The organism is Streptomyces sp. NPDC102514 (genome assembly GCF_055584525.1).
In genome coordinates this window covers 271,800-329,470 of the sequence record NZ_JBVJLW010000006.1, presented here as the reverse complement: position 1 = coordinate 329,470, position 57,671 = coordinate 271,800, and the positions used below count along the sequence as shown (strand labels likewise).

The window sequence follows — 57,671 nt, the reverse complement described above, 5'->3', positions numbered from 1 at the left end:
CATCCGCCCCTTCTCGCCGGAACGCGTCCGCACTCTGGCATGCAACTACGCGTGCGCGGAGCACAGTTACGTCGAGGCACTGGTGGCCATGGCCGCCGACAAGGAGCGGGGGTGGTGGGAGCGCCACCGCGGCACACTGCCCTCCGGCCTGCTGGACATCGCCGAGTTGGAGTGGCACGCCGCCCGCGTCCGGACCACTCAGGTCATGCACGCGCCCGGACTGCTCCAGACCGAGGAGTACGCCCGCGCCGTCTTCGCAGCGGTACTGCCCCCGCTGACGCGGCTCGAAGTCGAACTGCGCGTCGTGCATCGCATGGAGCGTCAGCAGGTCCTCGATCGACCTGACCCGCTCCCGTACGTCGCCTACGTCCACGAAGCCGCCCTGCGTATGCCGTACGGCGGCACGGATGCCACCCGGCAGCAACTCCGGCATCTGGCCGCTCAGTCCGAGCGGGAGAACGTCGAGGTCTGCGTGATCCCCACATCCGTGGGCGGATTCCCTGGCGCAGGGCATGCGTTGCTCTACGCGGACGGGGAGGTGCCCCCGCTCGACACCGTGCAACTGGACTCGGCACACGGGCCGGAATTCACCCACGCCGAGGCTCAGCTCACGAAGTACCGTTCCCACTTGGACTGGATGGACGGCGCGGCAATGTCCTCAGCAGCATCTCGCGGCCTCATCCACAAGATTGCTCGCGAACTGTAGGAGACGTCGTGACCGACCACATCACCTGGGAGCCCCCCTTCTGCGGCGAAGGCAACAACTGCTTCCGCCTCGGCACCGACCCCCACGGCAACGCCTACATAGCCGTCACCGGCGCCGAAGACACCCCCCTCACCGACACCCGCGAAGCCCTCCGCACCCTCATCCTCGACATCAAAGCCGGCAAGGCGGACCACCTCCTCTGACCCGCGGGCGCCACCGCCAGGGGACCGCGAGAAACAGCCGCGCGGCCCCTGACAGCGCGCGATCGTCAGTCCTGGACGATCACGTTCGTGCCGGCTCCGCCGGAGATCGTGTCCGTCCCCGCCCCGCCGTACAGCTTGTCGTTGCCGCTGTTGCCCCAGATGCGGTCGTTGCCGGCGTCCCCGTGCACGGTGTCGTCGCCCTTGCCGCCGTACAGTTCGTCGTCGCCCGCGCCGCCGTACACCGTGTCGTTGCCGTCGTCGCCCTTGATGATCTGCTCGCCCGCGCCGCCGCGCAGCACGTCGTTGCCCGCGCCGCCCTGGAGGATCTCGCCGCCGCCGGTGGCGGTGAGGGTGTCGGCGCCGTCGCCGCCCAGCGACGACCCGTACCGGCCGACCGTGATGACGTCGTTCCCCGCGCCACCCCTGACGGCGCTGCCGTCGACCCGTTCGCCGGCGCCGCTGGTCCACTTGTCGTTGCCGAGGCCCAGCTCGACGGAGTTGTAGGAGAAAATCTGGTCGGTGCGATTCTCGACGGAGCCGGTGTCGTTCCCATCGCCGAGGTCCGCCTCCAGAGCCGCGTACGGGGACTGGCTCTCGATATTCTCGATCGCGCAGGTGACCTTGGTCCGGTCCGCGCTGTCGGGATAGCTGCACCCGTTTCCGGCGGTTATCGGAACGACATCGTCGATTACATAGATGTATTGCGCGCGGTCGTCGCTGTACGACTGCGTGACGGCCACATTGTTGACCTGACCTGCGGCTGCCGTGTACGTGAGCTGCCAGCCGTACTCGTTGACCGCGGCCGTGGCCGTCGATTCCGCCGCACCCGCCGTTCCGGCGAGGGTAAGCGGAAGAGCCAGTCCGATTCCGAGAATCGGCGCCAGAATCGATAGGGCGCGCGCAGGACGAAGACCACCGCGGCGATAAGGCATTGCATAACCTCCATGGAGCAGTTGTGGTGCCTTTCGCTTGGTGTGACGGACGAGGTGCGCGCTTGGTTGTGCACCGACTCGCGGATAAATGCGCGGCGTTGAATCGTAAACGCGCCAGCAATTCCACATTCCGCTGGAATTCACCCGGCCGTCACGCCGCGGGACCCCCACGAGACTCCAGGGCCAAGGAGGGGTCGGGGGCCCGGTCCCTTCACCGACCGACCCCGGCGCAGGCGCCGACCGGATACTCCGACCGAACGCACTCAGCGCATCAGCTCGTCGGGACGTACGGAAACGCGATGCAGATGGCGGCCGGCTGCCACCATCCGGTGGAGCAGGTCATGGCCGTCCACGGCGCTGATCAGCCCACCGACCACGGCCTCGTTCACGAGGTCGAAGGTTTCCTTGGTGGTGATGCCCTTCCGCCGCGCGTACGTGCCGGCCGACCGGTCGTCGGTGATCCACACCGAATCACGGAAGCCCGTGCGCATGGTGATCAGTACGCAGGTCTCGGCCTCCCCGAGATGCTTGGTGGGTAATGACGCGACGCCCCCGAAGACGGCCCGGCGCAGGCGGTCGACCGCGGCGATCTCCTCGACGTCCGTGATGGCGATCGGCTCGCCGAGCATGCCGAGCGACTCGACCTCCCGTAATCGGGGGATGTACCGAGCGGATTGCTCGGCTTCGTGCGCCACCGCTTCGGTCCAACGGCCGCGCCCGTCGAGCACTTTCTCCAGCAGTGGCACGCGGTCGACGACCGCGAAGTTGCACAGGACCGTGTTGTCCGGAAACCAGCAGAGTCTCATGGCTGGAAGATCAGGTCCCCTTCTTCCGCCTCGCTGACGGCGGCTTCCGGAATGTCGGGGTCGGCCGGGTCGAGAAGGTCGTGCAGCTGGTCCACGTCCATGCCCAGGAGGGCGGCGAGGGGCCGGAGCGTCGTCTCCCCCTCGGCGTAGCACTTGTAGAGCGCGGCCACGAGGCGCACGGGGAAGCGTTGGGCCGCGGCCCAGGCGAGCTGCCGCTGGAAGGCGTCTGTCGCACCGGCGAGCAGATGGCAGATCTCCGTGGTCAGACCCCTGTGGTGGACCGCGGGCTCCGACCTCGCGTCGATGAGGCGGAGTTGACTCAACCGTGCGCTCAGCGCGCTGGGTGAGACCTTGAAGGCCACGACCAGCTCGGAGAACGCCTCGACGGTGAGCCCGCCGTGCCGATCCGCCACCTGGCGGAACCGGTCACGGATCTCCGGCGCCGGCATCAGCAGGTTGGAGGCGAAGACGTTGGCCCGCACCTCGGTCAGATCCTTCTGCCGCCCTGGGGCGACATGCGATTCGACGACGAGCTCCTGGGCGTCGCGGGCCAGGATGTGGCCGAGTTCGTGAGCCAGCGTGAACCTCTGCCGGGTCCAGGTCTCCGTGGGTCCGATGAGAATGAGCCGGAACGTGTCCGTCTGCCAGGTGAGCCCGTCCACGGCCTCGGGAAGACACGTGACCGCGACGTCCACACCGAACGCCTGTGTACAGGCCGTGATCAGCACGTCGGTCTCCAGACCGGCCACGGTCCGGTGGCCGTCCGCCGCGGTGAGCGCACCGACGGCGTCCTGAGCCAACTGCCTCCCCTGGTCCACGAAACGCTTGATGCCCGGACGCACGAAGGGCATCGGCGGCAGCTCGGGCGGCCTCCCCAGCAGCTCCAACACCTCGTACGCCGCCGTGAATCGGTCCGCGGCATCGCTGACGCGGCCCCGCCGGGGAGTCGCGCCGGCGGTGGTCCGGGCCGCGAACGCCGGACGCAGCGGCTCGCGCCCCGTGAGCAGCCAGTCCACGGTTCTGCCACCCGCCTCGGCGATCAACGCCAGGTCGAGCGACGTGAAGCGGCGCACCCCCGCCAGGGACTTGGACAGCTTGTCGGGCGTGAGCCCCACCTTCTCGGCGAACGCGGCCTGACTCAGCGAAGTCGCCCCTATCACTCTACGCACACGGTCGATTACGGAATCGGACATGCACTCACCGTAACCGCGTCTTGCGAATATCGCAACGCACTGGCCAGAACATGAGCACGCTTCCAGGGGTGCGGGAAACCGCAGGACCCGCTCCGGCCCGCACGCATGCCCACCCCGCCCGCAACATCACGATCCGGTCTCAAGGACTTGTTTACTTCGATGTAATCGATTCCAATCGCTCTCAGCGTTACGCATGTAATCGATTCCAAGATGATCCACAAGGAGGTGGAGCGTCGATGGCGAGCATCAAGGACGTCGCCGCCGAGGCGGGTGTCTCCGTCGCCACGGTGTCGCGGGTCCTGAACGACCACCCGTCGGTGAGCGCGGACGCCCGCACCCGCGTACTGGCCGCCGTCGAGGCACTGGGCTACCGCCCGAACGCCGTCGCCCGCTCCCTGCGCACCGACCAGACCCACACGCTCGGCCTGGTCATCAGCGACGTACTGAACCCGTACTTCACCGAACTGGCCCGCTCCGTCGAGGAGGAGGCCCGCGCCCTCGGGTACAGCGTCATCATCGGCAACGCCGACGAGCGGCCCGACCTGCAGGACCATCACGTCCGTACGCTCCTCGACCGCCGTATCGACGGCCTCCTCGTGTCGCCCACGGACGGCGGCTCCCCGCTGATGCTGGACGCCGCGCGCTCGGGTACGCCGATGGTCTTCGTGGACCGGTGGATACCGGGCGTGGACGTGCCCGTCGTCCGGGCCGACGGCCGCGCCGCCGTACGCGACCTCGTCGCCCACCTGTACGGTCTCGGCCACCGCAGGCTCGCGATCATCGCGGGCCCGGCCGCCACCACCACCGGCAGCGAGCGCGTCGACGCCTTCCGGGACGCCCTGCGCGCGTACGGGCTGCCGCTCCCCGACGCCTACATCGGGCAGGGCGACTTCCAGGCGGCCAGCGGCCGGCGGGCCACCGAGGAGTTCCTCGACCTGGCCGAGCCGCCCGAGGTCGTCTTCGCCGCCGACAACCTGATGGCCCTGGGCGCCCTGGACGCCGTACGGGCGCGTGGTCTTCGCGTGCCCGACGACATCGCGCTCGCCGCCTTCGACGACATCCCGTGGTTCGTGCACACCGATCCGCCGGTCACGGCGATCGCCCAGCCGACCCCCGAACTGGGCCGCGCGGCCGTACGCGCCGTCGTCGACCGCATCGAGGGGCGGCCCCCGCAGTCGGTCACCCTCCCCGCCGCCCTCGTCGTCCGCCGCTCCTGCGGCGAACCGCCCCCCATGGACAGCGCACCCGTGAACGTCACTCAAAGGAGCAACCCGTGAGCAGCAGCCCGGACGAGTTGCTGCGTATCGAAGGGATACGCAAGACCTTCCCCGGTGTGGTCGCGCTCGACAGCGTCGACTTCGATCTGCGCCGCGGCGAGGTGCACGTACTGCTCGGTGAGAACGGTGCCGGCAAGAGCACCCTCATCAAGATGCTGTCCGGCGCCTACCGCCCCGACGCCGGGAAGATCGTCGTCGACGGCGAGAAGGTCCGCATCCACGGCGCGCAGGACGCCGCGCGCCTCGGGATCGCGACCATCTACCAGGAGTTCAACCTGGTCCCCGACCTCACCGTCGCCGAGAACATCTTCCTGGGCCGCCAGCCGCGCCGCCTCGGGATGATCGACCGGAAGAGGATGGAGGCCGACGCCGCCGTGCTCCTGGAGCGGGTGGGCGTCACTGTCTCGCCGCGTGCGCGGGTGCGTGAACTGGGCATCGCCCGGCTCCAGATGGTCGAGATCGCGAAGGCGCTGAGCCTGGACGCCCGCGTCCTGATCATGGACGAGCCGACCGCGGTGCTCACCTCCAGAGAGGTGGAGAAGCTCTTCCGGATCGTGCGCAAGCTGCGCGAGGACGGCGTGGGCATCGTCTTCATCACCCACCACCTGGAGGAGATCGCCGCCCTGGGCGACCGCGTCACGGTCATCCGGGACGGCCGGAGCGTCGGCCAGGTCCCCGCGTCGACGCCCGAGGACGATCTCGTACGCATGATGGTGGGCCGTTCCATCGAGCTGCAGTATCCGCGCGAGCGGCCCGACAGCGGTGACGAGAGTGACACCGGGCCGGCCCTGCTCTCCGTCGACGGGCTCACCCGCAACGGTGTCTTCCACGATGTGACCTTCGAGGTGCGCGCCGGTGAGGTCGTCGGTATCGCCGGCCTCGTGGGTGCCGGACGGACCGAGGTCGTGCGAGCCGTCTTCGGCGCCGATCCGTACGACAAGGGGTCGGTGGCCGTCGCGGGCAGCCCGCTTCCCCGCCACGACGTCAACGCGGCCATGACCGCCGGGATCGGGCTCGTCCCCGAGGACCGCAAGGGCCAGGGCCTGCTCCTGGACGCCTCCGTGGAGGAGAACCTCGGGCTCGTCACCCTGCGGGCGGCGACCCGCGGCGGGCTCGTCGACCTCAAGGGCCAGCGGACGGCCGCCGCGCGGATCGCCGAGCAGCTGGGCGTACGGATGGCCGGGCTCGGCCAGCACGTGCGCACGCTCTCCGGCGGCAACCAGCAGAAGGTCGTCATCGGCAAGTGGCTGCTCGCCGACACCAGGGTGCTGATCCTCGACGAGCCGACCCGCGGTATCGACGTGGGCGCCAAGGTCGAGATCTACCAGCTGGTCAACGCGCTCACGGCCGCCGGTCACGCCGTCCTGATGATCTCCAGCGATCTGCCCGAGGTGCTCGGCATGAGCGACCGGGTGCTGGTGATGGCCCAGGGCCGGATCGCCGGGGAACTCTCCGCCGACGAGGCGACCCAGGACTCCGTGATGGCCCTCGCCGTCAGTACACCGACCACCGCATCACCCAGCAACTCTGCTGCCCCTGTTACCCCCGTTACCGCTGATACCGCTGATACCGCTGTGGAGGACCCCCGTGGCCACTGACACGCTCAAGAGCACAACGGGCGCGAGTGGCGCTCCAGGCGGTGGCGCCTCGGGCGCCTCTGGTGGCCTGCGCCGGCTCCTGCTCGACAACGGCGCGCTCACCGCGCTCATCATTCTCGTCATCGCGATGTCGGCCCTGTCCGGCGACTTCCTGACGACCGACAACCTGCTCAACATCGGCGTGCAGGCGGCCGTGACCGCCATCCTCGCCTTCGGTGTGACCTTCGTGATCGTCTCGGCGGGCATCGACCTGTCGGTCGGTTCCGTCGCCGCCCTCTCCGCCACCGTCCTTGCCTGGACGGCGACTTCGGAGGGCGTACCGGTCTGGATCGCGGTGATCCTCGCGATCGCCACCGGCATAGCGTGCGGCCTGGTCAACGGCGTCCTGATCTCGTACGGGAAGCTGCCGCCGTTCATCGCGACGCTCGCCATGCTGTCGGTGGGCCGCGGCCTGTCCCTGGTGATCTCACAGGGCTCCCCGATCGCCTTCCCCGACTCGGTCTCCCACCTCGGTGACACGCTCGGCGGCTGGCTGCCGGTCCCGGTCCTCGTGATGATCGTCCTGGGCCTGATCACGGCCGTGATCCTCGGGCGTACGTACATCGGGCGTTCCATGTACGCGATCGGCGGCAACGAGGAGGCGGCGCGTCTCTCCGGGCTGCGGGTGAAGCGGCAGAAGCTCGCCATCTACGCACTGTCGGGGCTCTTCGCCGCCGCCGCGGGCATCGTGCTCGCCTCCCGGCTGTCCTCCGCGCAGCCGCAGGCCGCGCAGGGTTACGAGCTGGACGCGATCGCCGCTGTCGTCATCGGCGGCGCCTCCCTCGCGGGTGGTACGGGCAAGGCGTCCGGGACGCTGATCGGCGCGCTGATCCTCGCGGTGCTGCGCAACGGCCTCAACCTCCTGTCCGTGTCGGCGTTCTGGCAGCAGGTCGTCATCGGTGTGGTCATCGCGCTGGCGGTGCTGCTCGACACCGTGCGCCGCAAGGCCGGGGCGACCCCGGTGACGTCCGGCGCCGGGGGCGCGGCGGGCAGGAAGGGCCCGCAGGCGGTCAAGTACGGGCTCGCGGTCGTCCTCGTGGCGGCGGTCGTGGGCGGCCTGAGCATCTTCAACAGCGGCTCGTCCTCGTCCGACAAGCCGAAGGTCGGCCTGTCCCTCTCCACCCTGAACAACCCCTTCTTCGTACAGATCAAGGCGGGTGCGCAGGCCGAGGCGAAGAAGCTCGGGGCGGATCTGACCGTCACCGACGCGCAGAACGACGCCTCGCAGCAGGCCAACCAGCTGCAGAACTTCACCAGCGAGGGCGTCGACTCGATCATCGTCAACCCGGTGGACTCGGACGCGGCGGGCCCTTCGGTGCGCTCCGCGAACAAGTCCGACATCCCCGTCGTCGGTGTCGACCGGGGCGTCAACAAGGCGAGGACGGCCGCGCTCGTGGCCTCCGACAACGTCGAGGGCGGGCAGCTCGGCGCCAAGGCGCTGGCCGAGAAGCTGGGCGGCAAGGGCAAGATCGTCATCCTGCAGGGCCTGGCCGGTACGTCCGCGAGCCGTGAGCGCGGCGCGGGCTTCGAGGAGGGTCTGAAGGCCTACCCGGACATCAAGGTGGTCGCCAGGCAGCCCGCCGACTTCGACCGCACCAAGGGTCTCGACGTCATGACGAACCTGCTCCAGGCCCACCCGGACGTCCAGGGCGTTTTCGCCGAGAACGACGAGATGGCACTCGGCGCGATCAAGGCGCTCGGCTCCAAGGCCGGGAAGTCGGTCCAGGTCATCGGCTTCGACGGCACGCCGGACGGACTGAAGGCCGTCGCGGACGGCACGATGTACGCCTCCGTGGCACAGCAGCCGAAGGAACTCGGCAGGATCGCCGTGGAGAACGCGCTGCGGGCGGCCGACGGCAAGAAGACCGAGCAGACGGTGAAGGTCCCGGTGAAGGTGGTCACGTCGAAGAACGTGGCCGACTTCACGGGCTGACCCCGACCGCCCCGTATTCACCTTTCCAGGGAGACAGTTCATGTTCGAGTACGACCTGCTGGTCGTCGGGTCGGCCAACGCCGATCTGGTCATCGGTGTCGAGCGGCGGCCGGGCGCCGGGGAGACCGTGCTCGGCTCCGACCTGGCCCTGCACCCGGGCGGCAAGGGCGCCAACCAGGCGGTCGCCGCCGCCCGGCTGGGGGCGCGTACGGCGCTCCTCGCCCGGGTCGGCGACGACGCGCACGGCCGGCTGCTGCTCGACTCGCAGCGGGCGGCCGGGGTCGACACGTCCGGGGTCCTCGTCGGCGGCGCGCCCACCGGGGTCGCGCTCATCACGGTGGACCCGTCCGGCGACAACAGCATCGTGGTGTCGCCGGGCGCGAACGGCCGCCTCACCCCGGACGACATCCGCGAGGCATCGGCCCCGCTCACGGCATCCAAGGTCGTCTCGACCCAACTGGAGATCCCGCTGGAGACGGTCGAGGAGGTCGTACGGGGCCTGCGCCCCGGCACCCGTTTCGTCCTCAACCCGTCCCCGCCGCAGGAGTTGCCCGCGGCGGTCCTCGCCGCCTGCGACCCGCTGATCGTGAACGAGCACGAGGCGCGGGTGGTGCTCGGCGCGGACGCGGGCGCGACGCCCGAGGAGTGGGCCGGGGCGCTGCTGGCCCTCGGCCCGCGCTCGGTGGTCGTCACCCTGGGCGAGGAGGGCGCGCTGGTCGCCGACGCCTCGGGCGCCACCCGGGTCCCGGCCGTCGAGGCGACCGCCGTGGACACGACCGGCGCGGGCGACTCCTTCACTGCGGCGCTGGCCTGGCGGCTGGGCGCGGGCGAGTCCCTCGCGGACTCGGCGGCGTACGCGGCCCGCGTGGGCGCCGTCGCCGTCACCCGTCAGGGCGCGCAGGCGTCCTTCCCCACTGCCGAAGAGGTCGCCGCCGTATGAAGAAGTCCGGAATCCTGAACCGCCACCTGGCGGGCGCGACAGCCGAACTGGGCCACGGCGACGGCGTCCTGATCTGCGACGCGGGCATGCCGATCCCGCCGGGCCCGCGGGTCGTGGACCTCGCCTTCCGGGCCGGGGTCCCCTCGTTCCAGGAGGTCCTGGAGGGCCTGCTGGAAGAACTGGTGGTGGAGGGGGCGACGGCGGCACAGGAGATACGCGAGTCGAACCCGGAAGCCTCGGCCCTCCTGACAACCCACTTCCCCGACACGCTGACCCACGTCTCCCACGAGAACCTGAAGACGCTCTCGGCCGGCGCCCGCCTGATCGTCCGAACCGGCGAGGCCCGGCCTTACGCGAATGTGCTGCTGCGGTGCGGGGTGTTCTTCTAGCACCGGGGGGCACCGGACCGTCGACGGAACATTCCGCTGCGGACGTCCGGACATATTTCGAGGGGCCCGGTCCGTCGACCGGGCCCCTCGGTTCCCCTCCCCCAGATCAGAACCCCCGCGATCCCCCCGGATCCCCCTCCAAAGGTTCTGATGCCAGGTACGACCCGCGAGGTGGGGGGAGGGTTGCACGGTTGCTTGAGATTTTTTTGAGCTTTTTTCGAGCGGGGGCGGGCGCCCGCTCTGGGCGACACTGGGCGGGTGATTGTCGAACGCGCGTATGCCCATCTCTCCTCGTACGACGAGGACGTCTGGCCCTGGTCCGTGCCCTGTGTCCGGCAGCTGATCGAGGAGGGGCTGCGGTTCACCGCGCCGGTGACCTTTCTGGTCGGGGAGAACGGCTCGGGGAAGTCGACGCTGGTCGAGGCGCTGGCGGAGGGGTTCGGGCTGGACTCCTACGGCGGTTCCCACGACTGGCGCTACGCCTCCCCGCGGGGCAAGTCGGCGCTCGGCGAGCGGATGAAGTTCGACGCTGCCCCGCGCGGGCGCCGTATGGCCACCAGCTGGGCGGCCCGCAAGGGCTTCTTCCTGCGGGCCGAGACCGCGCTGGACGCTCTGGGCAGGGAGGGGCTGTCGCCGGACTCGGTCAGCCATGGCGAGGGCTTCCTCGCGGCGTTCCGCGGGAAGTTCCTGCACACCGGGCTCTACGTTCTCGACGAGCCGGAGGCCGCCCTCTCCTTCTCCTCGTGCCTCGAACTGATCGGGCACATCGACCGGTTGACCAAGGAGGGCGGCCAGGTCATCTGCGCCACGCACTCACCCCTGCTGACCGCCCTGCCCGGCGCGGACATCGTCGAGGTCGGCGAGCACGGTATGCGGAAGGTCGCCTGGCGGGAGCTCGGCGTCGTCGACCACTGGCGCCGCTATCTCGCCGACCCGCACGCCTATCTGCGGCACATTCTCGACACGTAGAGGCGGAGCCGGACCGTAGACCTGTTTCGGGCCCGCGCCGGGCGGTGGCGCGGGTCCGGTGGCGTCGTCAGGCGGCTTCGCCGGTTCGTCAGGTCGTGTGCTGGGTGAAGCGTGTCGCCGTCTCCGTCAGGACCTCGCGGCCGTTCCTGGCCCACAGGGCGTCGTTGAAGAGTTCGACCTCGATGGGGCCCGTGTAGCCCGCCGCCTCGACGTACGCCTTCCACTCGCGCATGTCGATCGAGCCGTCGCCGATCTGGCCGCGGCCGTTGAGGACGCCCTCGGGGAGCGGGGTCGTCCAGTCGGCGAGCTGGAAGGTGTGGATACGGCCGCCGGCGCCCGCGCGGGCGATCTGCGCCGGAGCCTGGTCGTCCCACCAGATGTGGTACGTGTCGACCGTCACGCCGACCTGGTGCGCGGGGAAGCGTTCCGCGAGGTCCAGGGCCTGGGTGAGCGTGGAGACCACGCAGCGGTCGGCGGCGTACATGGGGTGGAGGGGTTCGATGGCGAGACGTACTCCCCGTTCCTCGGCGTACGGGCCCAGTTCGGCCAGGGCGTCCGCGATGCGTTCCCGGGCGCCGTGGAGGTCCGTGGAGCCCGCCGGGAGGCCGCCCGAGACCAGGACGAGCGTGTCCGTGCCGAGGGTGGCGGCCTCGTCGATCGCCAGGCGGTTGTCGTCGAGCGCCTGCGCCCGCTCGGCGGGGTCGATCGCCGTGAAGAAGCCGCCTCGGCAGAGGGTCGTGACGGTCAGGCCGGCCTCCCGGACCAGCTTGGCCGTCCGCTCCAGGCCGTAGGACCGGACCGGGTCCCGCCACAGGCCCACGCCGGGGATGCCCAACTCGCCGCACGCGTCGACCAGTTCCGGCATCGACAGCTGCTTGACCGTCATCTGGTTGATGCTGAAGCGGGAGAGGTCGGCTGCGGTCACTGGTTCACTCCGTACAGGGAGAGCAGGTTCTTCATGCGGGTCTCGGCCAGTGCCGGGTCGGGGAACAGGCCCAGGCCGTCGGCGAGTTCGTACGCGCGGGCGAGGTGCGGCAGGGAACGGGCCGACTGGAGGCCGCCGACCATCGTGAAGTGGGACTGGTGGCCCGCGAGCCAGGCCAGGAACACCACGCCCGTCTTGTAGAAGCGGGTGGGGGGCTGGAAGAGGTGGCGCGACAGCTCGACGGTCGGGTCGAGGAGGGCGCGGAAGCCCTGTACGTCGCCTGTGTCCAGGGTCCGTACGGCCTCCGCGGCGAGCGGGCCCAGCGGGTCGAAGATGCCGAGCAGGGCGTGGCTGAAGCCCTGGTCGTCGCCCGCGATCAGCTCGGGGTAGTTGAAGTCGTCGCCGGTGTAGCAGCGCACCCCGTCGGGAAGCTTGCGGCGCAGGTCGATCTCGCGCCGGGCGTCCAGCAGCGAGACCTTGATGCCGTCGACCTTGTCGGGGTGGGCGGCGATGACCTCCAGGAAGGTGCTGGTGGCGGCGTCCAGGTCGGTGCTGCCCCAGTAGCCCTCAAGGGCCGGGTCGAACATCGGGCCCAGCCAGTGCAGGACCACCGGTTCGGCGGCCTGGCGCAGCAGGTGGCCGTAGACCTCCAGATAGTCCTCGGGGCCCTTGGCGACGGCGGCGAGGGCTCGCGAGGCCATCAGGATCGTTTGGGAGCCGGACTCCTCGACGAGGGCCAGCTGCTCCTCGTACGCCGCCCGTACGTCGTCCAGGCTGTACGACCCGTACGGGTGCGCGGCCCCGGTGGCCGGCAGCTGGTCGGTGCCCACGCCGCAGGCGATCAGGCCGCCGACCGACTTCGCCTCGGCCGACGAGCGGCGGATCAGCTCGGCCGCGCCCGCCCAGTCGAGGCCCATCCCCCGCTGGGCCGTGTCCATCGCCTCGGCGACACCGAGTCCGTGGGACCACAGGTGGCGGCGGAAGGCGAGGGTGGCGTCCCAGTCGACGGCGGCGGGCGAGTCGGGGGTGGTGTCGGCGTACGGGTCGGCGACCACGTGCGCCGCCGAGAAGACCGTACGGGCGCCGAAGGGGGCGCCGGCGGTGACGGGGAGCGGGTCGGGGCGCGGGGTGTAGGTGTGCAACCTGCCGTCCGCGCGCGGGAGTTCGATGGTCACAGGGAGATCTCCGGGACGTCGAAGCGGCGGCCCTCGGCGGAGGACTTCAGGCCCAGTTCGGCGAGCTGGACGCCGCGGGCGCCGGCCAGCAGGTCCCAGTGGTAGGGGGCGTCGGCGTAGACGTGGCGGAGGAACAGTTCCCACTGGGCCTTGAAGCCGTTGTCGAACTCGGCGTTGTCGGGCACCTCCTGCCACTGGTCGCGGAAGACCTCGGTGGCGGGGATGTCCGGGTTCCAGACCGGCTTGGGGGTCGCGGACCGGTGCTGGACACGGCAGTTGCGCAGTCCGGCGACGGCCGAACCCTCGGTGCCGTCGACCTGGAACTCGACGAGTTCGTCGCGGTTGACGCGGACCGCCCAGGAGGAGTTGATCTGGGCGATCGCGCCGCCTTCGAGTTCGAAGACGCCGTACGCGGCGTCGTCGGCGGTCGCGTCGTAGGGCTTGTCGCCCTCGTCCCAGCGCTGCGGGATGTGCGTGGCGGTGAGCGCCTGGACCGACTTCACGCGGCCGAACAGCTCGTGCAGCACGTACTCCCAGTGCGGGAACATGTCGACGACGATGCCGCCGCCGTCCTCGGTCCGGTAGTTCCACGACGGGCGCTGGGCGGACTGCCAGTCGCCCTCGAAGACCCAGTAGCCGAACTCGCCGCGGATGGACAGGACGCGGCCGAAGAAGCCGCCGTCGATGAGCCGCTTGAGTTTGAGCAGTCCGGGGAGGAAGAGCTTGTCCTGGACGACGCCGTGCTTGATGCCGGCCTCGTCCGCGAGACGGGCGAGCGCGAGGGCTCCGTCGAGGCCGGTGGCGGTCGGCTTCTCCGTGTAGATGTGCTTGCCGGCCGCGATCGCCTTCTTCAGCGCCTCCTCGCGGGCCGAGGTGACCTGCGCGTCGAAGTAGATGTCGATGGCCGGGTCGGCGAGGACGGCGTCCAGGTCGGTGGACCAGTGCTCGATGCCGTGCTGGTCGGCGAGCGCCTTCAGGGCGTGCTCGCGGCGGCCGACGAGGACCGGTTCGGGCCACAGCACGGTGCCGTCACCGAGGTCGAGACCGCCCTGCTCGCGCAGGGCGAGGATCGAGCGGACGAGGTGCTGGCGGTAGCCCATGCGTCCCGTCACGCCGTTCATGGCGATGCGCACCGTCTTGCGTGTCACGTCATTCCCTTCGTACGCGTCCCGCGCCGCGTACGAACTGGCGAGCGTCGCAGCAAGCGCTTTCTATGTAAGAAGAAGCTAGCCTCTGTGCAGCGGATCGGACAAGAGCGCGGGGGTGGCGAGTTGTTCGAGGGGGCGAACGGGAGGGGTGTACGGCCGTAAGGTCGTGCCGGGTCCCGGCCGGACGTAAGGTCTGCACCACTCATCCGCGCTGCTCGGGTGACTTCCGGCCAGGGGCGTCGGGGCTGGGCGTCGTGCCGGACGGTGGCGATGGCTGTGGTTTTGGCTGCGGCTGTGGTTTTGGCTGCGGCAACGGCTGTGGTTGTGGCTGTCGCTACGACGGGGCAGCGGGCCCGCACTGGACTGACGACGATGACGAGATGCGCGACCGGAGGACTTCGAGATGACGGTGACCCTGGCGGACGTGGCGGCTCGCGCGCAGGTCTCGCCCGCGACGGTGTCGCGCGTGCTGAACGGGAACTATCCCGTGGCGGCCTCCACCCGCGAACGGGTGCTGCGGGCCGTGGACGACCTGGACTACGTACTGAACGGTCCCGCGAGCGCACTCGCGGCAGCCACCTCCGACCTGGTCGGGATCCTGGTCAACGACATCGCCGACCCGTTCTTCGGAATCATGGCCGGGGCGATCCAGTCCGAGATCGGCGGGCCCGGGGGCCGGGCGGGCGGGGAACGGCTCGCCGTCGTGTGCAACACCGGCGGCTCTCCGGAACGCGAACTCACCTACCTCACGCTCCTTCAACGGCAGCGGGCGGCTGCGGTCGTACTGACCGGTGGGGCCGTGGAGGACACCGCGCACGCGACGGCCGTCGCGACGAAGCTGCGCAAGCTCGGGGAGGCGGGGACGCGGGTGGTGCTGTGCGGCCGGCCGCCCGCGCCGGCGGACACCGACGCGGTGGCGCTCACCTTCGACAACCGGGGTGGCGGGCGGGAACTGACCGAGCATCTGATCGGGCTCGGGCATCGGCGGATGGGGTACATCGCGGGGCCCGAGGAGCGGACGACCACGCGGCACCGGCTTGAAGGGCATCGGGACGCGCTCGCCGCGCACGGCATCGCGGACGATCCCGCGCGGACGGTTCATGGGCGGTACGACCGGCGGGCGGGGTACGAGGCCACGATCGAACTCCTGCGCCGGGAGCCCGACTTGACGGCTGTCGTGGCCGCGAACGACACGGTGGCGTTGGGGGCGTGTGCGGCTCTTCGGGACTCGGGTCTGCGCATTCCGGACGACGTGTCCGTCGTCGGCTTCGACGACCTGCCGTTCAGCATCGACGCGGTGCCGGCACTGACGACCGTGCGGTTGCCGCTGGCTGACGCGGGGGGTCGGGCGGGGCGGATCGCGATGGGGCGGGAGGAGGTTCCGCCCGGGGGGATCGCGACGATTCGGGGGGAGTTGATGGTGCGGGGGTCTACGGGGGTTCCCAAGGGGGCGTAGGGGGTTGGGGGGCGGGGGGTCGGGGGTCGCTTTTCGGGTGCGGGCCGGTGGGGGTGTTGCGCAGTTCCCCGCGCCCCTGGGGGGTCCTCCGGCCGGACTTCAGCCTGCAGGTCCGTGGTGGCTGAGCGCGCCGTTCCCCGCGCCCCTGGGTGGGTGGGGGGTGTGGCCGGGTTGTCGACTGCGGGTCGTCGTGGGCGGCCAATGCGGCGTCCCTGCGCGCCCCTGTTCGTCGGCTGCGGGTCCGCGGTGGCTGAGCGCGCCGTTCCCCGCACCCCTACTCTTCGGCTGCGGGCTGTGCGTGGCCGAATGCGCCGTGCCTGCGCGCCCCTGTTCGTCGGCTGCGGGTCCGCGGTGGCTGAGCGCGCCGTTCCCCGCGCCCCTGGGTGGGTGGGGGTGTGGCCGGGTTGTCGACTGCGGGGCGTGTGTGGGTGGGCCGCTGGGAGACGGGCTTGGCGTGCGCGCGATGCCGCGGCCCCGTCAGGGGCGCGGGGAACTGCGCGGCCAGCCACCGCAGACCCGCAGCCGAACCCCCGGCCGGAGGACCCCTTAGGGGCGCGAGGAACTGCGCGGCCAGCCACCACCGACCCACAGGCCGAAGTCCGGCCCAAGGCACCCACCCCCCAGGGGCGCGAGGAACTGCGCGATCAGCCGCCGTGGACCCGCAGTCCAACCCCCGGCCGGAGGGCCCCAGGGGCGCGGCCAGCCGTCGTGGGCCCGCAGGCTGAAGTCCGGTCGGAAGCGGGGCAGCGCCCTCTCGGCCGTTTCGGTCAGTTCTTGTTCAGGGAGCGGGTTATGCCCGCTACCACCGCCGTCGTCAGTAGCCAGCCCGCGGCGATCAGCGCGTACGAGAGGCCCATGACCGTCGGGTCGGCCCAGTGCCAGGAACCGCGCTGGCCGAAGCCGCCGATCGGGATCAGCAGGTCCAGCGTGTAGGCCACGGCGCTGAACGGCGGCCCCTCGCCCTCCTTGTTCGCCGTGGGGGTGTGGGCGCTGAAGACCAGCGTCCCGATCAGTGACAGCAGGATCAGCCAGCCGCCCGCGCGCCAGGGCCGGTAGCCATAGCCGACCGTGGCGTCGAAGACGCGGCCCCAGATCCGGGCGACGGGGTGGAGGGTGCCGCGCCGGTGCCGCTGCTTCTCCAGCAGGACGAGGCGGGCGTCGTCGTCATGGCCGATGAGGCGGTACCAGCCGGCGAGTTGCTCGTACGGCTGCGGGCTGTAGCCGGGTGACCGGCGGATCCACGCGACGCGACGGGCGGCCCCGACGCGTTCGCCGAGTCCGGTGGCCGGCGCGTCGTCCGCGTGGAGGGAGGTGTAGACGAGCCCCTCCAGCCGTACGCGTGCGGTCCGGCCGGTCTCGTTGTCGCGCAGTACCTCGACGCGTGCGCTGCGCAGGTCGATGCCGCCGGACGGGGCGACCGCGGGCGTGAGGTCGAGTTCGGCGACCTGGATGCGGGCGAGGTCCAGGGCGGCGCCCGGCTCACCGAGGGCGGCGCCCCGCAGCGACAGGCGGTTGGTGATGTGCGCGCCTCGCATCCGGACCACACCAGCGGTGCTGAAGCCGTCGGTCAGTTCCAGCGTCGACACGGTGGCGGTGTCGGCGAGCAGCGCCTCGCCCGCCGGGTTCGCCAGTCGTGCTCCGCCCAGGAACAGGCCGCCGGACAGCTGGGCCCCCAGCAGCCGCAGCCCTCCCCTGGCGGTGAAGCCCTTGCTGCAGAAGACCGCGCCCTCCGCGACGAGCCCGCCCGCGAACAGGGCCCATGTGCCGTCGGCCTCCAGTGTGGCCCCGTTCAGGTCCAGTTCTCCGGAGACGTGGGCGTTGGTGAGTGCGAGCCGGCCGCCCCGCAGGGTCGTTCCGCTGAGTTCGAAGCGGCCTTCGACGCGGACCATCTGCGCTTCGATGCCGAGCACCCGGCAGCGTGTCATCCGGATCGTGCGGGTGGCGCTGCCGCGCAGGTTCACGGTCTCCTCCAGCCTGCACGACGCGAGGTGGACCGTGTGGGCGATGTCGCCGCCCGCCAGGTCGAGGCGGCCGACGATCCGCGCGCCCGTGAGGTTCAGGGCCGCGACGGCTCCCGGCCGGGCGGAGTTCGCCCCGAGCAGCAGGGCGGCCAGGACCTCGGCCCTGACCGTGCGCCCGGCACCCCACGCCCGCCCGCCGACGGCGTCGTCCTCCTCGGGGTCTCCGCTGCGCAGGTCCACGAGCCTGCCCTCGGGAAAGGCATCCCAGACGGCACGTTCCGGCGGCGTCAGATCGTCGTACTGCAGCACCCCGGAAGGCTATCCGGGCCGTCGGGCCGGAAACCGGCCGAAGCCGTGCCGGAAACTGGCCCCATCAGGCATCATCTCTGACTGAGTCAGCAATTTTCTCTTGACCATCGCTGTGAGACAGGTGTCACGTGCCATGACCGTTCAGGAAATCCGCGCCTTCAACCGCTTCTACACCAACCTCATCGGCGCACTCGACTACGGCCGCCAACTCCACGCGCCGTACACGCTCACGGAGTCCCGCGTGCTGTACGAGCTCGCCCACTCCCCCCGAACGGACACCGCCGACCTCCGTACCGAACTCTCCCTGGACTCCGGCTACTTGAGCAGGCTGCTGGCGAAGTTCGAGAAGGACGGACTGATCGAGCGGACACCTTCCGAGAAGGACACCCGGCGCCGCCGCGTCACACTCACGGCCCGCGGGCGGGAGACCGCCGACCTGCTGGACGAGCGGTCGCGGGACTCGGTCGGCTCGCTGCTGTCGAGCGTGCCGCCCGGGGACCGGACCCGGCTCGCCGAGGCCATGCGGGACATCCGCGAGATCCTCTCCGACGCCGGACGCCGGCCCCCGCGCCGCGAGGACGTCCTGCTGCGCGAGCCCCGCCCGGGCGACCTCGGCTGGATCGTGCAGCGCAACGCGGCGCTCTACACCGCCGAGTACGGCTGGAACGCGGACTACGAAGGGCTGGTCGCCCGGATCGTCGCCGACTTCGCCGAGGACCACGACCCCCACCTGGAACGGGTGTGGATCGCGGAACTGGACGGCCGCCAGGTGGGCAGCGTGATGTGCGTACGGGACGAGGCACCCGGCGCCGCCCGGCTGCGCCTGCTGCTCGTCGAACCGGACGCGCGCGGCCTCGGCATCGGCGACCGGCTGGTGAGCGCCTGCGTCGACTTCGCCCGGGGCGTCGGCTACCGGGAGACCGTCCTGTGGACGAACGACGTCCTGTCCTCCGCCCGCCGCATCTACCAGCGGCACGGGTTCGTCCTCGTCGACGAGAAACCGCACCGCTCCTTCGGCGCCGATCTCGTCGGGCAGGACTGGCGGCTGGACCTGCTCGGAACACAGGAGTGACGCGGAAGTGAGAGAACGCGAGCGGCGGGTAGGGTCCGTTTCGTGGTGCGCCGGCCCCGGGGGCACTCGGGATTCCCGGCCCCTTGGCCGCAACGGTCCGCGGACCGGCCCGCGGACCGGCCCGCGCCCGTAGTCCTGACTCGCCCGACTCGATCGACAGCGAAGGTGCGATTTCGTGAAACTGGCCTTCTCCACCCTCGGCGTACCCGGACTCCCGATCAGCGACGTGGTGCGGCTCGCCGCCACCCACGGCTATCACGGCGTCGAGTTGCGTACGCATCCCGAGGAGCCCGTGCACACCGGCCTCGACCTCACCGCACGCGCCGACGTGGTCGCCGAGTTCAAGACGGCGGGCGTCGAGATCCTGGGCCTGGCCGGGTACGTACGGGTCGCCGCGCCGGGCGACGACGAGCCCGTACTCGCCGAGATCCGCGAACTCCTGGGCCTGGCACGGGACTTGGGCGCGCCCTTCATCCGGGTCTTCCCCGGCGGCGGCTCCGGGCAGACACCCGACCAGACGCCCGAGGAGGCCGACGCGACGGCCGCCCGGCGGCTGGGCACGGCGGCCGAGTACGCGGCCGACCTCGGTGTACGGATCCTGCTGGAGACCCACGACTCGCACCGCACCGGCGCCGACGCGATCCGCGTCCTCGGGCCCGTCGGGCACCGGCAGGCGGGGGCGCTCTGGGACGTCATGCACACGTGGCTCGGCGGGGAGCAGCCCTCGGCGAGTTTCGCGGCGCTGTCGCCGTTCCTCGGGTATGTCCAGGTCAAGGACATCGCGTCCGCGGACGACACGACTCCGCTGGCGCTGGGGGCGGGGGTGTTGCCGCTCACCGAGTGTGTGGATCTGCTGTCCCGGGAGGGGTGGGACGGGTGGTTGTGCTGGGAGTACGAGAAGCGGTGGTACGAGGCGGCGGAGCCGCTGGAGGGGTTGTTGGGGGCGGGGCATGACTATCTGTCGCGCCTCCTGAACGACGCGGCGTAGCGCGCGCAGCGCGCCGTTGCCCTGAGCCGCCGCCCGAGCGCGGGCCCACGCCCCAAAAGACTGCGCAGTTCCCCGCGCCCCTTGAAGGGCCCGTCGCCGGGTGCGGGGCCGTCTCGGTTGCTCGCGCCGTTCCCCGCGCCCCTTAAAAGATCCGTCGCCGGGTGCGGGTCCGCTGTGGCTGATCGCGCCGTTCCCCGCGCCCCTTAAGGGGTCCGTCGTCAGGTGCGGGGCCGTCTCGGTTGCTCGCGCCGTTCCCCGCGCCCCTTACAAGGCCCGTCGCCGAGTGCGGGTCCGCTGTGGCTGATCGCGCCGTTCCCCGCGCCCCTTACGGGGTTCGTTGTCGGGTGCGGGGCCGTCTCGGTTGCTCGCGCCGTTCCCCGCGCCCCCCTTGAAAGGTTCGTTGCCGGGTGCGGGTTTGTTGGGGTGCTCGCGGTCCCTCAAGACGATCGCTGCGGCCCGCCACCTCTAGGGGCGCGGGGAACTGCGCAGTCTTTTAGGGGTGCGGGGGACTGCGCGGGCGGTCCCCGTCGGGGTGCGGGGAGGGGAGTGGTTGGTTCGAACGTGTGCCGCTTCCGTCCCGGGAGCGTACTCGCGTCCGCCCTCGTACCTACTTGCCGGAATTCGGGGATTCCGGGGAACCCATCCCCACCGGCCCTCGTCCAATTCGCATGCTGTCGGATGAGTCTCCGCAGTGCGGTGTCGGCCTCGCTGCTGGCTGCGATTGCTGACCACCCTCTCCGCCGCCTGCGGCCGGCAGCACGCCGTCACCGGCGCGCCCCCCTCCAACAGCGCCGGTGGCGGCCCCTCCCCCGGCACGACCCCGGCGCCACCCCACCGCGTCCGTCCGCGCTATTGACTGGCAGAAATTTCCCGGATATCCGTGACTCCTTGGCAGTTTTCTTCAAGGATCGCCCAAGGGAATCCTGCAAGGGAAACCCGCAAGGGTTCGTTCAGCTCGCCCCTCCACGGGTCCCCCGGGCCCTCTCCGGAAGGAGCGCACGTGCACACCTCCAGACGTACGCTGCTCGCGGCCACCGCCGGTGCGGCCGCAGCCGTCGCCGGCGCCACCCCCGCACTCGCCGGCACCGGCGCCCACGCGCACCGCGACGACAAGCGGCTCCGGGCCCTTGTCTCCCGTATGACGCTCGAAGAGAAGGTCGGGCAGCTCTTCGTCATGCGGGTGTACGGGCACTCCGCGACCGAGCCCGACCAGGCCGACATCGACGCCAACCTCGCGGAGATCGGCGTACGGACGGCCGCCGAGCTGATCGCGAAGTACCGGGTCGGCGGGATCATCTACTTCGGGTGGGCGCACAACACCCGCGCACCGCACCAGATCGCGGACCTGAGCAACGGCATCCAGAAGGCATCGCTGGAACAGCCCCGCGGCCTCCCCGTGCTCATCTCCACGGACCAGGAGCACGGCATAGTGGCACGGGTGGGCACGCCCGCGACGCTCTTCCCGGGCGCGATGGCCCTGGGCGCGGGCGGCTCGCGCACGGACGCCCGCACGGCCGGGCGCATCGGCGGCGCCGAGCTGCGTGCGATGGGCATCCTCCAGGACTACGCCCCGGTCGCCGACGTGAACGTGAACCCGGCCAACCCGGTCATCGGCGTACGCTCCTTCGGCGCCGGTCCCGAGGCCGTGGCGGGCCTGGTCGCCGCACAGGTGAAGGGCTATCAGGGTGCCGGGGTCGCGGCCACCTCCAAGCACTTCCCGGGGCACGGCGACACCGAGACCGACAGCCATTACGGCTTCCCGGTGATCGCGCACACCGAGGCGCAGTGGGCCGAGCTGGACGCGCCCCCGTTCAAGGCCGCGATCGCCGCCGGTATCGACTCGATCATGACCGCGCACATCATGGTTCCGGCGCTCGACCCGGCCGGCGATCCGGCCACCCTCTCTCGTCCGATCCTCACCGGCATCCTGCGCGAACGGCTCGGCTACGACGGGGTCGTGGTGACGGACTCGCTCGGCATGGAGGGCGTCCGCACGAAGTACGGCGACGACCGTGTGCCGGTTCTGGCCCTGAAGGCCGGTGTCGACCAGCTCCTCAACCCGCCGAAGCTGGACGTCGCCTGGAACGCGGTCCTTCAGGCCGTCCGCGGCGGCGAGCTGACGGAGGCCCGCCTCGACGAATCGATCCTGCGCGTGCTGCGGCTGAAGGCGAAGCTGGGGCTGCTGAAGGACCCGTACGTCACGGGGCGGGGGGTCGACCGCACGGTCGGGATCCCCTCGCACCTCAAGGCCGCCGACCGTGTCGCCGAGCGGACGACGACTCTGCTCGTCAACTCCGGCGGGCTGCTGCCGCTGTCACGGCGTACGCACACGAAGGTGCTCGTCGTCGGCGCCGATCCGGCCTCGCCGTCCGGCACCACGGGTCCGCCCACGACCGTCCTGGCGAACGCCCTCACCGAGCTGGGGTTCACCCCGACCGTGCTGTCCACGGGCACGGCACCCTCGGCCGCGACGATCGCGAAAGCCGTCGCGGCGGCCCAGGACATGGACGCGGTCCTGGTGGGCACGTACAACGTCACCGCCGCCTCCGGTCAGCGCGCCCTCGTGAACCAACTGCTCGCCACGGGCCGCCCGGTGGTCGCGCTCGCCATCCGCAACCCGTACGACGTGGCTCAACTGCCGGACGTCAAGGCCTACTTGGCGTCGTACTCGTGGACGGACGTCGAGCTGCGCGCCGCGGTACGGGTGCTCGCCGGGCGGGTCGGTCCGCGCGGCAGACTGCCGGTGCCGGTGCAGCGCGCGGACGATCCGGCGGTGGTGCTGTATCCCGTGGGGCACGGCCTGACGTACTGAGGTCCCGCACAGGGGCGCGCGCCCGGCCTGGCGTACCGGGTCTACGACGTGCGCCCCTTCCCGCATCCCCAAGTGACGCAAAGCATCCGGTACGCCTGGCGGGGCCCGCCCCGGCGGGTCACGCTGGGCTGGGGATGATCGGGGGGAGGTGCCATGCGCGACGCACGCGGCGCGGGCGCACACCGCGCGAGGTCCGCCGACGCGACGGCGGCGATGCTGTGCGCGCCGCTGGTGTGCGCGCTGCTCATGCTGGTGCTGGCGGCCCTCGCGGGGTGCGGGCAGCCGTCGGGGGCCGACGGCGACGGTGACGCGCGGCGGACGACTCCCGTTCCGGTCCCGACCCAGGCCTCGGGATACGGGGTGGTGTTCCTCGGGATCGACGAGTGCAGTTCGTTCGGGCGCGAGTCGTTCACCGAGGTGCCGTGCACCAGCGAACGGGCGGCGGCGCGGGTGATCGCGCGGCACGACGGCAGGGCGGGCGAGGGCCGGCCCTGTCCCGCCACCACGGACTTCGTGCTGCACATCAGCGAGCAGCGGCCCTCCGCCGACGAGGACGGCGACGGCTCGGTCCCGCAGGGGTACGCCTGTATGCGCAACCTGGAACCCCCGCACCCCGGCGACCCGGGCGGCGGCGGAGGCCCCCGCACGATCGTCGGCGACTGTGTCTACGGCGCGGGTGCGGGCGAGGTCCGCGAGACCGCGTGCGCCGGCCCGAGCGGTGGCCCGAGCGGCGGCAGGGCCCCCGAGTACAAGGTGACCGGGGCCGTGGAGCGGCGCTCCGACTGCCCCGCGTCCACCGAGCTGTACGTGCAGCTCGGCGGACCGGAGCCGGTGGGCTGCGCCCGCCCGTTGTAGCCCGGGGGCTCGTGGCCCGGGGGCCGGACGGACGGGCGCGGCACCGAACGCGTGACCGGAACGGCTACGGACGGAGCTGACGCTCGACCGTGCGCTTGTCCAGCTTCGAGTCCCACTTGGCCAGCGGCTTCGCCTTCTCCGGGTCCGCCTGGACCGCGGCCGTGGCGACGCCCGCCCACTCCAGGATGCGGGCCGTGGCGAGGGCCTTCTCGTCGGCGACGAGACCCGCGACGTTGGCGCCGTGGTTCAGGCCCGGGGCCGTGAACACGTACGAGTCACGTGCGCCCTTGCCGAGGCGGAACGGCTCGGCGCCCCACGGGTCGTTCTGCCCGTACACGAACAGCATCTGGTTCGCGTTGTGCTTGACCCAGGAGTCGACGCTGCGCATGACGCCGGGCTGGAACTTCATCTTGATGTCGCGCGGCACGAAGTTCCGCGGCGGCTGGTAGCCGTAGCGGATGTACTTCTTCTCGATGTGCGGGAAGACGATGGTCGGCGCACCGAGCTGCGTGCCCGCCTGGTAGTAGTACGGCGTGTAGGGCGACAGGCCCTGGTCGGTGTAGAACGAGAAGCCTGAGATCGTGTCGATCGACGTCCAGATCTCGTCGTCCGTGGCGTTCTTCGCGTCCGCCGGGATCGTGTCGCAGTCGGCGAGCAGGCTGTACTGCCAGAAGCCCCACACGTAGTCGAGGACGACCGCCTCGTACGCCCGGTCCAGGCTGCCGATGGTGGTGAAGGTGTAGCCCTCGGCGGCGGCCAGTTCCTTGTACTTCTTCTCCAGCGCGGTACGGCGTACCAGCGCCTCGCGCTGCACCGCGTTCAGCCGGGTGCGGCACTCCTTGGTGCCGACCTTGGCGAAGAACCGGTCGTACGCCGAGTCCTCCTTGTTCACCACGTCGTTGGGGGCGACGTACGCGACGACGCCGTCCATGTCACGCGGGTAGAAGCGCTCGAAGTAGGTGGCGGTCATGCCGCCCTTCGAACCGCCCGTGGAGACCCACTTCTTGTCGTAGACCGGCTTGAGGGCCTTGAAGATGCGGTGCTGGTCGCTGGCCGCCTGCCAGATGTCGAGCTTCGACCAGTCCGCAGGCGCGGGCCGGGACGGAGTGAAGTAGCGGTACTCCATCGAGACCTGGTTGCCGTCCACGATCTGGGTCGGCTCGCGGCGGCTCGGGGTCGTGGAGACGTTGTAGCCGCCGGTGTAGAAGACCGTCGGGCGGGCGGTGTCCTTGTGCAGCACGGTGATGCGCTGCTGGAAGGTGCCCTTGGACGGGTGCCGGTGGTCGACCGGCTGGGTGTAGTTGAGGACGAAGAAGCGGTAGCCCGTGTAGGGCTTCTCCTCGATCAGGCTCATGCCCGGTATCGCGAGGAGGCGGTCCTTGATGTCCGCCGACTCGTCCGTGACGAGGTTGGTTGCGGTGGCGGCGTCCGGCTGGGCGGCGGTGGCCGCCCCGGCCGTGCTCACGGTGCCTATGAGCACCACGAGGGACAACAGCCATCTGAGCGTCTTGCGCATGCGTTCTCCCCTGAATACGCAGATGTCCGCCGGAACTTAGCCCAGCAACAGCTGTCACACCAGGGGATGTTGCGGACATTACCGTCAGGTCGGTGCGAAGACCGCACGACTTGGGGGTTCAGCAGAGGATCCAGCCCGTGCTGACCGTGCCCGGGCCGACGGCCCCCGTGACCCGTACGCAGCGGTGGCCCGCGTGCACCCGTACGGGACCCGCGTACCGCACGAACCGGCCCGCGTTCGGCACGCGCTCGCTCCCCCGGGCCTGGACGCTCACCATCATGTAGCGGCGGGCGCCCACCTTCTTGGGGTAGGTCACCGCGCACACGTAACCGCGCTTCTTGTGGACGTCCACATGGCCGGTGGAGAAGGGCAGGGTGCGCACCTTCCGCCCGGCGCACGGTGACGCCGCCGAGGCGTCGCCCACCGGGCCCGCGAGTGCCAGCAGCCCGGACGCCGTCAGCACGGCGGTACCGAGCGTGAGGCGTCGGCGTATCGCGCCCATGTCCACTGGTGTCCCTCCACGGCCCGCGGCGGCTGATGCCCTGCTTCGACGTACTGCTGTACGGACGCATGGCGTACGGCGAACGGTTGCCCTACCCGCCGGTTGCGGCTTTTCTGCGTGTTCATGGCGCATTCGCGGTGTGTCCGGGCCGTCTTCGAGGGGTGTCCGAGCGTCTTCGCGGGGTGGCCCGAGCCGTCAGGTCGCGGTGCGGACCGGGTCCGGCTCCCCCACGAACGTCCGCCACAGGCGCGCGTACCGGCCGTCGAGCGCGAGCAGTTCGTCGTGCGTACCGTCCTCCGCGACCCGGCCGTCGGCCATCACCACGACCCGGTCCGCGCGGGCGGCCGTGGTCAGCCGGTGGGCGACGACCAGGGTGGTACGGCGGCCCGCGATGCGGTCGGTGGCCTGGTTGACCTGGGCCTCGGTGGCCAGGTCGAGCGCGGCGGTGGCCTCGTCGAGGAGCAGGATGTCCGGGTCGACGAGTTCGGCGCGGGCCAGCGCGATCAGCTGGCGCTGGCCGGCGGAGAGGTTGCGCCCGCGCTCGGCGACCTCGTGGAGGTAGCCGCCGTCCAGCGTGGCGATCATGTCGTGTGCGCCGACCGCGCGGGCCGCCGCCTCCACCTGCGCGTCCGTGGCGTCGGGACGGCCGTACGCGATGGCGTCCCGGACGGTGCCCTGGAAGAGGTACGCCTCCTGGGGGACCACACCGAGACGGTGTCGGTACGAGGTCAGGTCGAGCGAGCGCAGATCCGTGCCGTCGACCGTGACCCGGCCGCCGGTCGGGTCGTAGAACCGGGCCACCAGCTTCACCAGGGTCGACTTGCCCGCGCCGGTCTCCCCGACGAACGCGACGGTCTGCCCGGCGGGGATGCTCAGCCGCACCCCGCTGAGCGCCTCCTCGCTCTCCGTGGCCCCGTCGGCGGACCCGTACGCGAAGTCGACGTCCTCGAAGGCGATCTCGCCCCGCAGGGACAGCACCTCCAGCGGCTCGGCGGCGGCCTTCGTGGAGGTCGGCTCCTGGAGCAGCTCCTGGATCCGGCCGAGGGAGACGGTCGCCTGCTGGTAGCCGTCGAAGACCTGCGAGAGCTGCTGCACGGGGGCGAAGAACAGATCGATGTAGAGGAGGTACGCGACCAGCGCACCGGTGGTGAGGGTGCCAGCGTCGACGCGCCCGGCGCCCACGACGAGCACGGAGGCGGCGGCCACCGCGGACAGCAGCTGCACGAACGGGAAGTAGATCGAGATCAGCCACTGCCCGCGGATCCGCGCCTGGCGGTAGCTGTCGCTGCCCTCCGCGAAGCGCCGCCCGCCCGAGCCCTCGCGCCGGAACGCCTGGAGGATCCGCAGCCCCGACACCGACTCCTGGAGGTCCGCGTTCACCACGGACACCCGCTCACGGGCCAGTTCGTACGCCTTCACGCTGGACCTGCGGAAGAAGAACGTGCCGACGATCAGCGGCGGCAGCGTCAGGAAGACGATCAGCGCGAGCTGTACGTCGATGACGAGCAGCGCGCCCATGATGCCGAAGAAGGTGACGACCGACACGAAGGCGGTGACCAGACCGGTCTGCAGGAACGTGGACAGCGCGTCCACGTCCGTCGTCATCCGGGTCATGATCCGGCCGGTCAGCTCCCGCTCGTAGTAGTCGAGCCCGAGCCGCTGGAGCTGCGCGAAGATCTTCAGCCGCAGCGAGTACAGGACCCGCTCGCCCGTGCGGCCGGTCATCCGGGTCTCGCCGATCTGCGCCGCCCACTGGACGAGCACGCTGATCAGGGCGATCACCGAGGCCGCCCACACACCGCCGATCGCCATCTCGGAGACGCCCTCGTCGATGCCGTGCCGGATCAGGACCGGCAGCAGCAGGCCCATGCCCGCGTCGACGGCGACCAGGCCGAGGCTGACGAGCAGCGGGAGCCCGAAGCCCCGCAGCAGGCGCCGCAGCCCGTACGACTCCTCCGGGGTGACCGCGCGCGCCTCGTCGACGCCGGGGGTGTCGGTGGCGGGCGGCAGGGCGTCGACCTGGGCGAGGAGGCCGGGGGTCGCGGGCATACCGGCCAGCGCGGTGTCCTTGGGTTCGCGGTCGCCGGTCCACAGGTGCGGGGTGACCCCGCGCTCGGCGTCGAACTCGGCGTCCAGCTCGTCCCGTACGGAGGTGTCCTCCTGCGGACAGGACGGCGTGGTGTGACCGGGCGAGACCCCGCCCAGTTCGTCCGGGTCGGTGAGCAGGCGGCGGTAGAGCGGCGAGCGCTCGGTCAGTTCCTCGTGGGTGCCGAGGTCGGCGAGGCGGCCGTCTTCGAGGACGGCGATGCGGTCGGCGAGGTTCAGGGTGGAGCGGCGGTGGGCGATGAGGAGGGTCGTGCGGCCCGCCATGACTCCGCGCAGGGCCTCGTGGATCTCGTGCTCGACGCGCGCGTCGACCGCGGAGGTCGCGTCGTCGAGGACCAGCAGGCGCGGGTCGGTGAGGATCGCGCGGGCCAGGGCCACGCGCTGGCGCTGACCGCCGGAGAGGGTGAGTCCGTGCTCGCCGACCTTGGTGTCGTAGCCGTCGGGCAGCGCGGAGACGAAGCCGTGCGCCTGGGCGGCGCGGGCGGCGGTCTCGATCTCCTCGCGGGTGGCCTCGGGGCGGCCGTACGCGATGTTGGACCCGACGGTGTCCGAGAAGAGGAAGGAGTCCTCGGGGACGAGTCCGATCGCGGCCCGCAGCGAGTCGAGGGTCAGCTCGCGCACGTCGAGGCCGCCGATGAGGACCGCGCCGCCGGTCACGTCGTAGAAGCGGGGCAGCAGCAGGGAGACCGTGGACTTGCCGGAGCCGGAGGAGCCGACGACCGCGAGGGTCTCGCCGGCGCGGATCTCGAAGCTGAGGCCGTCGAGGACCGGGCGGTCGTCGTCGTAGGCGAAGGAGACACCGTCGAACTCGACGGTCGCGGGCGCGTCGGCCGGAAGGCCCTTCGTGCCGTCCTCCATGGACGGCCGGGTGTCGATGAGCTCCAGGACGCGTTCGGCACCGGCGCGGGCCTGCTGTCCGACCGTGAGGACCATGGCGAGCATGCGTACGGGGCCCACGAGCTGGGCGAGATAGGAGGAGAAGGCGACGAACGTACCGAGGGTGACCTCGCCCTGCACCGCCAGCCAGCCGCCGAGGGCCAGCATGGCGACCTGCCCGAGCGCCGGAACGGCCTGGAGGGCCGGGGTGTACTTGGAATTGAGCCGGATCGTACGCAGCCGCCCCGCGAAGAGCCGCCGCCCGATCTCCCGGAGCTTCCCGGTCTCCTGGTCCTCCTGCCCGAAGCCCTTCACCACCCGTACGCCGCTGACCGCGCCGTCGACGACCCCGGCCACCGCGGCGGCCTGCGCCTGCGCGTACCAGGTCGCCGGGTGCAGCTTGGAGCGGCTGCGCCGGGCGATGAACCAGAGGGCGGGGGCGACGGCCAGCGCGACGAGGGTGAGCGGGAGGGACAGCCAGGCCATGATCCCGAGCGAGATCAGGAAGAGCAGGATGTTCCCGACCGTCATCGGGAGCATGAAGAGCAGGCCCTGGATGAGCTGGAGGTCGCTGGTCGCGCGGCCCACCACCTGGCCGGTCGACAGCTCGTCCTGACGCCTGCCGTCGAGGCGGACGATCGTCTCGTACATGTCGGTGCGCAGGTCGTGCTGGACGTCGAGCGCGAGCCGGCCGCCGTAGTAGCGGCGGATGTAGGTGAGGACGTAGACGAGGACGCCCGCGCCGATGAGCGCGCCCGCCCACGGGGCCATGTCGCGGGTGTGGTCGCCCACGACGTCGTCGATGATCACCTTGGTGATGAGGGGCACGACGGCCATGACGGCCATGCCGGCGAGCGAGGCGCCCAGCGAGAGCACGACGTCCTTCGGGTACCGCCACGCGTACCCGGCCAGCCGCCGTGCCCATCCCCGCTGCGTTGTCACTCCTGATGCCTTCCCTCGTCCGGCCTGATCGTCCGGAAGGCACCAACACGGATCGAAGCGGATTTCATCCCTCCGCAACAATCGGGGGCGTGCGCGGAGGGATCAGGGGCGCACGCGGAGGGAGTAGAAGCGGGTGGTCTGGGTGGCGCCCTGGTTGTCGTCGCTGACGAGGAGGACACGCAGGGCGCCCCGGCTGCCGCCGGTGACGGCCATGCCCTCGATGTTGTCGAGCAGCGGATTGGGCTGCGGCTGCTTGGCGGTCGCGCCGAGGGAGGGGCAGTCCGCGATGTCGGCGAGGAGGGTCTTACGGACGAGGCGTACGCCGTCCCGGCCGGTCAGGGTGTCGATACGGGAGGTGTCCGTGGCGTGGCGGACGTCGGCCAGGTAGAGGCGGACGGTGTTGCCGACCCCGGCGGTGAAGCCGCGTTCCAGGACGAGGAGGCGGCCGTCGGGGGTCGCGGCGCTCTCGACGAGCCCGAGACCGGTGTCGGTGCGGTAGCCGTACTGGGCGGCGAGCCGGAAGTCGCTCCTGCCGTGCCGCTGCCAGGTCTGGAGGCGTACGACGCCGGGGGTGTCGCCGGACAGGGAGCCCTCCATGCCGGCCAGCAGGGTACGGCCGCCGGGCAGCAGGGTCAGCGCCTCGAAGGTCTGGTTGGCGGTGGCGCGGCCGGTCGGGGCGACGCGCAGGGCGTCCGGCACGGGGAGGCGGCCGAGGATCGTGCCGTCGCGGCCGTAGCGGCGTACCGACGGCTCGGTCTCGGACGACACGAGCCGGGTGCCGTCGCGGTCGACGACGAGCCCCTCGGAGTCCAGCGCGGCCCCGCTCTCGTCGGCCAGCGGGACGACGGAACGCGGACGCAGGGTCTTCGGGTCCAGGGTGAAGAGCGAGGACCGGTCGGACAGCGCGGCGATCGCCCCGTCCCGGTCCACGGCCAGCGCGGAGAAGTTGCCGACGAACGTGCCCTCGTACGTCGTCTTGTCGAGGGCGTCGGAGAAACGCTCGATGGAGACGGCGGGGGAACAGGCGTGGCCGCGCGACGGGTCGGCGGGACCGCTGTGGGCCGTGGCGGGCCCGGCGGCGGTGACGCACGTGGCCGCCACCAGGCCGGCGGTGAGGGTGACGAGTACGGATCTCAGACGCATGGCGTCACGGTAGGGGGAGGGTGGTTGAGCGGGAGGGTACGGGCCGTGAACCTTCGCGGAAGGGGGCTGAATCCGGCCTCCGGGACAGGTCACTCGACGTACGGGTGACCTGCGAGGTCGTGGGCGTCCGCGTGGACGGCCGGAGTGATGCGGGCGCCCCGGCTCTCCGCGACGCGGTGCACGTCCATGAGCGCTTCGGCCAAACGGGCTGCCAGGTAACGGAGTTGATCTGCGGTGGCCCGGCGATCGGCGAGCAGGTCGCCCGCGTGGTCGAGCAGTCCGGCCGTCATGTCGAGTTGCACGCTCTCGATGCGGTCGGCCGTACGGGAGAGGTGGCTCGTCCCGTCCCCGATGAGATAGCAGGGCTTGCCCTCGTCACCGGCCCACGGCAGCAACCTGGCCACCCGGACCGGTCCTCCCGTGCCCGCCCGGTCGCCGGTCACGCGGACACCTCCATGCCGTGGATCAGCCGCGGGCCGATGTCGACGCCGCGCGTGGCGAGCCACAGGGCGCGCCGACGGGCCCGCTGGTGCCGCACCTGCTCGTGTCGCTCGCCTTGCTCACGTCGCTCTCGCTGCTCGTGCTCCACCAGGTAGGGGCGGACCATCACGTGGTCCTCGCCACGCAGGGGGCGGCAGCCGACGCGGTGGGCGGTCTGCCCCTGCGCGCCCGGGGAGGCGCGGTGCCGCCCCCGCCTGGACGCCACCTCGGCCACCGGCAGTCGGTGCCGTCCCCTGCCCGGAAAAAGCAATCGCAGCAACGGCTCGACGAGCCGGCCGATACGGTGCTCCATGTCGTCAATTTCCTTTAGCTGGTTGATGACCGCGCCCCCGGACCGGTTGCACGGTCGCGGGGGTATCGCTGTGTGTAGCGAACTCGTCACAGCGTGACGCCTGCTCGGCTAGCCTCGCCAGGGGGTGCGGTGTGACCAGGCATTTGTCACAAAGGAGTGGCCATGACCAGCACGTACGGTGACTGGCTCAAGCAGCAGCGCGAGACGGCGGGGCTGACGCAGCAGGAGCTGGCGGACGCGGCGGTGATGACGCGTTCGCACATCTCGCACATCGAGGCGGGGCGCCGCGTTCCGTCGCATGAGGACGCGCGGCGCCTCGACAAGGTCCTGAACACGGGGAACGTGCTGAGCAGCTTCCTTCCCGCGGAGGACGCGGCGGTCGCCGACTACTTCGAGGCGGCCCGCCTGCTCGAACAACAGGCGGTGATGATCCGCGAGTTCGCCCTGTCGTTCGTCCCTGGCATCCTCCAGACGGAAAGGTACGCACGTGCGGTCCTGGGCACGTCGTTCCCTCCGGCGGGTGAACAGGAATGTGACAGGCTCGTTGTCACACGCCTGGAGCGCGCCAAGTTCCTCACGGATCCTGTGAGCCCGGTGGTCTGGGTCCTGCTGGACGAGGCCGTTCTACGCCGCGTCGTGGGCGGCCCGGATGTCATGGCGGAGCAGCTCCGCCACCTCGTCCACCTGGTGGAGAGTGAGCGGGTCCGCGTGCATGTCGTGCCGTTCGCCCTGGGATCCCATCCGCTGATGGAGGGCATGCTCAGCATCATGTCGTTCGAGGACCAGCCACCGGTGGCGTACAGCGAGGGCTTCCACATGGGCAAGCTGCACGACTCGCCGTCCGTGGTGCGCGAGTTGGACCACCGCTACGCTCTCGCCTTGAGCGACGCGATGCCGCTCACGGAGTCATTGGCCCTGCTGAGGGCGACAGCGAAGGGTTACGAACACCATGACTGACCGGATATCCACCGGCACCCCGCCCCTGCGAGGCTGGCGGAAGTCCTCGTACAGCAACAGCGAGGGCGGCAGTTGCCTGGAGGTCGGCGACGGGCACCCGGCCGGGGTTCCCGTGCGGGACTCCAAGGACCCCCACGGCCCCGTCCTCCTCATCCCGGCCAGGGACTGGGCCTCGTTCATCGCCGCCCTCAAAGCCGAAGGCGACCCCGCTCACAGGTGAGGCCCAGCTTGACCACAGGCCCCGCCAAAACCGGCCGCGCACGATGAGCTCGTGACATCTGCCACCGATCCGTACCCCCACGCCCCCGAGGCCGTCCCCTCGACGCCTCCCGACGAGCCGGTCGCGCGGCCGGACAAGGCGCCCCGCTGGTCGCTGCCCGTGCTGGCCGCGATCCTCGTCCTGGCCGGCGTGCTGTACTCCTGGAACCTCTCCTCCTCCAGCCTGAACAGCTTCTACAGCGCCGCCGTGTTCAGCGGCACGCAGAGCTGGAAGGCGTGGTTCTTCGGCTCGCTGGACGCCGGGAACTTCATGACCGTGGACAAGCCGCCCTTCGTCCTGATGGTGATGGGCCTGTCCTGCCGCGTCTTCGGGTACGGCACCTGGCAGATGATGCTGCCGCTGGTCGCCGCCGCCCTCGGCACGATCTGGATCCTGCACGCGTCGGTCAAGCGGGTCTGGGGCCACGCCCCGGCCGCCGTCGCCGCGCTCGTCCTCGCGCTCACCCCGATCACCGTCGCCATCAACCGCGACAACAACCCCGACACCCTGCTCGTACTGCTGATGGTCGGAGGCGCGGCCCTGGCCCTGCGCGCCGTCCGCAACGGCAAGCTGCTGCCGCTCGTCGGCGCGGCCGTGTGCTTCGGGTTCGCCTTCAACACCAAGATGCTCCAGGGCTACATCGCCCTGCCCGCCGTCTTCGCCGTCTACCTGTACGCGGCCGAGGGCGGCCTGCTCCGCCGCGTACGCAACCTCGCCGTCGCCGCGGTCGCACTGGCGGTCTCCAGCTTCTGGTGGGCCGCCGCCGTGTCGTTCGTGCCCGCCTCCGAGCGCCCGTACATCGGCGGCTCCACGGACGGCACCGCCTGGGACCTGATCATGGGCTACAACGGCCTCGGCCGCGTCCTCGGCGGCGAGGGCAACGGCGGCGGGGGCGGAGGTGGCGGCGGGGGCGGCTTCTCCGGCACCGCCGGGATCGGCCGCATGTTCAACGACGTGCTGGGCGGCCAGATCTCCTGGCTCCTCCCCTTCTCCGCGATCGCCCTCGCCGGCGGCCTCGTCCTGCGCGGACGCGCCCCCCGTACGGACCTCACGCGTGCCGCGCTGATCCTGTGGGGCGGCTGGACCGTGCTGCACTACTTCACGTTCAGCCTCGCCGAAGGCACCATGCACCCGTACTACACGACCGCCCTCGCGCCCGGCATCGCGGCGCTGTGCGGAGGCGGCGGAGCGATGCTCCTGCGCGCCTTCCGCACGGGTGACGTCAAGCGCTGGTCCTGGGTGCTGCCCGTGGCGTTCGCCGCCACCGGCGTCTGGGCCGTCGTCCTGCTGCGGCGCGCCACCGACTGGAACACCTGGCTGTGGCCGGCCGTCGCGGTGGTGATGGTCCTGGCGATCGTGGGCCTGTTCCTCTTCCGGACGGGTCGGCGGACGCGGCTGCTCACCGCCGCGGTGGCCGCCGCCGTCGTCGCCTCCCTCGCCGGGCCCACGGCCTACGCGGCCTCGGTGACCGCGAGTTCGGGCGGCGGCATGAACGGTACGAACCCGACGGCCGGCCCCACCACGGGCGGCGGCATGGGCGGCGGACCCGGTGGCGGTGGGGGCGGTGGCCGTGGCGGCCAGGGCGGCTTCCCCGGCGGCGGTGGCGGCCAGGCCCCCGGCGGCCAGCAGAACGGCCAGCAGCAAGGCGGTCAGCAAGCCGGTGGTGAAGCCCCCGGCGGCGGCCAGATGGGTACGCCTCCCGACGGAGCCCCCAGTGGCGCCCCGAGCGGTCAGCAGCAGGGCGGCACCCCGCCGAACAGCACCGGCGGCACCGCCGAAACCGGCGAGCAGGGCAGCGGTGGCACCGCCCAGCCCGGTGGCGCGGGCGGCGGCGGAGGCATGGGCGGAGGCGGCGGAATGGGCGGTGCCGACAGCGCCATGACCTCCTATCTGGAGGAGCACCGCGACGGCGCCAAGTGGCTGGTCGCGGTGTCCAGTTCGCAGAGCGCGGCCCAGCTGATCGTCAGTACGAAGCAGCCCGTCATCTCCATGTGGGGCTGGTCCGGCAGTGACAAGGCCATGACCCTCGCCAAGCTGAAGGAGCTCGTGAAGAAGGGCGAACTGCACTACATCGTCCTCGGCGGCGGAGGCATGGCCGGAGGCGGCGGCATGGGCGGCGGCGACTCCGACAGCGTCAGCGCCGAGGTGACCGCCTGGGTGCAGAAGCACGCGACGGCGGTGAAGGCGAGCGAGTACAGCAGCGATGCGTCGGCGCCCTCCGGCAGTTCGGACAGTTCCGACAGTTCCTCCGCCGACTCCCAGAACACCCAGTCCCTCTACCGCCTCGACGCCAAGGACGTCAACTAGGGCCTCCCCTAAGCCAGTTGGGGAAAACCCTGACCCTTCGCAACCCCTGGACCGGAAACGTCCAGGGGTTGCGTCGTATGCGAGAACGTCACACAATCGACCCCTTCCCGTTACGCAACCGACCTCATGTCCATGCCACTCTCCCGATTGACCGAACTGTCAACACGCGTAGAACGCGGGCCCGTTGCCCCTCACCACTGCGGGCCCCGCGTACCGGCGCGTGCCGTTCTCGGGAAAGGGCACCCCATATGTCCGTTGCGCAGATTGGCAAGTGGAAGGCGCTGGCAGCAGGCGTCTCCGCCGTCCTCGTCGGCCTCACCCTCCCGACGGTCGCCGCGACCCCCGCCGCGGCCACCACCACCGCGTACGACGACACGTACTACGCGAACGCGATCGGCAAGACCGGCACGGCCCTGAAGGGTTCGCTGCACACGATCATCAGCAGCCAGACGAAGATCTCGTACTCCGCGGTCTGGGAGGCGCTCAAGGTCACCGACCAGGACCCGAACAACAGCAGCAACGTGGTCCTGCTCTACTCCGGCATCTCCCGCAGCAAGTCCCTCAACGGCGGTGACGTCGGCGACTGGAACCGCGAGCACACCTGGGCCCAGTCCCACGGCGACTTCGGCACCTCCGCGGGCCCCGGCACGGACCTGCACCACCTGCGGCCCGAGGACGTCCAGGTCAACAGCATCCGCGGCAACAAGGACTTCGACAACGGCGGCAGCAGCTTCACCAACAGCGGCGGCAGCCTCACCGACTCGAACTCCTTCGAGCCGCGCGACGCCGTCAAGGGCGATGTCGCCCGGATGATCCTCTACATGGCCGTCCGGTACGAGGGCGACGACTCCTGGCCCGACCTGGAGCCCAACGACGCCGTCACCAACGGCAGCGTCCCGTACCACGGCCGCCTCTCGGTGCTGAAGCAGTGGAACGACGAGGACCCGCCCAGCACCTCCGAAGAGCGCCGCAACGAACTGATCTACAGCAACTACCAGCACAACCGGAACCCGTTCATCGACCACCCGGAGTGGGTCGAGGCGATCTGGTAGCCCGGCCAGGGCCGCACTGAACCGACAGTGAGTGGCGCTGAACCCCCGGTCACCAATGGGGAGTTCAGCGCCACATCTGTCTCTGCGGTTACGAATCCATGACATTGAAGCGCACAACCGGTGGCGCCCCGATCGAGTCGAACTCAGTGAACGCGGCATTCCGCACGCAAAGCGGAATCCGACGACCGACGAACGTCGACAGATGGACGTCGACCGACTCGAAAGGCTCACGTATGTCCCGAGCACACCGCCGAACCCGTACCGCGCTCAGCGCTCCCCTGGCAGCGGCCGTGCTGCTCGCCGGAGGATTCGGCGCGATGGCCCTCACCGGGGCCTCGGCCCAGGCGGCCACCAAGGCGGCCCCCGCGGCGGCGGACGCGCAGGACGACTTCAACGGCGACGGCTACGCCGACCTGGTCGTGGGCGCCCCGGACGGCACGATTTCGAGCAAGGCCAAGGCCGGTTACGTGGCCGTCACGTACGGCTCCGCCAGCGGTGTCTCCGCCGCCAACAAGCAGCTCATCAGCCGCTCCACCAGCGGCGTTCCGGGCTCCGCCACCGCGAGCCAGCGCTTCGGGTCCTCCTTCACCAAGGGCGACCTGGACGGCGACGGCTTCAGCGACCTGGTGATCTCCGGCGGCAAGGCCGGCTCCGTGATCCTGTGGGGCTCCGCCTCCGGGCTCACCGGCGGCACGGCCCTGGCCGGCTACAGCTCCCCGCAGACCGGCGACTTCGACGGCGACGGCAAGACGGACCTCACCCTGTTCGCCTACCAGGCCGTCGAGGGCGACGACCCCGTGAACGCCACCGGCACCGTGTGGAAGGGCCCCATATCGCGTGCCGGGACGCCCGCCTCCACCCTGCCCCTCCTGAAGTCCGGCCAGACGATCAGCGGCCCCGTCAGGACCACCGAGTCCGGCGACGTCAACGGTGACGGCAAGGACGACATCGTTGCCTACCACTACGAGGGCGACGGCGTCTGGGGCAACCGCCTGCTCCTCGGCGGCGGCAGCGCGGGCTTCAAGGGCGCCTGGGTCCCCGGTGAGGCCGCGGGCAACAAGATGGGCACCGGCGTCGGGGACGTCAACAAGGACGGCTTCGACGACGTCGTGGTCGGCAACGACTGGGGCAGCGGCAAGGTCAAGGTCGCCCTCGGTTCGGCCACCGGCCTGTCCGAGGACCGCGTCCAGACCTTCGACCAGGACTCGCCCGGGTTCCCCGGTGCCGAGGAGGAAGAGGACGAGATCGGCGCGTCGGTCTCGGTCGCGGACGTCAACGGTGACGGTTACGCCGACATCGCGCTCGGCATCCCGGGCGAGGACGTCGGCGACATCTACGACACCGGCTCGGTCGCCCTGGTCCCCGGCAGCGCCGCCGGTGCCACGGGCGCCGGGACGCAGGTCTTCCACCAGAACACCGCCGGAATTCCCGGAGTCGCCGAGAACAGCGACGAGTTCGGTGTGAGCACCGCCCTGCTGGACCTCAACGGCGACGGTCACCGCGACCTCGCGGCCGGCTCCACCGCCGAGAACGAGCAGAACGGCGCGGTCTGGATCCTGAACGGCACGGCGAGCGGCCTCACCGCCACCTCGTCGTTCGCGTTCGGCGCGGGCACCCTCGGCGCCCCCGCCACGGCCGCCCACTTCGGCGCGTACCTGCGCTGACCGATCGGCCTGCGGGCACCGGAGGTGGGGCGGCCCCGTGCCGCCCCACCGTCATGTCCGCCCCCGTAAAAGGGGATTGCTCAGCCCAGGTGCGTCGGCGCGAACATCCGCAGCAGCGCCGGCAGCACGACCACCGAGGGGCCGGGCGTGGCGAGGGCCTTGGCGAGGTCGGCGGCGAGGGTGTCCGGGGTGGTCCGTACGCCGGGGACGCCGAAGGACTCCGCGAGCGCCACATAGTCCGGGCGGGTCAGTTCCGTGGCCGTGGACTGCCCGAAGGCGTCCGTCATGTACTCGCGCAGGATGCCGTACCCGCCGTCGTCGACGATCAGCCAGGTCACGTCGAGGTCGTGCTGCCTGGCGGTGGCGAGTTCGGCGATGGAGTAGAGCGCGCCGCCGTCGCCGGAGACCGCGAGGACGGGGTGGGTGGGGTCGGCGACCGCGCCGCCGACCGCCGCCGGGAAGGCGTAGCCGAGGCCGCCCGCGCCCTGGGCGGAGTGCATGGTGTTGGGGCGCCGGGCGTCGAAGGCGGACCAGGCCCAGTAGGCGAGGATCGTCATGTCCCAGAAGCTCGCCGAACGGTCGGGCAGGGCTTGCCGGACGGCCGCCAGCACCTGCTGTTCCAGGGTGAGTTCCTGCGCGTCGATCCGTTCGCGGACGAGGTCGAGCACGGTCCGTACGCGGTCCGCGGCCGTCTCGTCCTGCCGCTGCTCCGTGATGGTTTCGAGCAGCGCCGACAGGCCGAGGCGGGCGTCGGCGTGGATGCCGAGGGCGGGGTGGTTGGACTCCAGCTTCCCGAGGTCGGCCTCGATCTGGATCACCCGGCCGCGGGGCTTGAACGTGTAGTAGTTCGAGGAGAGTTCGCCGAGCCCCGAGCCGACGACGAGGAGTACGTCGGCGTCCTCCAGGAAGTCCGTGGTGTGCCGGTCCTCCAGCCAGGACTGCAGCGAGAGCGGATGGTTCCAGGGGAAGGCGCCCTTGCCGCCGAAGGTGGTGACGACGGGCGCGTTCAGCCGCTCGGCGAGCTGCCGCAGCTTGCCCGACGCGTCGGCGCGTACGACTCCGCCGCCCGCGATGATCACCGGTCGGGCCGCGTTCGCGAGCAGGTCGGCGGCCACGGCGGTCAGCTCGGGGCGCGGCGGCAGGTCGTGGGGCGCCGCGTCCACGGCGGTCACGACGGGCAGGGCCGTCTCGGCGAGCAGCACGTCCTGCGGGATCTCCACCCATACGGGCCCGTGCGGGGCGGTGAGCGCCGACTCCCAGGCCTCGGCGATCGCGGAGGGGATCTGCGACTGCGTACGGACCGTGTGGACGGACTTCACCACGCCCCGGAACGAGGCCTGCTGGTCCGGGAGTTCGTGGAGGTAGCCGTGCCGGCCGCCGCCGAGGCCCGCGCCCGGGATCTGGCTGCTGATGGCGAGGACGGGGGCGCTGGCCGCCGCCGCCTCCTGGAGCGCGGCCAGCGAGGTCAGCGCGCCGGGACCGGTCGACAGGAGCAGCGGGGCGGCCTCGCCGGTGATCCGGCCGTACGCATCCGCCGCGAACCCGGCGTTGTTCTCGACCCGCAGGCCGATGTACGCGAGGTCGGAGCGGCGCAGCGCGTCGAACATGCCGAGCGCGTGCTGGCCGGGGAGCCCGAAGACGGTGGTGGCGCCGAGACCGGTGAGGGTCTCCACGACCAGGTCTCCGCCGTTGCGGCCGGGCGGCGGGTCGAGCGCGGCCTCCGTCTGCTCCGGGGTCGGGCGGAGCACCAGGTCGTGGTCGTGGGTCACTGCGCTCGGGCCTCTGCAATCTGGCGGGACATGATGGTGGTGAGTTCGTACGCCGTGTGGGACGCGGCGACCGAGGTGATCTCGGCGTGATCGTACGCGGGGGCGACCTCGACGACGTCCGCGGAGACAAGGTGGCAGGAGGCGAGGCCGCGCAGGATCTCCAGGAGTTCGCGGGAGGTCATGCCGCCCGCCTCGGGCGTGCCGGTGCCGGGCGCGTGGGCCGGGTCGAGGCAGTCGATGTCGATGGAGATGTAGAGCGGGCGGTCGCCGATGCGCCGGCGCAGCTGGTCGGCGACCTCGTCGGCGCCGCGCCGGTAGATGTCGGCGGAGGTGACGATGCCGAAGCCCATCTTCTCGTCGTCGGTGAGGTCCTGCCGTCCGTACAGGGGCCCGCGGGTGCCGACGTGGGAGAGGGCCTCGGTGTCGAGGATGCCCTCCTCGACGGCCCGCCGGAACGGGGTGCCGTGCGTGTACTCGGCGCCGAAGTAGGTGTCCCAGGTGTCGAGGTGCGCGTCGAAGTGCAGCAGCGCGACCGGGCCGTGCTTGCGGGCGACCGCGCGCAGCAGCGGCAGCGCGATGGTGTGGTCGCCGCCGAGGGTCATCAGCCGGGCGCCGGTGCCGAGGAGTTCGTCCGCGGCACCTTCGATGGTCTCCACGGCCTCGTTGATGTCGAACGGGTTCGCGGCGATGTCACCGGCGTCCGCGACCTGCGCGAGGGCGAACGGCGAGGCGTCCTGCGCCGGGTTGTACGGCCGCAGCAGCCGGCTCGCCTCACGGATCGCGTTCCCGCCGAAGCGGGCGCCCGGCCGGTAGGAGACGCCCGCGTCGAACGGCACGCCGACCACGGCGACGTCGGTGGTGCCGACCTCGTCGAGGCGGGGCAGCCGGGCGAAGGTCGCCGGTCCCGCGTAGCGCGGTACGCGGGAGGAGTCGACGGGCCCGCGGGGCGTCTCGTTGGTGTTCATCGGGTGACACTCTCTTCCTTGAGTTCGGCGGCGGGCTCGGAGCCGCGGCCCGCGAGGCGTTCGCGCCAGGCGGCGAGCACCGCCGCGTCGGTGGCGGGCGTGGCGAGGGAGACGATCACGTACACGGCGAGGGAGGCGAGGAGGCCGTAGTAGACGGGCTCGTTCGCGAGGATGCCGTAGGTGGCCATCAGGCCGACGACCGCGACACCGCCGACCGCGACGGCGGCGAGGGCGCCCTGGGCCGTGCCGCGCTTCCAGAGCAGCCCGCCGAGGATGGGCACGAGGAGGCCGCCGACGAGGAGGTTGTAGGCGACGGTCAGGGCCTCGACGACGTTGTTGAGCGCGATGGCCGTAAAGACGACGGCGATGCCCATGACGAGGATGAAGATGCGGTTGCCCTTGACCTCGTCGTGTTCCTCGCCCCCGTCGCCGCCCGGCCGGACGGCTCCGCGCAGCCGCGACCAGATGTCGTTGTTGGCGACGGTCGCGCAGGCGATGAGGGCTCCGGAGGACGTGGACATCACGGCCGCGAGGGCGGCGGCGAGCACGAGTCCCCGTACCCCGACGGGCAGTTCGTCCTTGACGATGGTGGCGAAGGCGTCGTCCGGGCTGGCCAGCTTCGGGTAGAGGACCTTGGCGGCCGTGCCGATGACGGCGCCGGCGAGCGCGTACACCAGGCAGTAGGTGCCCGCGACGGTGCCGCCCCACTTGGCGGTCCTGTCGCTGCCCGCGGTGAAGACGCGCTGCCAGATGTCCTGCCCGATCAGCATGCCGAACGTATAGATGAGCACGTACGTGAAGATCGTCTCGCCGCCGATGCCCAGCGGGTCGAAGTAGCCGGTGGGCAGCTGCGCCTTCATCTCGCTGAACCCGCCGGCCTTGACGACGGCGATGGGCAGCAGCAGAAGCAGCACACCGATCGTCTTCACGACGAACTGCACCATGTCGGTGAGGGTGATGGACCACATGCCGCCGAGCGTCGAGTACGCGACGACGATCGAGCCGCCGAGGATGATCGCGACCGTCCGGTTCATGTCGAAGAGGACGTCGAAGATGGTGGCGTACGCGATGGTCGACGTCACCGCGAGCATGAGGGTGTACGCCCACATGACCAGGCCCGAGATCACCCCGGCCCGGCCGCCGTAGCGCAGGTCGAGCATCTCGGAGACCGTGTAGACCTTCAGCCGGGCGATGCGCGCCGAGAAGAAGAGGGACAGGGCGAGGAGCCCGAGGCCGATGGTGAAGACCATCCAGGCGCCGGAGAGCCCGTACTGGTAGCCGAGGCCGACGCCGCCGATGGTGGACGCGCCGCCGAGGACGATCGCGGCCATCGTGCCCGAGTACATCGTCGGGCCGAGCCGGCGTCCGGCGACCAGGAAGTCGCTCTTGGACTTGGCGCGGCGCATGCCCCACCAGCCCATGGCCAGCATCCCGGCGAGATAGACGACGATCACGGTGTAGTCGACGGCCATGGGGCCCTCCTGGCTGGCTGATCGCTCGTGTGCACCGGGGTGGGCGGCTGCCCTGACCCGCGGTCTCCGGTCGCCACGACATTAGGTGGCCGGAAAGCAACGCTGAAGTGTACGTTTCATCCACTGTCACAGGATCCGATGGAGGAAACGTCCACCATGCCGGACGCCGCCGTTCCCGCAGTCCCGCCCACCCCGCCGGTCGCGCTCGCCGCCCTGCTGGCCCGGGAGGATCTCGGACTGCGGCAGATCGCGGGCCCGGCCGATCCGGCCACGGTGATCCACTGGGCGCACACCTCGGAGATGGCGGACCCGTACCCGTACCTGCTCGGCGGCGAACTGCTGCTGACGGCGGGCGTGCACATTCCGCAGGCGGCGGGATCGGGCACCTACTTCGACGCGTACGTGTCCCGGATCGTCGCGGCGGGCGGCGCCGCCCTCGGCTTCGGGGTGGCGCCGGTGCACGACACGGTGCCGCGGGCCCTGGTGGAGGCCTGCGACCAGTACGGGCTGCCGCTCGTGGAGGTGCCGCCCCGGACGACCTTCTCCGGCGTGGCACGGGCGGTCTGGCAGCTCATGGCCCAGGCCCGGCACACCGAACTGCGCCGCGTCACGGAGGCCCAGCAGAGCCTGGCCGCCGCCGCTGCCCGCCCGGACCCGGTCCCGTCGGTGCTCCGGCAGCTCGCCCAGCGGACCGGGGGCCGCGCCGCGCTGTACGCCCCGGACGGCGGGGAGGTGGCCTCTGCGGGGCGGCTGCCGGGGCCCGGGGCGGGGGCGGAGGTGGGTGCGGCGCTGGCGGGGCTGGTGGCGGTGGTGCGGCCCGGCGGCGACGGCGGTCCGGGCCTCGGCAGCGGTCCGACGCCGTCCTCCGCGAGCGACACCGTGGCCGGGGTCCATCTCGCCGCGTACGCCCTCGGTACCGGCCAGGGTTTCGTCCTGGGCGTGGCCGCCGCGCGCCGCGATCCGGGCGACCACACGATCGCCTCCGTCGGCGCGGTCCTCCTCTCCCTCCTCACCGGGGAGCACCAGAGCAGTACGGGCGCGGCCCGCTCCTCGGCGCTCGTCCGCATGCTGCTGGGCGCCGCGCCGCAGGAGGTCGCTCCGCTGCTGGACCCCGGCGAACTGTGGGTCGTCGTGCACGCGCGCCCCGACGGCCCCCCGCCGGACGCCGTGGCCGCGTCGGCGCTCGGGGCGGCACTGGGGTCTCCACTGGTCGACGTGGCCGGTGACGTCGTACGGGTCCTCGTCCCCGCGGGTCACCGCGAACCCGTCGCCCAGCCCGGCTGGACGTGCGGGGTGAGCGCGGCCGTCGCCCCGGGCGAGTGGGGGGGTGCCGACACGCAGGCCGCTCGCGCGCTGTCGCGGGCGCGGGCCGTGCGGGAGCCGGTGGTCCGGCACGGGGATCAGCCCGGGCTGGCCGGGCTGGTCCCGCCCGACGAGGCCGCCGCGTACGCCCGTGCGGTGCTCGCCCCCATCGCGGCGAACCCCGCCCTCGCGGAGACGCTCCGCACCTGGCTGTCCCTGCACGGCAGCTGGGACCGTACGGCGGTGGCGCTCTCGGTCCACCGCAACACGGTCCGCCAACGGGTCGCCCGCGCGGCGACCCTCCTGAACACGGACCTGGACGACCCGGACGTCCGCATGGAGCTCTGGTTCGCCCTGCGCGCCACCTGATCGCCTCAGGGGCTCCGCCCCCGAACCCCCGGTCCTCAAACGCCGGACGGGCTGAAACGAAAAGCCGGGGCGCAGCCCCGCTTTTCAGGGGCGCGGGGAACTGCGCGACCAGCCCCCACCGGCCCGCATCCGACAAACACCCCACCCCACCCCCAAACCCCCGAGTGACTCAAATCCCACGGTTCGATACCCGGCACCACCCAGCGGAGCGCACCGGCAGAATGGGGGTATGCCGATACCCGTGACCCCCAGCCGCGCCGACCTCCTCGACCACCTCGTCCAGACGCGTATCGCGGGCAACGTGGCCACTCCCCGCGAGAACAACCTGTCCCACTACCGCAAGCTGGCCAACGGCGACCGCAACTACTGGCTCGGTCTGGAGCTCGGCGACCGCTGGACCGACGAGCAGGACGTCCTCGCGGTGATGGCGGAGCGGTGCGGCGTGAACGACGACCCGGAGTACCGGTACGGCCAGGACACCATCGACCCGGAGCTGACGGTCGACGCGCTGGAGCGCATGGCGGGCCGCCTGCGCAAGGCCGCCGCCGGCAGACAGCGCGTGCTGTTCGCAACGGGCCACCCGGGCGGCCTGCTCGACGTGCACCGCGCGACCGCCGCCGCCCTGCGCGCGGCCGGCTGCGAGATCGTCGTCATCCCGGACGGCCTGACGACGGACGAGGGTTACGTCTTCCAGTTCGCCGACGTCGCCGTCCTGGAGCACGGCGCGACCCTGTGGCACACCCACTCGGGCGAGCCGATGCGGGCGATCCTGAAGGGCCTGGAGGGCGAGGGCAGCCCCCTGCCCGACCTGGTCGTCGCCGACCACGGCTGGGCGGGCTGCGCGGGCCAGCTGGGCGTGGACTCCGTGGGCTACGCGGACTGCAACGACCCGGCGCTGTTCCTCGCGGAGGCGGAGGGCACGGTCCAGGTGACCGTCCCCATGGACGACCACGTCACGAGCCCCCGCCACTACGACCCGATGACGGCGTACCTGCTGGACGCGGCGGGACTGACCGCAGGCGACTAGGGCCTGTCCCGCGGGATGCGGACCACGCCTTCCTGGATCACCGTGATCGCCAGCTGTCCGTCCCGCGTGTAGATACGGGCCTGCCCGAGCCCCCGCCCCCCGGACGCGGACGGCGACTCCTGGTCGTACAGGAGCCATTCGTCGGCGCGGAACGGGCGGTGGAACCACATCGCGTGGTCCAGGGAGGCCCCGACGACGTCCCCGGTGACCCAGCCGCCGCGCCCGTGGGCGAGCAGCACGGAGTCGAGGAGCGTCATGTCGGAGACGTACGTGGCGAGGCAGACGTGCAGCAGCGGCTCGTCGATCGCGCCGTCGAGCTTGCCGTTCGTGCGGAACCAGACCTGCGAGCGCGGTTCGCGCGGCTTGCCGACGCTCGCGAACGGCGGCGCGTCGACATAGCGCAGGTCGACGGCGGCCCGCGCCTCCAGCATCCGCTGGGCGACACCCTGGTCCCCGTACGCCTCCAGGTACCGCGGCAGCATCTCGTCCGTGGTCTCCAGCGTCTCCGGGTCGGGCGCGGGCGGCATGGCGGCCTGGTGGTCCATGCCCTCCTCGTACGTCTGGAACGACGCGGAGAGATGGAAGATCGGCTGTCCGTGCTGGACGGCGACCACCCGGCGGGTCGTGAAGGACCGGCCGTCGCGGATGCGGTCGACGGTGTAGACGATGGGCGCGCCCGCGTCCCCGGCGCGCAGGAAGTAGGCGTGCAGGGAGTGGGCGAGCCGGTCCGCGGGGACCGTACGCCCCGCGGCGACCAGTGCCTGCGCCGCGACCTGCCCGCCGAAGACGCGCGGGACGACGGCGAAGCGTGACTGACCGCGGAAGATGTCCTGCTCGATCCGCTCGAGGTCGAGCAGATCGAGCAGGCCCTCAAGTGCCTGACTCATGCGTCAGTTGTACCGTGCAGTCGTTTCCCGGATGGTTTCGCGAGCCTTACAGGCCCATGTTCTTCGCGATGATCGACTTCATGATCTCGCTGGTGCCGCCGTAGATGCGGTTGACGCGGTTGTCCGCGTACAGGCGGGCGATCGGGTACTCGTTCATGAAGCCGTAGCCGCCGTGCAGCTGGAGGCAGCGGTCGATGACGCGGTGCGCGACCTCGGTGCAGAACAGCTTCGCGGACGCGGCCTCGGCGGCCGACAGCTCGCCCTGGTCGAGGGCTTCCAGCGCGCGGTCGGCGACCGCCTGGGCGGCGTCGACCTCGGCCTGGCAGGCGGCCAGCTCGAACTTGGTGTTCTGGAAGTGCGAGACGGGCTTGCCGAAGACCGTGCGCTCGAGCACGTACTCCTTGGCGAAGCGGACGGCCGCCGCGGCCTGCGCGTACGCGCCGAAGGCGATGCCCCAGCGCTCGGAGGGCAGGTTGCCGCCGAGGTAGGAGAAGCCCTTGTTCTCCTCGCCGAGGAGGTCCTCGACGGGCACCTTGACGTCGACGAACGCCAGCTCGGCGGTGTCGGAGGTCTTCAGGCCGAGCTTGTCGAGCTTGCGGCCCACCGAGTAGCCCTCGGCCTTGGTGTCGACGGCGAAGAGGGAGATGCCGAAGCGGCGGTCCTCGGCCGTGGACGGGGAGGTGCGGGCGCAGACGATCACGCGGTCGGCGTGCACGCCACCGGTGATGAAGGTCTTGGCGCCGTTGAGGACGTAGTGCGTGCCGTCCTCGCTCAGCTTCGCGGTGGTCTTCATGCCCGCGAGGTCGGAGCCGGTGCCCGGCTCGGTCATCGCGAGGGCCCACATCTCCTCGCCGGAGACGAACTTCGGCAGGAAGCGCTTCTTCTGCTCGTCGGTGGCGAGCGCCTTGATGTAGGGCAGGCCCAGCAGCACGTGCACGCCGGAGCCGCCGAAGGAGACACCCGCGCGGGCGGTCTCCTCGTACATCACGGCCTCGAACTTGTACGAGTCGATGCCGGCGCCGCCGAACTCCTCGTCCACCCGGATGCCGAAGACGCCCAGCTCGGCGAGCTTGTAGTAGAAGTCGCGGGGCGCCTGGCCCGCCGCGAACCACTCGTCGTAGACGGGGACGACCTCGGCCTCGATGAAGGCGCGCAGGGTCTCCCGGAACGCCTCGTGATCTTCGCTGAACACCGTACGGCGCACCGCCGCCACCTCCGCCTGGCTCAAGTTTCCATGTCCGAGCGCATACCTAAGCGCTTGCTCAGGCCTACGTTACCGGCCGGTCACGACCATCGTCCAGACCGGACCCCGCAGGCATCCAGAGACGCTCGTCACGCCCGGCCACTCAGGGCACCTCCGGCGCCCCGGGCTCCCCGGCCGCCGCGAACGCGCCCCTCGCCATACGGTGCAACAGTTCCGCCGTGCCCGCCCGTCCGGGCAGCGACCCGGGGCGCCCCAGATGCGGTGTGGAGTTGAGCAGTCCGAAGACCGAGTGCACGGCCGAACGGGCGCTCGGCTCGGCCAGTGCGGGGTGGATCTCGCGCACGACCGTCACCCACAGCTCGACGTACTGCCGCTGCAGCTGCCGTACGAGCTTGCGGTCGCTGTCGCGCAGGCGGTCCAGCTCGCGGTCGTGCAGGGTGATCAGCGGGCGGTCGTCGAGCGCGAAGTCGATGTGCCCCTCGATGAGCGAGTCGAGGAGCGCCTCCGGACTCCCGCCGGCCTCCGCCACCCGGAGCCTGCCGCCGGTCAGCAGCTGCTCGCTGATCCCCACCAGCAGCTCGGCGAGCATCGCGTCCTTGCCGGCGAAGTGGCGGTACAGGCCGGGCCCGCTGATGCCGACCGCGGCGCCTATCTCGTCGACGCCGACCCCGTGGAAGCCGCGTTCGGCGAAGAGCCGGGCGGCTTCCTTGAGGATCTGCTCGCGGCGGGTGGGGGCGTCGGTTCTGGTGGCCATGGAAGCAATTCTAGACAGGATGGTTAGCGCTCGTTAACCTGAAGGAAACGCGTTAACGCTCATTAACTTGTTGCGTGAGGGGACCGCAGGATGCACGAGGCACCGGAGCTCCACAGCGCGGCCGATCCCGCGTCGGAGGCCTGGCGGAACAACGAGGCGGCACACCACGCCCTCGTCGACGAACTGCGGCGCAAGCTCGCCGCGGCCCGCCTCGGCGGCGGTGAGCGGGCCCGCGCCCGGCACACCGCCCGCGGCAAGCTGCTGCCGCGGGACCGCGTGGACACGCTGCTCGACCCCGGCTCACCGTTCCTGGAGCTGGCCCCGCTGGCGGCGGACGGGCTGTACGAGGGCCAGGCCCCGGCGGCGGGCGTCATCGCCGGCATCGGCCGGGTCGCGGGCCGCGAGTGCGTGGTGGTCGCCAACGACGCCACGGTCAAGGGCGGCACGTACTACCCCATGACGGTGAAGAAGCATCTGCGCGCCCAGGAGGTGGCGCTGGAGAACCGCCTCCCCTGCGTCTACCTCGTGGACTCGGGCGGCGCCTTCCTCCCCATGCAGGACGAGGTCTTCCCCGACCGGGACCACTTCGGCCGGATCTTCTACAACCAGGCCCGGATGTCCGGGGCGGGAATCCCGCAGATCGCGGCGGTCCTCGGCTCGTGCACGGCCGGCGGGGCGTACGTCCCGGCGATGAGCGACGAGGCCGTCATCGTGCGCGGCCAGGGCACGATCTTCCTCGGCGGCCCGCCCCTGGTGAAGGCCGCGACCGGCGAGGTCGTCACGGCGGAGGAGCTGGGCGGCGGCGAGGTCCACTCCCGGATCTCCGGCGTCACCGACCACCTCGCCGAGGACGACGCGCACGCCCTGCAGATCGTCCGCACGATCGTCTCGACGCTCCCCGACCGCGCGCCCCTGCCCTGGTCGGTCACGCAGGGCGCGGAGCCGAAGGTGGACCCCGCCGGGCTGTACGGCGCGGTCCCGGTCGACTCCCGCACCCCCTACGACGTACGCGAGGTCATCGCGCGCGTGGTGGACGGCTCACGCTTCGCGGAGTTCAAGTCGGAGTTCGGCCAGACCCTCGTCACCGGCTTCGCGCATATCCACGGCCACCCGGTCGGCATCGTCGCCAACAACGGCATCCTGTTCTCCGAGTCCGCCCAGAAGGGCGCCCACTTCATCGAACTGTGCGACCAGCGGGGCATCCCGCTGGTCTTCCTGCAGAACATCTCGGGCTTCATGGTGGGCCGCCAGTACGAGGCCGGGGGCATCGCCAAGCACGGCGCCAAGATGGTGACCGCGGTGGCCTGCACGCGCGTACCGAAGCTGACGGTGGTGGTCGGCGGCTCGTACGGCGCGGGCAACTACTCGATGTGCGGCCGGGCGTACTCCCCGCGCTTCCTGTGGATGTGGCCGAACGCCAAGATCTCCGTGATGGGCGGCGAGCAGGCCGCCTCCGTCCTCGCGACCGTCAAGCGCGACCAGTTGGAGGGCCGGGGCGAGTCCTGGCCGGCGGACGAGGAAGAGGCCTTCAAGGCCCCGATCCGCGCCCAGTACGAGACCCAGGGCAGCGCCTACTACGCCACGGCCCGGCTCTGGGACGACGGCGTGATCGACCCGATGGAGACCCGGCAGGTCCTGGGTCTGGCCCTGACCGCCTGTGCGAACGCGCCACTGGGCGACCCCCAGTTCGGCGTCTTCCGGATGTAAGGGAACCCACAACGATGTTCGACACGGTATTGGTGGCCAACCGGGGCGAGATCGCCGTCCGGGTCATCCGGACACTGCGGTCGCTGGGCGTGCGCTCGGTGGCCGTGTACTCCGACGCGGACGCCGACGCCCGGCACGTGCGCGAGGCGGACACGGCGGTACGCATCGGTCCGGCCCCGGCCGCCGAGAGCTACCTCTCTGCGGACCGCCTGCTGGAGGCGGCGGCACGGACGGGGGCGCAGGCGGTACATCCGGGCTACGGCTTCCTCGCGGAGAACGCGGACTTCGCGCGGGCGTGCACGGAAGCGGGCCTGGTCTTCATCGGCCCGTCGTCGGACGCCATCTCCCTGATGGGCGACAAGATCCGCGCCAAGGAGACGGTGCAGGCGGCCGGGGTCCCGGTCGTACCGGGCTCGTCGGGCAGCGGCCTGACGGACGCTCAACTCGCCGCCTCGGCACGGGAGATCGGCACACCGGTCCTCCTGAAGCCCTCGGCGGGCGGCGGCGGCAAGGGCATGCGCCTGGTACGGGACGCGGCCGTGCTCCCGGAGGAGATCGCCGCGGCGCGCCGTGAGGCCCGCGCCTCCTTCGGCGACGACACCCTCCTCGTGGAGCGATGGGTCGACCGCCCCCGGCACATCGAGATCCAGATCCTGGCGGACGGCCACGGGAACGTGGTGCACCTCGGCGAACGCGAATGCTCCCTCCAGCGCCGGCACCAGAAGATCATCGAAGAGGCGCCGAGCGTGTTCCTCGACGAGAAGACACGGGCCGCGATGGGCGAGGCGGCGGTCCAGGCCGCCCGCTCCTGCGGCTACTCGGGCGCGGGCACGGTCGAGTTCATCGTCCCGGGCGACGACCCGGCCTCCTACTACTTCATGGAGATGAACACCCGCCTCCAGGTGGAACACCCGGTGACCGAGCTGATCACGGGCCTGGACCTCGTGGAGTGGCAGCTGCGGGTGGCGGCGGGCGAGCGGCTCGGCTTCGCCCAGGAGGACGTGACGTTCACCGGGCACGCTGTCGAGGCCCGGGTGTGCGCCGAGGACCCGGCGCGGGGTTTCCTGCCGTCCGGCGGCACGATCCTGAGCCTGTACGAGCCCCAGGGCGACGGCGTCCGCACCGACTCAGGCCTGACGGAGGGCACGGAGGTCGGCTCGCTGTACGACCCGATGCTGTCGAAGGTGATCGCGTACGGCCCCGACCGCCCGACGGCCCTGCGCCGCCTGCGCGCGGCCCTGGCGCAGACGGTGACGCTGGGCGTGCAGACGAACGCGGGCTTCCTCCGGAACCTGCTGGCCCATCCGGCGGTGGTGGCGGGGGAACTGGACACCGGGCTGGTGGAACGGGAGGTGGAGGGGCTGGTCTCAGGGGAGGTTCCGCCGGAGGTGTACGTGGCGGGTGGGTTGCTGCGACAGGCGGCTCTCTTCCCCCACCCCGCCCCTTCCCGAAACCAGGGGCTGTGCCCCCGGACCCCTCGTCCTCAAACGCCGGACGGACTGAGTGGCTGGACGGACCCGTTCTCGATCCCGAGCGGCTGGCGCATGGGCGGCGAGGCGGCTTGGACGGTGCACCATGTGCGGGTGCCTGGGCATGACCCGGTGACGGTCCGAGTACGAGGCACGCAGACCGGTACGGAGGTCAGACTGGACGTCGCGGGCGGCGCAGCCGACACCCACTGGGTGTCGGGCGGCGCAGCCGAGTCCCTTCCGGGGTCCGGGGGCCTGCCCCCGGTTTCGGGAAGGGGCGGGGCTGGGGAAGAAGAAAGCGCCTCCACCCTCACCCTCCACCTGGACGGCCAGTCCCACACCTTCCACCACTCCGGCACCTGGCTGGGCCGCGACGGCGACGCGTGGAACGTCATGGACCACGACCCCGTCACCGCCTCCCTCACCGGCACCGCGCACGCCGGCGCGGACTCCCTCACCGCCCCCATGCCCGGCACGGTCACCGTCGTGAAGGTCGCCCTCGGGGACGAAGTGAGCGCCGGTCAGAGCCTGCTGGTCGTGGAGGCGATGAAGATGGAGCACGTCATCTCCGCCCCGCACGCCGGCACCGTCACCGAGCTGGACGTCACCCCGGGCACGACGGTCGCCATGGACCAGGTCCTGGCCGTGATTGCGCCGCAGGAACCGACGGCATCGCAGGAGGAGCAGGCATGACGACCCCCGAACCAGGCCTGCCCATGGCCGTACCGGCCGCCGAGGGCCTCCCCGCCAGGGTCCGTATCCACGAGGTCGGCGCCCGCGACGGCCTGCAGAACGAGAAGGCGACCGTCCCGACGGAGACGAAGGCGGAGTTCATCCACCGCCTCGCCGCCGCGGGCCTCACCACGATCGAGGCGACGAGCTTCGTCCACCCCAAGTGGGTCCCTCAACTCGCCGACGCGGAGCAGCTGTTCCCGCTCGTGAGGGAACTGGGCGCCCCCGACGGCACAGTGGCCCTCCCCGTCCTCGTACCGAACGAACGCGGTCTGGACCGCGCACTGAACCTCGGCGCGACCCGGATCGCCGTGTTCGCCAGCGCCACGGAGTCCTTCGCCAAGGCCAACCTCAACCGGACCGTCGACGAGGCCCTGGCGATGTTCGAGCCGGTGGTCGCACGGGCCAGGGCGCAGGACGCCCACGTACGCGGCTACCTCTCCATGTGCTTCGGCGACCCGTGGGAGGGCCCGGTCCCGCTCCCCCAGGTCGTACGGGTCTGCCGGGCGCTGCTCGACATGGGCTGCGACGAGTTGAGCCTGGGCGACACGATCGGTGTGGCGACGCCCGGACACGTACGGGCTCTCCTCACCGCGCTCAACGCCGAGGGGGTCCCCACTCCCTCCCTCGGCGTGCACTTCCACGACACGTACGGCCAGGCCCTCGCCAACACCCTGGCCGCGCTCCAGCACGGCGTGACGACGGTGGACGCGTCCGCGGGCGGCCTCGGCGGCTGCCCGTACGCGAAGAGCGCCACCGGCAACCTCGCCACCGAAGACCTCGTATGGATGCTGACGGGCCTCGGCATCGACACCGGGGTCGATCTCGGACTCCTCACCGCCACCAGCGTGTGGATGGCCGAACAACTGGGCCGACCCAGCCCGTCCCGCACCGTCCGCGCCCTCTCCCACCAGGAGTGACCACCATGCCTCTGGACCACCGCCTCTCCCCCGAACTCGACGAACTGCGCCGTACGGTCGCGGAGTTCGCCCGCGACGTCGTGGCGCCGAAGATCGGCGACTTCTACGAGCGGCACGAGTTCCCGTACGAGATCGTCCGTGAGATGGGCCGCATGGGCCTGTTCGGACTGCCGTTCCCGGAGGAGCACGGCGGCATGGGCGGCGACTACCTGGCCTTGGGCATCGTCCTCGAAGAACTCGCCCGCGTGGACTCCTCGGTGGCGATCACCCTGGAAGCAGGCGTCTCACTCGGCGCGATGCCGATCCACCTCTTCGGGACCCCGGAGCAGAAGGCGGAGTGGCTGCCGCGCCTGTGCTCGGGCGAGTTGCTCGGCGCGTTCGGCCTCACCGAGCCGGACGGCGGCTCGGACGCGGGCGCGACGCGTACGACGGCCCGCCTGGACGAGGCGACGAACGAATGGGTGATCAACGGCTCCAAATGCTTCATCACCAACTCGGGAACGGACATCACGGGCCTGGTGACGGTCACGGCGGTGACGGGGCGCAAGCCCGACGGGGGGCCGCTGATCTCGTCGATCATCGTCCCGTCCGGCACGCCCGGCTTCACGGTGGCCGCCCCCTACTCCAAGGTCGGCTGGAACGCCTCGGACACCCGCGAACTGTCCTTCGCGGACGTCCGCGTCCCGGCCGCGAACCTGCTCGGCGCCGAGGGCCGCGGTTACGCGCAGTTCCTCCGCATCCTGGACGAGGGCCGCATCGCGATCGCGGCCCTGGCGACGGGCCTGGCCCAGGGCTGCGTGGACGAGTCGGTGAAGTACGCCAAGGAACGGCACGCCTTCGGCCGCCCGATCGGCGCGAACCAGGCGATCCAGTTCAAGATCGCGGACATGGAGATGCGGGCCCACACGGCCCGCCTGGCCTGGCGCGACGCGGCGTCCCGCCTGGTGGCGGGCGAACCGTTCAAGAAGGAGGCGGCCCTGGCGAAACTCCACTCCTCCACGATCGCCGTGGACAACGCCCGCGACGCCACCCAGATCCACGGCGGCTACGGCTTCATGAACGAGTACCCGGTGGCCCGCATGTGGCGAGACTCCAAGATCCTGGAAATCGGCGAGGGCACGAGCGAGGTCCAACGCATGCTGATCGCAAGGGAGTTGGGTTTGACGGGCTGACCCGCCCCATCCGGGCCGCGTGAAACTCCCACGCGGCCCGCCGGCACCCGGCCTTCACGCGCCCCGCGCGCCCTCCGCGTTCCCGTCGGCCACGCGGACGGAGAACCCGGCCGTGTCCAGCTCGAAGTCGAACGGAGGCGGCACCTGCAGCGACTCCCCGAAGGGAACGGTGTGCCGGGACCGGTACCCCTTCGGCGACGGGTCCCAGAAGGCGGTGACCTCCTGCACCTGCATGTCGAGCACCAGGTACACGGGCACGACCCGACCGTACGTGTCCAGCTTGTCGAGCCAGTCGGCGTCCTTGGAGGAGTCGGAGGTCAGCTCCGCGGCGAGGGACAGAGCGGCACCGTCAGCAGGACGACCGGCTTCGTCGAAGGCCGCCTCGTCGGCGACGTGCAGGTCGGGACCGAAGCCGCGCTCCGAGCCGGGGAAGGTGAAAAGGAACGGCGCCACGTCGACGTCGTGCCCCTCCGGCGCATGGGGCTGCAACTGCAGCCGCAGCGACTTCATCACCTTCTTGTAGCGCAGCTTCGACCACGGCGACACGATGATCTTCCCCCGGATGAGTTCGGCCTTGTAGCCGTCAGGGGTGTCCAGCTCCTCGACGATCCGGAGCATGTCCTCGAAGGCTCCAGCGGCAGAAGCATCTACACCGGTCGTGCGCTCGGTCATGGTGGTCACCACGGTCCTCCACTGATTACAGAGCGTGTCGCGCTTCCACGATAGCGTGGGGCCCTCCTGGCCGCCCATCGCTTGATCACCGGCCGTCCTCCGTCGCCAGGCAGCCTTCACGCACCGCTGTCGGCGCGGTCGGCCGCCGACTCCACCAGCTCGCACCACAGCAGCTTCCCGCTCGCCCCGAAGAGATCGTCCCCGAGCCGGTAGCCGCCCCACGCGTCCGCGTAATGGCATACGAGGAACAGCCCGCGCCCACCCTCGGCCTCCACCGGCGCGGATACGGGGCGCAGAGGCCCCGAACGCCTGTCGAACGGAGGTGGGATATGCGGGTCGGCGTCCCAGACGCCCACCCGCAGTCTGCCTCCGGCCAGCCCTCGCAGACGGAGAGCGGCGGGGCCGAAGGAGTGGCGGTACGCGTTGGTGACGAGCTCGGACGCCAACAGCTCGGCCGTCTCGGTGAGTTGAGCCAGCCCGTGCCCGGCGAGCACGGCCCGGAGGGTGACGCGGGCGACGCGGGCGGCACGGGGGTCGTGCGGCAACTGGAGGGCGTACGTCCATGTCGGCCCGGCTTCGCACTCCGGCGGGGACGACGGCGATGGGGATACGGTGACCATGAACGCCTCCTGCGGTGGGGGAACTTGGTTCGCTGCCCCGACCGGGCGGTGGCGGTGACGCGTACAGCTGCGTACGCGGTGCACTTCCGGCTTACCGGCGGGGAGGGGTTGAGCGGTTCGGGTCTCACCGTAGCGGCAGCCGTAGAATGGTTTCTACGCAATCTGCGGATACATCCGACGCTCCACTCGTGTGGGTGACCGCACGGAAGGTAGAGCGAGGAGCGGAAACATGCCCCCACGGCAGACACCCACGGCACGCCAGCTGCGTTTGGGCCTTGAACTGCGCAAGCTACGCGAGCAGGCGGGACTGACCGCCCGCGAGGCCGGCGAGATGATCAGCGCGAACCAGGCACGCATCAGCAACATCGAGACCGGCCGGTTCGGCCTCAGCGAACAGCGCATCCGCACACTCGCCCACAACTACGCCTGTACCAACGAGCCCTTGGTCGACGCCCTCGTGGCCATGGCGGCATACCGCGAACGCGGCTGGTGGGAGGAGTACAGGGACACACTGCCGTCGCGCTTCCTCGATGTCGCGGAGATGGAGCACCACGCGCGGGCCCTGCGCATGGCCCAGGTCATCAACATCCCGGGCCTGCTCCAGACCCCCGAGCACGCCCGCACCCTCTTCCGTCTGGCGGTTCCGGCGCTCCACCCGCACGAGATCGAGTACCGCGTCTCCCACCGCATCAAGCGTCAGGGCATCCTGTACCGCGAACAGCCCCCGCAGTACACGGCGATCATCCACGAAGCGGCCCTGCGCATGCGCTTCGGCGGTCACGTTGTCGCCCGACCGCAGCTGGAGCACCTGTGCAAGGTGAGCGAACAGCCGCACATCACGCTGCGAGTCATCCCTTTCGACGGCACCGTGTTCCCCACCGTCGGCCACGGCCTGGACTACGCCTACGGGCCGGTCCCCGCACTCGACACGGCGCAGCTCGATGCCGCACACGGCAGTGAACTCATTGACGCAGTAGCGCAGTTGACGAAGTACCGGCTCATCCTGGACCGCATGGAGGAAGCCGCCCTGGAGCCCGACGCCTCCCGCGACCTGATCCACCACATCACCCAAGAAACCTGAAGGCCGAGCCGTGACAGAGACCGACCTCACCTGGCAGAAGTCCACCCTCAGCGAGGAGGCCTCCTCCTGCGTCTACGTCGCCACCCCCGCCGCCGGAACGATCCTCCTCCGGGAGAGCGACGACCCGGAAACCATCCTCACCACCGGCCCGCGCCAGCTCTCGCAGCTGATATCCACCTTGCGCACGTCACACGGAATTCACTGAGATCGGTCTGGGTGACCCCCGGACGCGCGCACTCTGGAGGAACTTGATGGCCACGCACACCAGTCGCTTCCCCGGCAGCGGGACCCTGATCGAGGAGACCCGCAGGGCAACGGCAGGTAGCAGCACGGCGAGGAAACCCGGCTTTCTTCGCCTCACGGGCCGGTAGTCGCGCGGACGGTCGCACAGCCCGTTCACAGCCGCCCCGACCCGCCGCCCCGGGCGTTTCGGCAGGTGGGAGGCTTCTTCTGGACACGAGCTGAGGTTAGGCTAACCTACCTTCGCATCTGTCCGGCGGGCCATCCGCCCTGTTCGAAAGCAGCCACGACATGTCCAACGCCCGTGCCACCCACCTCACCCGACGCGGCATCCTCGCCGCCGGCGGGGCCGTCGGCCTCGGTGCCGTTCTGGCCGCCTGCGGTGACGACGACCCGAAAAGCGGTGGCTCGGCGGACAAGTCGAAGGCCGCCGCGTCCGGCCCCTGGACGTTCAAGGACGACCGCGACGAGACCGTGAAGCTCGACAAGGTCCCGGCGAACATCGTCGCGTTCACCGGTGTCGCCGCCGCCCTCTTCGACTACGGCATCGAGGTCAAGGGCGTCTTCGGCCCGACCAAGACCAAGAACGGCAAGGCCGACGTCCAGGCCGGCGACATGGACGTCAGCAAGGTGACGGTCCTCGGCAACGTGTACGGCCAGTTCAACGTGGAGAAGTACGCCACGCTCGCCCCGGACGTGCTGATCTCCACGATGTTCGACGACGCCGGCACCCTCTGGTACGTCCCGGCCGAGTCCGCCGACAAGATCTCCAAGCTCGCCCCGAGCGTCGCCGTCTCCGTGTACGACCGTCAGCTTCCCGAGCCGCTGGAGCGCATGCTCGCGCTCGCCGAGTCGCTGGGCGCGGACGTGAAGGCCGCGAAGACCGTCGAGGCGAAGAAGAACTTCGAGGCGGCGGCCGAGCGTCTGCGCGCCGCCGCCAAGGCCCGCCCGGAGATCAAGGTCCTCGCCGGTTCCGCCAGCCAGGACATCTTCTACGTGTCCGGCTCGAACCTCTCCATCGACCTGGAGTACTTCAAGGCCCTCGGTGTGAACCTCGTCGAGCCGCCGGCCAAGGTCCTGAAGGCCAGCGGCGGTTGGTTCGAGAACCTGAGCTGGGAGAACGTCGACAAGTACCCGGCCGACATCATCATCATGGACGACCGCACCGCGACCATCCAGCCCGCCGACATCACCGAGGCGACCTGGAAGAAGCTGCCCGCCGTCAAGGCCGGCCAGGTCATCGGCCGCACCCCCGAGCCGATCCTCTCCTACGCGAAGTGCACCCCCATGCTCAACAACCTCGCCGAGGCCATCGAAAAGGCCAAGAAGGTCGCCTAGCCCGGAGCAGGGGCGTAGCCCCTCCAGGGGCGCGGGGAACTGCGCAGTCCTTTCGCCTTTAGGGGCGCGGGGAACTGCGCGACCCGCCCCCACCGGCCCGCAGGCAGAGGACCGCCCCCGCCACCCCCTCCCACGGTCAGTGGCGAGGCGCGTGTCACAGGAGTGACG

Annotated in this window: 48 protein-coding genes (1 of these 48 only partly in view); 27 read left to right on the top strand and 21 right to left on the bottom strand. The window is 71.1% G+C overall.

The features are described from left to right. Both ACZ60E_RS18265 and ACZ60E_RS18260 read left to right on the top strand, forming a co-directional pair. On the top strand, nt 1-706 hold the 3' portion of the coding sequence (locus ACZ60E_RS18265; RefSeq protein ID WP_469441598.1) for a helix-turn-helix domain-containing protein. It extends 146 nt beyond the left edge of the window; 706 of the gene's 852 nt are visible here — the last part of the coding sequence; its start codon lies beyond the left edge, outside the window; its stop codon occupies nt 704-706. An 8-nt stretch (nt 707-714) separates the two neighbouring features. Continuing rightward, nucleotides 715-909, top strand: a complete 195-nt coding sequence (locus tag ACZ60E_RS18260; RefSeq protein WP_469441596.1) for a hypothetical protein — start codon at nt 715-717, stop codon at nt 907-909. 65 nt (nt 910-974) lie between these two features. On the opposite strand, the gene ACZ60E_RS18255 is transcribed toward ACZ60E_RS18260, so the two are convergent. From ACZ60E_RS18255 to ACZ60E_RS18245, 3 genes are all read right to left on the bottom strand, one after another. Then, nucleotides 975-1,841, bottom strand: a complete 867-nt coding sequence (locus ACZ60E_RS18255; protein ID WP_469441594.1) for a calcium-binding protein — start codon at nt 1,839-1,841, stop codon at nt 975-977. A gap of 263 nt (nt 1,842-2,104) precedes the next feature. After that, complete coding sequence (locus tag ACZ60E_RS18250; RefSeq protein WP_469441592.1) at nt 2,105-2,647, bottom strand: PIN domain-containing protein; 543 nt, start codon at nt 2,645-2,647, stop codon at nt 2,105-2,107. Further along, a complete protein-coding gene (locus ACZ60E_RS18245; protein ID WP_469441590.1) occupies nt 2,644-3,840 on the bottom strand; it encodes a helix-turn-helix domain-containing protein in 1,197 nt (398 codons plus the stop codon). Before ACZ60E_RS18245 ends, ACZ60E_RS18250 begins: the two co-directional genes overlap by 4 nt. 236 nt (nt 3,841-4,076) lie before the next feature. On the opposite strand from ACZ60E_RS18245, the gene ACZ60E_RS18240 reads away from it, so the two are divergent. The 6 genes from ACZ60E_RS18240 (at nt 4,077) to ACZ60E_RS18215 (ending at nt 10,985) form a co-directional block, all read left to right on the top strand. Continuing rightward, on the top strand, nt 4,077-5,117 hold the full coding sequence (locus tag ACZ60E_RS18240) for a LacI family DNA-binding transcriptional regulator (protein WP_469441587.1): 1,041 nt from the start codon (nt 4,077-4,079) through the stop codon (nt 5,115-5,117). Next, complete coding sequence (locus ACZ60E_RS18235) at nt 5,114-6,715, top strand: sugar ABC transporter ATP-binding protein (RefSeq protein WP_469441585.1); 1,602 nt, start codon at nt 5,114-5,116, stop codon at nt 6,713-6,715. Before ACZ60E_RS18240 ends, ACZ60E_RS18235 begins: the two co-directional genes overlap by 4 nt. After that, on the top strand, nt 6,705-8,687 hold the full coding sequence (locus ACZ60E_RS18230; protein WP_469441583.1) for an ABC transporter permease/substrate-binding protein: 1,983 nt from the start codon (nt 6,705-6,707) through the stop codon (nt 8,685-8,687). The genes ACZ60E_RS18235 and ACZ60E_RS18230 overlap by 11 nt, the downstream gene beginning before the upstream one ends. Before the next feature lie 40 nt (nt 8,688-8,727). Beyond that, nucleotides 8,728-9,627 carry a ribokinase gene (locus ACZ60E_RS18225; RefSeq protein WP_469441580.1) on the top strand — a complete coding sequence of 300 codons (900 nt, stop codon included), beginning with the start codon at nt 8,728-8,730 and terminating at the stop codon, nt 9,625-9,627. Continuing rightward, nucleotides 9,624-10,016, top strand: a complete 393-nt coding sequence (gene rbsD / locus ACZ60E_RS18220; protein WP_453792658.1) for a D-ribose pyranase — start codon at nt 9,624-9,626, stop codon at nt 10,014-10,016. Before ACZ60E_RS18225 ends, rbsD begins: the two co-directional genes overlap by 4 nt. A 258-nt stretch (nt 10,017-10,274) precedes the next feature. Next, nucleotides 10,275-10,985: an AAA family ATPase gene (locus ACZ60E_RS18215; protein WP_469441576.1), complete on the top strand. Its 711-nt coding sequence runs from the start codon at nt 10,275-10,277 to the stop codon at nt 10,983-10,985. An 88-nt stretch (nt 10,986-11,073) separates the two neighbouring features. On the opposite strand, the gene ACZ60E_RS18210 is transcribed toward ACZ60E_RS18215, so the two are convergent. From ACZ60E_RS18210 to ACZ60E_RS18200, 3 genes are read right to left on the bottom strand one after another with little or no spacing between them, the layout of a single operon-like run. Further along, the gene (locus tag ACZ60E_RS18210; RefSeq protein WP_469441809.1) at nt 11,074-11,871 is read right to left on the bottom strand and encodes a sugar phosphate isomerase/epimerase family protein; all 798 of its coding nucleotides are present in this window, start codon (nt 11,869-11,871) and stop codon (nt 11,074-11,076) included. Nucleotides 11,872-11,906: 35 nt separating this feature from the next. Continuing rightward, nucleotides 11,907-13,085 (bottom strand): dihydrodipicolinate synthase family protein, encoded by a 1,179-nt coding sequence (locus ACZ60E_RS18205; RefSeq protein WP_469441575.1) that lies wholly within the window; start codon nt 13,083-13,085, stop codon nt 11,907-11,909. Continuing rightward, complete coding sequence (locus ACZ60E_RS18200) at nt 13,082-14,233, bottom strand: Gfo/Idh/MocA family protein (RefSeq protein ID WP_384807964.1); 1,152 nt, start codon at nt 14,231-14,233, stop codon at nt 13,082-13,084. The genes ACZ60E_RS18205 and ACZ60E_RS18200 overlap by 4 nt, the downstream gene beginning before the upstream one ends. Before the next feature lie 403 nt (nt 14,234-14,636). On the opposite strand from ACZ60E_RS18200, the gene ACZ60E_RS18195 reads away from it, so the two are divergent. Further along, entirely contained in the window at nt 14,637-15,689 is a 1,053-nt protein-coding gene (locus ACZ60E_RS18195; protein WP_469441573.1) for a LacI family DNA-binding transcriptional regulator, read from the top strand. Nucleotides 15,690-16,456: 767 nt separating this feature from the next. Here ACZ60E_RS18195 and ACZ60E_RS18190 read toward each other — a convergent pair. Beyond that, nucleotides 16,457-17,959: an oxidoreductase gene (locus tag ACZ60E_RS18190; protein WP_469441572.1), complete on the bottom strand. Its 1,503-nt coding sequence runs from the start codon at nt 17,957-17,959 to the stop codon at nt 16,457-16,459. A 133-nt stretch (nt 17,960-18,092) separates the two neighbouring features. On the opposite strand from ACZ60E_RS18190, the gene ACZ60E_RS18185 reads away from it, so the two are divergent. The 4 genes from ACZ60E_RS18185 to ACZ60E_RS18170 all read left to right on the top strand — a co-directional run bounded on the left by ACZ60E_RS18185 (nt 18,093) and on the right by ACZ60E_RS18170 (nt 23,686). Beyond that, complete coding sequence (locus ACZ60E_RS18185; protein WP_384807958.1) at nt 18,093-19,031, top strand: bifunctional helix-turn-helix transcriptional regulator/GNAT family N-acetyltransferase; 939 nt, start codon at nt 18,093-18,095, stop codon at nt 19,029-19,031. Nucleotides 19,032-19,206: 175 nt separating this feature from the next. Further along, a complete protein-coding gene (locus tag ACZ60E_RS18180) occupies nt 19,207-20,019 on the top strand; it encodes a sugar phosphate isomerase/epimerase family protein (protein WP_384807956.1) in 813 nt (270 codons plus the stop codon). 1,000 nt (nt 20,020-21,019) lie between these two features. Next, a complete protein-coding gene (locus ACZ60E_RS18175) occupies nt 21,020-22,831 on the top strand; it encodes a glycoside hydrolase family 3 protein (protein ID WP_469441569.1) in 1,812 nt (603 codons plus the stop codon). Between the two features lie 213 nt (nt 22,832-23,044). Further along, entirely contained in the window at nt 23,045-23,686 is a 642-nt protein-coding gene (locus ACZ60E_RS18170; RefSeq protein WP_469441806.1) for a hypothetical protein, read from the top strand. A gap of 64 nt (nt 23,687-23,750) precedes the next feature. Here the strand turns inward: ACZ60E_RS18170 and ACZ60E_RS18165 are convergent, their stop codons facing one another. The 6 genes from ACZ60E_RS18165 to ACZ60E_RS18140 all read right to left on the bottom strand — a co-directional run bounded on the left by ACZ60E_RS18165 (nt 23,751) and on the right by ACZ60E_RS18140 (nt 31,564). Beyond that, nucleotides 23,751-25,202 carry a S28 family serine protease gene (locus tag ACZ60E_RS18165; protein WP_384807952.1) on the bottom strand — a complete coding sequence of 484 codons (1,452 nt, stop codon included), beginning with the start codon at nt 25,200-25,202 and terminating at the stop codon, nt 23,751-23,753. Nucleotides 25,203-25,320: 118 nt separating this feature from the next. Next, nucleotides 25,321-25,704, bottom strand: coding sequence for a hypothetical protein (locus ACZ60E_RS18160; protein WP_384807950.1), 384 nt, complete (start codon nt 25,702-25,704; stop codon nt 25,321-25,323). Nucleotides 25,705-25,899: 195 nt separating this feature from the next. Next, nucleotides 25,900-29,628 carry an ABC transporter ATP-binding protein gene (locus ACZ60E_RS18155; RefSeq protein ID WP_469441564.1) on the bottom strand — a complete coding sequence of 1,243 codons (3,729 nt, stop codon included), beginning with the start codon at nt 29,626-29,628 and terminating at the stop codon, nt 25,900-25,902. Nucleotides 29,629-29,730: 102 nt separating this feature from the next. Next, nucleotides 29,731-30,771, bottom strand: coding sequence for an esterase-like activity of phytase family protein (locus ACZ60E_RS18150; protein WP_469441563.1), 1,041 nt, complete (start codon nt 30,769-30,771; stop codon nt 29,731-29,733). A gap of 89 nt (nt 30,772-30,860) precedes the next feature. Further along, nucleotides 30,861-31,214 carry a hypothetical protein gene (locus ACZ60E_RS18145; RefSeq protein WP_469441562.1) on the bottom strand — a complete coding sequence of 118 codons (354 nt, stop codon included), beginning with the start codon at nt 31,212-31,214 and terminating at the stop codon, nt 30,861-30,863. Further along, on the bottom strand, nt 31,211-31,564 hold the full coding sequence (locus ACZ60E_RS18140) for a hypothetical protein (protein ID WP_469441560.1): 354 nt from the start codon (nt 31,562-31,564) through the stop codon (nt 31,211-31,213). The genes ACZ60E_RS18145 and ACZ60E_RS18140 overlap by 4 nt, the downstream gene beginning before the upstream one ends. Before the next feature lie 162 nt (nt 31,565-31,726). Between ACZ60E_RS18140 and ACZ60E_RS18135 the strand changes: the two genes are divergently transcribed. From ACZ60E_RS18135 to ACZ60E_RS18115, 5 genes are all read left to right on the top strand, one after another. Then, complete coding sequence (locus tag ACZ60E_RS18135) at nt 31,727-32,521, top strand: helix-turn-helix domain-containing protein (protein ID WP_469441558.1); 795 nt, start codon at nt 31,727-31,729, stop codon at nt 32,519-32,521. Beyond that, complete coding sequence (locus ACZ60E_RS18130) at nt 32,514-32,741, top strand: DUF397 domain-containing protein (RefSeq protein ID WP_469441556.1); 228 nt, start codon at nt 32,514-32,516, stop codon at nt 32,739-32,741. The genes ACZ60E_RS18135 and ACZ60E_RS18130 overlap by 8 nt, the downstream gene beginning before the upstream one ends. 51 nt (nt 32,742-32,792) lie before the next feature. Continuing rightward, complete coding sequence (locus ACZ60E_RS18125) at nt 32,793-35,087, top strand: ArnT family glycosyltransferase (protein ID WP_469441553.1); 2,295 nt, start codon at nt 32,793-32,795, stop codon at nt 35,085-35,087. Between the two features lie 248 nt (nt 35,088-35,335). Then, a complete protein-coding gene (locus ACZ60E_RS18120; RefSeq protein WP_453792649.1) occupies nt 35,336-36,139 on the top strand; it encodes an endonuclease I family protein in 804 nt (267 codons plus the stop codon). A gap of 233 nt (nt 36,140-36,372) precedes the next feature. Beyond that, on the top strand, nt 36,373-37,803 hold the full coding sequence (locus tag ACZ60E_RS18115) for an FG-GAP and VCBS repeat-containing protein (protein ID WP_469441548.1): 1,431 nt from the start codon (nt 36,373-36,375) through the stop codon (nt 37,801-37,803). A gap of 80 nt (nt 37,804-37,883) precedes the next feature. On the opposite strand, the gene ACZ60E_RS18110 is transcribed toward ACZ60E_RS18115, so the two are convergent. The 3 genes from ACZ60E_RS18110 to ACZ60E_RS18100 are packed head-to-tail and all read right to left on the bottom strand — an operon-like array spanning nt 37,884 to nt 42,009. Beyond that, nucleotides 37,884-39,572, bottom strand: a complete 1,689-nt coding sequence (locus ACZ60E_RS18110; RefSeq protein ID WP_469441545.1) for a thiamine pyrophosphate-binding protein — start codon at nt 39,570-39,572, stop codon at nt 37,884-37,886. Next, nucleotides 39,569-40,537 carry an agmatinase gene (gene speB / locus ACZ60E_RS18105; protein ID WP_469441543.1) on the bottom strand — a complete coding sequence of 323 codons (969 nt, stop codon included), beginning with the start codon at nt 40,535-40,537 and terminating at the stop codon, nt 39,569-39,571. Before speB ends, ACZ60E_RS18110 begins: the two co-directional genes overlap by 4 nt. Beyond that, entirely contained in the window at nt 40,534-42,009 is a 1,476-nt protein-coding gene (locus ACZ60E_RS18100) for a sodium:solute symporter family protein (RefSeq protein WP_469441541.1), read from the bottom strand. Before ACZ60E_RS18100 ends, speB begins: the two co-directional genes overlap by 4 nt. 138 nt (nt 42,010-42,147) lie before the next feature. On the opposite strand from ACZ60E_RS18100, the gene ACZ60E_RS18095 reads away from it, so the two are divergent. Together ACZ60E_RS18095 and ACZ60E_RS18090 are read left to right on the top strand one after the other, a co-directional pair. Beyond that, nucleotides 42,148-43,680 carry a PucR family transcriptional regulator gene (locus ACZ60E_RS18095; protein ID WP_469441539.1) on the top strand — a complete coding sequence of 511 codons (1,533 nt, stop codon included), beginning with the start codon at nt 42,148-42,150 and terminating at the stop codon, nt 43,678-43,680. Between the two features lie 229 nt (nt 43,681-43,909). Then, nucleotides 43,910-44,707: a phosphatase gene (locus ACZ60E_RS18090; RefSeq protein ID WP_384807930.1), complete on the top strand. Its 798-nt coding sequence runs from the start codon at nt 43,910-43,912 to the stop codon at nt 44,705-44,707. On the opposite strand, the gene ACZ60E_RS18085 is transcribed toward ACZ60E_RS18090, so the two are convergent. The 3 genes from ACZ60E_RS18085 to ACZ60E_RS18075 form a co-directional block, all read right to left on the bottom strand. Then, complete coding sequence (locus tag ACZ60E_RS18085) at nt 44,704-45,594, bottom strand: acyl-CoA thioesterase (protein WP_469441536.1); 891 nt, start codon at nt 45,592-45,594, stop codon at nt 44,704-44,706. The two genes, ACZ60E_RS18090 and ACZ60E_RS18085, sit on opposite strands and share 4 nt — an antisense overlap. A gap of 46 nt (nt 45,595-45,640) precedes the next feature. After that, complete coding sequence (locus ACZ60E_RS18080) at nt 45,641-46,798, bottom strand: acyl-CoA dehydrogenase family protein (RefSeq protein WP_384808009.1); 1,158 nt, start codon at nt 46,796-46,798, stop codon at nt 45,641-45,643. Nucleotides 46,799-46,940: 142 nt separating this feature from the next. Beyond that, nucleotides 46,941-47,552, bottom strand: a complete 612-nt coding sequence (locus tag ACZ60E_RS18075) for an SACE_7040 family transcriptional regulator (protein ID WP_384807926.1) — start codon at nt 47,550-47,552, stop codon at nt 46,941-46,943. A 90-nt stretch (nt 47,553-47,642) separates the two neighbouring features. On the opposite strand from ACZ60E_RS18075, the gene ACZ60E_RS18070 reads away from it, so the two are divergent. Genes ACZ60E_RS18070 through ACZ60E_RS18055 form a run of 4 tightly spaced genes read left to right on the top strand, consistent with a single transcriptional unit; the run spans nt 47,643 to nt 53,552 of the window. Further along, the gene (locus ACZ60E_RS18070) at nt 47,643-49,259 is read left to right on the top strand and encodes a carboxyl transferase domain-containing protein (protein WP_469441535.1); all 1,617 of its coding nucleotides are present in this window, start codon (nt 47,643-47,645) and stop codon (nt 49,257-49,259) included. Between the two features lie 14 nt (nt 49,260-49,273). Further along, nucleotides 49,274-51,421: an acetyl/propionyl/methylcrotonyl-CoA carboxylase subunit alpha gene (locus ACZ60E_RS18065; protein WP_469441533.1), complete on the top strand. Its 2,148-nt coding sequence runs from the start codon at nt 49,274-49,276 to the stop codon at nt 51,419-51,421. Next, nucleotides 51,418-52,380: a hydroxymethylglutaryl-CoA lyase gene (locus ACZ60E_RS18060; RefSeq protein WP_469441529.1), complete on the top strand. Its 963-nt coding sequence runs from the start codon at nt 51,418-51,420 to the stop codon at nt 52,378-52,380. Before ACZ60E_RS18065 ends, ACZ60E_RS18060 begins: the two co-directional genes overlap by 4 nt. An 11-nt stretch (nt 52,381-52,391) precedes the next feature. Further along, nucleotides 52,392-53,552, top strand: coding sequence for an acyl-CoA dehydrogenase family protein (locus ACZ60E_RS18055; protein ID WP_384808007.1), 1,161 nt, complete (start codon nt 52,392-52,394; stop codon nt 53,550-53,552). A gap of 54 nt (nt 53,553-53,606) precedes the next feature. Here the strand turns inward: ACZ60E_RS18055 and ACZ60E_RS18050 are convergent, their stop codons facing one another. Both ACZ60E_RS18050 and ACZ60E_RS18045 read right to left on the bottom strand, forming a co-directional pair. Beyond that, entirely contained in the window at nt 53,607-54,224 is a 618-nt protein-coding gene (locus ACZ60E_RS18050) for a Uma2 family endonuclease (protein ID WP_469441801.1), read from the bottom strand. A 116-nt stretch (nt 54,225-54,340) separates the two neighbouring features. Further along, nucleotides 54,341-54,844 (bottom strand): ATP-binding protein, encoded by a 504-nt coding sequence (locus ACZ60E_RS18045; RefSeq protein WP_469441528.1) that lies wholly within the window; start codon nt 54,842-54,844, stop codon nt 54,341-54,343. Between the two features lie 229 nt (nt 54,845-55,073). Between ACZ60E_RS18045 and ACZ60E_RS18040 the strand changes: the two genes are divergently transcribed. The 3 genes from ACZ60E_RS18040 to ACZ60E_RS18030 all read left to right on the top strand — a co-directional run bounded on the left by ACZ60E_RS18040 (nt 55,074) and on the right by ACZ60E_RS18030 (nt 57,503). Next, nucleotides 55,074-55,925, top strand: a complete 852-nt coding sequence (locus ACZ60E_RS18040) for a helix-turn-helix domain-containing protein (RefSeq protein ID WP_469441525.1) — start codon at nt 55,074-55,076, stop codon at nt 55,923-55,925. Between the two features lie 10 nt (nt 55,926-55,935). After that, a complete protein-coding gene (locus ACZ60E_RS18035) occupies nt 55,936-56,130 on the top strand; it encodes a DUF397 domain-containing protein (RefSeq protein ID WP_469441523.1) in 195 nt (64 codons plus the stop codon). Nucleotides 56,131-56,456: 326 nt separating this feature from the next. After that, nucleotides 56,457-57,503, top strand: coding sequence for an ABC transporter substrate-binding protein (locus ACZ60E_RS18030; RefSeq protein ID WP_384807916.1), 1,047 nt, complete (start codon nt 56,457-56,459; stop codon nt 57,501-57,503). Nucleotides 57,504-57,671: the final 168 nt, after the last annotated feature.

Coding starts and splice junctions, on each gene's coding strand:
- ACZ60E_RS18045 (WP_469441528.1), bottom strand. CDS start 54,844: ATGGTCACCGTATCCCCATCGCCGTCGTCCCCGCCGGAGTGCGAAGCC.
- ACZ60E_RS18050 (WP_469441801.1), bottom strand. CDS start 54,224: ATGACCGAGCGCACGACCGGTGTAGATGCTTCTGCCGCTGGAGCCTTC.
- ACZ60E_RS18090 (WP_384807930.1), top strand. CDS start 43,910: ATGCCGATACCCGTGACCCCCAGCCGCGCCGACCTCCTCGACCACCTC.
- ACZ60E_RS18095 (WP_469441539.1), top strand. CDS start 42,148: ATGGAGGAAACGTCCACCATGCCGGACGCCGCCGTTCCCGCAGTCCCG.
- ACZ60E_RS18150 (WP_469441563.1), bottom strand. CDS start 30,771: ATGCGTCTGAGATCCGTACTCGTCACCCTCACCGCCGGCCTGGTGGCG.
- ACZ60E_RS18100 (WP_469441541.1), bottom strand. CDS start 42,009: ATGGCCGTCGACTACACCGTGATCGTCGTCTATCTCGCCGGGATGCTG.
- rbsD (WP_453792658.1), top strand. CDS start 9,624: ATGAAGAAGTCCGGAATCCTGAACCGCCACCTGGCGGGCGCGACAGCC.
- ACZ60E_RS18040 (WP_469441525.1), top strand. CDS start 55,074: ATGCCCCCACGGCAGACACCCACGGCACGCCAGCTGCGTTTGGGCCTT.
- ACZ60E_RS18075 (WP_384807926.1), bottom strand. CDS start 47,552: ATGGCCACCAGAACCGACGCCCCCACCCGCCGCGAGCAGATCCTCAAG.
- ACZ60E_RS18130 (WP_469441556.1), top strand. CDS start 32,514: ATGACTGACCGGATATCCACCGGCACCCCGCCCCTGCGAGGCTGGCGG.
- ACZ60E_RS18070 (WP_469441535.1), top strand. CDS start 47,643: ATGCACGAGGCACCGGAGCTCCACAGCGCGGCCGATCCCGCGTCGGAG.
- ACZ60E_RS18170 (WP_469441806.1), top strand. CDS start 23,045: ATGCTGTGCGCGCCGCTGGTGTGCGCGCTGCTCATGCTGGTGCTGGCG.
- ACZ60E_RS18140 (WP_469441560.1), bottom strand. CDS start 31,564: ATGGAGCACCGTATCGGCCGGCTCGTCGAGCCGTTGCTGCGATTGCTT.
- ACZ60E_RS18085 (WP_469441536.1), bottom strand. CDS start 45,594: ATGAGTCAGGCACTTGAGGGCCTGCTCGATCTGCTCGACCTCGAGCGG.
- ACZ60E_RS18065 (WP_469441533.1), top strand. CDS start 49,274: ATGTTCGACACGGTATTGGTGGCCAACCGGGGCGAGATCGCCGTCCGG.
- ACZ60E_RS18120 (WP_453792649.1), top strand. CDS start 35,336: ATGTCCGTTGCGCAGATTGGCAAGTGGAAGGCGCTGGCAGCAGGCGTC.
- ACZ60E_RS18225 (WP_469441580.1), top strand. CDS start 8,728: ATGTTCGAGTACGACCTGCTGGTCGTCGGGTCGGCCAACGCCGATCTG.
- ACZ60E_RS18030 (WP_384807916.1), top strand. CDS start 56,457: ATGTCCAACGCCCGTGCCACCCACCTCACCCGACGCGGCATCCTCGCC.
- ACZ60E_RS18250 (WP_469441592.1), bottom strand. CDS start 2,647: ATGAGACTCTGCTGGTTTCCGGACAACACGGTCCTGTGCAACTTCGCG.
- ACZ60E_RS18185 (WP_384807958.1), top strand. CDS start 18,093: ATGACCGTTCAGGAAATCCGCGCCTTCAACCGCTTCTACACCAACCTC.
- ACZ60E_RS18165 (WP_384807952.1), bottom strand. CDS start 25,202: ATGCGCAAGACGCTCAGATGGCTGTTGTCCCTCGTGGTGCTCATAGGC.
- ACZ60E_RS18210 (WP_469441809.1), bottom strand. CDS start 11,871: ATGACGGTCAAGCAGCTGTCGATGCCGGAACTGGTCGACGCGTGCGGC.
- ACZ60E_RS18240 (WP_469441587.1), top strand. CDS start 4,077: ATGGCGAGCATCAAGGACGTCGCCGCCGAGGCGGGTGTCTCCGTCGCC.
- ACZ60E_RS18255 (WP_469441594.1), bottom strand. CDS start 1,841: ATGCCTTATCGCCGCGGTGGTCTTCGTCCTGCGCGCGCCCTATCGATT.
- ACZ60E_RS18160 (WP_384807950.1), bottom strand. CDS start 25,704: ATGGGCGCGATACGCCGACGCCTCACGCTCGGTACCGCCGTGCTGACG.
- ACZ60E_RS18135 (WP_469441558.1), top strand. CDS start 31,727: ATGACCAGCACGTACGGTGACTGGCTCAAGCAGCAGCGCGAGACGGCG.
- speB (WP_469441543.1), bottom strand. CDS start 40,537: ATGAACACCAACGAGACGCCCCGCGGGCCCGTCGACTCCTCCCGCGTA.
- ACZ60E_RS18245 (WP_469441590.1), bottom strand. CDS start 3,840: ATGTCCGATTCCGTAATCGACCGTGTGCGTAGAGTGATAGGGGCGACT.
- ACZ60E_RS18060 (WP_469441529.1), top strand. CDS start 51,418: ATGACGACCCCCGAACCAGGCCTGCCCATGGCCGTACCGGCCGCCGAG.
- ACZ60E_RS18115 (WP_469441548.1), top strand. CDS start 36,373: ATGTCCCGAGCACACCGCCGAACCCGTACCGCGCTCAGCGCTCCCCTG.
- ACZ60E_RS18195 (WP_469441573.1), top strand. CDS start 14,637: ATGACGGTGACCCTGGCGGACGTGGCGGCTCGCGCGCAGGTCTCGCCC.